This is a genomic window from Actinomadura sp. NPDC000600 (assembly GCF_040492135.1).
Lineage (GTDB): Bacteria > Actinomycetota > Actinomycetes > Streptosporangiales > Streptosporangiaceae > Spirillospora.
The window spans coordinates 284,375-339,296 of the sequence record NZ_JBEUPD010000001.1 but is presented as its reverse complement, the minus strand read 5'-3'; the positions used below and the strand labels follow the sequence as shown (position 1 = coordinate 339,296).

Annotated in this window: 60 protein-coding genes (1 of these 60 only partly in view); 20 read left to right on the top strand and 40 right to left on the bottom strand. The window is 71.8% G+C overall.

Annotated features, from left to right (window positions below):
• Nucleotides 1-133: 133 nt before the first annotated feature.
• Nucleotides 134-322, bottom strand: coding sequence for a hypothetical protein (locus ABWI07_RS01545; protein ID WP_149259428.1), 189 nt, complete (start codon nt 320-322; stop codon nt 134-136).
• A 162-nt stretch (nt 323-484) separates the two neighbouring features.
• Here ABWI07_RS01545 and ABWI07_RS01540 point away from each other — a divergent pair, with 162 nt between their 5' ends.
• The 3 genes from ABWI07_RS01540 to ABWI07_RS01530 all read left to right on the top strand — a co-directional run bounded on the left by ABWI07_RS01540 (nt 485) and on the right by ABWI07_RS01530 (nt 2,858).
• Nucleotides 485-1,609, top strand: a complete 1,125-nt coding sequence (locus ABWI07_RS01540) for a HEAT repeat domain-containing protein (RefSeq protein WP_353817367.1) — start codon at nt 485-487, stop codon at nt 1,607-1,609.
• A 33-nt stretch (nt 1,610-1,642) separates the two neighbouring features.
• Nucleotides 1,643-2,323: an endonuclease NucS gene (gene nucS / locus ABWI07_RS01535; RefSeq protein ID WP_353817366.1), complete on the top strand. Its 681-nt coding sequence runs from the start codon at nt 1,643-1,645 to the stop codon at nt 2,321-2,323.
• Between the two features lie 94 nt (nt 2,324-2,417).
• Entirely contained in the window at nt 2,418-2,858 is a 441-nt protein-coding gene (locus tag ABWI07_RS01530; RefSeq protein WP_353817365.1) for a YybH family protein, read from the top strand.
• 11 nt (nt 2,859-2,869) lie between these two features.
• Here ABWI07_RS01530 and ABWI07_RS01525 read toward each other — a convergent pair whose 3' ends face one another.
• The 3 genes from ABWI07_RS01525 to ABWI07_RS01515 form a co-directional block, all read right to left on the bottom strand.
• Nucleotides 2,870-3,628 carry a DUF6928 family protein gene (locus ABWI07_RS01525; protein ID WP_149259424.1) on the bottom strand — a complete coding sequence of 253 codons (759 nt, stop codon included), beginning with the start codon at nt 3,626-3,628 and terminating at the stop codon, nt 2,870-2,872.
• 93 nt (nt 3,629-3,721) lie between these two features.
• Entirely contained in the window at nt 3,722-4,204 is a 483-nt protein-coding gene (locus tag ABWI07_RS01520) for a winged helix DNA-binding protein (protein WP_353817364.1), read from the bottom strand.
• An 89-nt stretch (nt 4,205-4,293) separates the two neighbouring features.
• Nucleotides 4,294-4,734, bottom strand: coding sequence for a MarR family winged helix-turn-helix transcriptional regulator (locus ABWI07_RS01515; protein ID WP_353817363.1), 441 nt, complete (start codon nt 4,732-4,734; stop codon nt 4,294-4,296).
• A gap of 100 nt (nt 4,735-4,834) precedes the next feature.
• On the opposite strand from ABWI07_RS01515, the gene ABWI07_RS01510 reads away from it, so the two are divergent.
• The 4 genes from ABWI07_RS01510 to ABWI07_RS01495 all read left to right on the top strand — a co-directional run bounded on the left by ABWI07_RS01510 (nt 4,835) and on the right by ABWI07_RS01495 (nt 7,781).
• Nucleotides 4,835-5,782 (top strand): quinone oxidoreductase family protein, encoded by a 948-nt coding sequence (locus tag ABWI07_RS01510; RefSeq protein WP_353817362.1) that lies wholly within the window; start codon nt 4,835-4,837, stop codon nt 5,780-5,782.
• Nucleotides 5,783-5,859: 77 nt separating this feature from the next.
• A complete protein-coding gene (locus tag ABWI07_RS01505) occupies nt 5,860-6,267 on the top strand; it encodes a DUF3224 domain-containing protein (RefSeq protein ID WP_160160916.1) in 408 nt (135 codons plus the stop codon).
• Between the two features lie 31 nt (nt 6,268-6,298).
• Nucleotides 6,299-6,907 (top strand): TetR/AcrR family transcriptional regulator, encoded by a 609-nt coding sequence (locus ABWI07_RS01500; protein WP_353817361.1) that lies wholly within the window; start codon nt 6,299-6,301, stop codon nt 6,905-6,907.
• Nucleotides 6,908-6,959: 52 nt separating this feature from the next.
• Nucleotides 6,960-7,781, top strand: a complete 822-nt coding sequence (locus ABWI07_RS01495) for a site-2 protease family protein (protein ID WP_353817360.1) — start codon at nt 6,960-6,962, stop codon at nt 7,779-7,781.
• Here the strand turns inward: ABWI07_RS01495 and ABWI07_RS01490 are convergent.
• Nucleotides 7,778-8,416 carry a TetR/AcrR family transcriptional regulator gene (locus ABWI07_RS01490; RefSeq protein WP_353817358.1) on the bottom strand — a complete coding sequence of 213 codons (639 nt, stop codon included), beginning with the start codon at nt 8,414-8,416 and terminating at the stop codon, nt 7,778-7,780. The genes ABWI07_RS01495 and ABWI07_RS01490 overlap by 4 nt on opposite strands.
• Nucleotides 8,417-8,498: 82 nt before the next feature.
• On the opposite strand from ABWI07_RS01490, the gene ABWI07_RS01485 reads away from it, so the two are divergent.
• Nucleotides 8,499-9,320 (top strand): SDR family oxidoreductase, encoded by an 822-nt coding sequence (locus ABWI07_RS01485; protein ID WP_353817356.1) that lies wholly within the window; start codon nt 8,499-8,501, stop codon nt 9,318-9,320.
• Between the two features lie 82 nt (nt 9,321-9,402).
• Nucleotides 9,403-9,846, top strand: a complete 444-nt coding sequence (locus ABWI07_RS01480; protein ID WP_353817355.1) for an ASCH domain-containing protein — start codon at nt 9,403-9,405, stop codon at nt 9,844-9,846.
• Nucleotides 9,847-9,856: 10 nt separating this feature from the next.
• Here the strand turns inward: ABWI07_RS01480 and ABWI07_RS01475 are convergent, their stop codons facing one another.
• Nucleotides 9,857-10,438 carry a PadR family transcriptional regulator gene (locus ABWI07_RS01475; RefSeq protein WP_353817354.1) on the bottom strand — a complete coding sequence of 194 codons (582 nt, stop codon included), beginning with the start codon at nt 10,436-10,438 and terminating at the stop codon, nt 9,857-9,859.
• A 93-nt stretch (nt 10,439-10,531) separates the two neighbouring features.
• Here ABWI07_RS01475 and ABWI07_RS01470 point away from each other — a divergent pair, with 93 nt between their 5' ends.
• The 4 genes from ABWI07_RS01470 to ABWI07_RS01455 all read left to right on the top strand — a co-directional run bounded on the left by ABWI07_RS01470 (nt 10,532) and on the right by ABWI07_RS01455 (nt 14,642).
• Complete coding sequence (locus tag ABWI07_RS01470; protein ID WP_353817353.1) at nt 10,532-11,149, top strand: hypothetical protein; 618 nt, start codon at nt 10,532-10,534, stop codon at nt 11,147-11,149.
• A gap of 36 nt (nt 11,150-11,185) precedes the next feature.
• Complete coding sequence (locus ABWI07_RS01465) at nt 11,186-12,544, top strand: carotenoid oxygenase family protein (protein ID WP_353817352.1); 1,359 nt, start codon at nt 11,186-11,188, stop codon at nt 12,542-12,544.
• Nucleotides 12,545-12,609: 65 nt separating this feature from the next.
• Nucleotides 12,610-14,109, top strand: a complete 1,500-nt coding sequence (locus tag ABWI07_RS01460) for an aldehyde dehydrogenase family protein (RefSeq protein WP_353817350.1) — start codon at nt 12,610-12,612, stop codon at nt 14,107-14,109.
• A gap of 53 nt (nt 14,110-14,162) precedes the next feature.
• Nucleotides 14,163-14,642, top strand: coding sequence for a GNAT family N-acetyltransferase (locus ABWI07_RS01455; protein WP_149259412.1), 480 nt, complete (start codon nt 14,163-14,165; stop codon nt 14,640-14,642).
• Here ABWI07_RS01455 and ABWI07_RS01450 read toward each other — a convergent pair.
• Nucleotides 14,639-16,024, bottom strand: coding sequence for an FAD-binding oxidoreductase (locus ABWI07_RS01450; RefSeq protein WP_353817349.1), 1,386 nt, complete (start codon nt 16,022-16,024; stop codon nt 14,639-14,641). The genes ABWI07_RS01455 and ABWI07_RS01450 overlap by 4 nt on opposite strands.
• A 325-nt stretch (nt 16,025-16,349) precedes the next feature.
• Here ABWI07_RS01450 and ABWI07_RS01445 point away from each other — a divergent pair, with 325 nt between their 5' ends.
• Nucleotides 16,350-17,534, top strand: coding sequence for an FAD-dependent monooxygenase (locus tag ABWI07_RS01445; protein ID WP_353817348.1), 1,185 nt, complete (start codon nt 16,350-16,352; stop codon nt 17,532-17,534).
• Between the two features lie 52 nt (nt 17,535-17,586).
• On the opposite strand, the gene ABWI07_RS01440 is transcribed toward ABWI07_RS01445, so the two are convergent.
• The 3 genes from ABWI07_RS01440 to ABWI07_RS01430 form a co-directional block, all read right to left on the bottom strand.
• Nucleotides 17,587-18,045, bottom strand: a complete 459-nt coding sequence (locus ABWI07_RS01440) for a DUF8820 family protein (RefSeq protein WP_353817347.1) — start codon at nt 18,043-18,045, stop codon at nt 17,587-17,589.
• A gap of 11 nt (nt 18,046-18,056) precedes the next feature.
• On the bottom strand, nt 18,057-19,124 hold the full coding sequence (locus ABWI07_RS01435; RefSeq protein WP_353817345.1) for a DUF6745 domain-containing protein: 1,068 nt from the start codon (nt 19,122-19,124) through the stop codon (nt 18,057-18,059).
• A gap of 113 nt (nt 19,125-19,237) precedes the next feature.
• Nucleotides 19,238-19,894, bottom strand: coding sequence for a winged helix-turn-helix transcriptional regulator (locus tag ABWI07_RS01430; RefSeq protein ID WP_149259407.1), 657 nt, complete (start codon nt 19,892-19,894; stop codon nt 19,238-19,240).
• A gap of 133 nt (nt 19,895-20,027) precedes the next feature.
• Between ABWI07_RS01430 and ABWI07_RS01425 the strand changes: the two genes are divergently transcribed.
• Nucleotides 20,028-20,840 carry an SDR family NAD(P)-dependent oxidoreductase gene (locus ABWI07_RS01425; protein ID WP_353817344.1) on the top strand — a complete coding sequence of 271 codons (813 nt, stop codon included), beginning with the start codon at nt 20,028-20,030 and terminating at the stop codon, nt 20,838-20,840.
• 50 nt (nt 20,841-20,890) lie between these two features.
• Nucleotides 20,891-21,241 carry a VOC family protein gene (locus ABWI07_RS01420; protein WP_353817343.1) on the top strand — a complete coding sequence of 117 codons (351 nt, stop codon included), beginning with the start codon at nt 20,891-20,893 and terminating at the stop codon, nt 21,239-21,241.
• A 341-nt stretch (nt 21,242-21,582) separates the two neighbouring features.
• Here ABWI07_RS01420 and ABWI07_RS01415 read toward each other — a convergent pair whose 3' ends face one another.
• Nucleotides 21,583-23,175: a GMC family oxidoreductase gene (locus tag ABWI07_RS01415; protein WP_353817342.1), complete on the bottom strand. Its 1,593-nt coding sequence runs from the start codon at nt 23,173-23,175 to the stop codon at nt 21,583-21,585.
• 71 nt (nt 23,176-23,246) lie between these two features.
• On the opposite strand from ABWI07_RS01415, the gene ABWI07_RS01410 reads away from it, so the two are divergent.
• Both ABWI07_RS01410 and ABWI07_RS01405 read left to right on the top strand, forming a co-directional pair.
• Nucleotides 23,247-23,861, top strand: a complete 615-nt coding sequence (locus tag ABWI07_RS01410; RefSeq protein ID WP_353817341.1) for a cob(I)yrinic acid a,c-diamide adenosyltransferase — start codon at nt 23,247-23,249, stop codon at nt 23,859-23,861.
• A 121-nt stretch (nt 23,862-23,982) separates the two neighbouring features.
• The gene (locus ABWI07_RS01405; RefSeq protein WP_353817340.1) at nt 23,983-24,912 is read left to right on the top strand and encodes a DUF4097 family beta strand repeat-containing protein; all 930 of its coding nucleotides are present in this window, start codon (nt 23,983-23,985) and stop codon (nt 24,910-24,912) included.
• Nucleotides 24,913-24,944: 32 nt separating this feature from the next.
• On the opposite strand, the gene ABWI07_RS01400 is transcribed toward ABWI07_RS01405, so the two are convergent.
• From ABWI07_RS01400 to ABWI07_RS01335, 14 genes are all read right to left on the bottom strand, one after another.
• On the bottom strand, nt 24,945-26,471 hold the full coding sequence (locus tag ABWI07_RS01400) for a M28 family peptidase (protein WP_353817339.1): 1,527 nt from the start codon (nt 26,469-26,471) through the stop codon (nt 24,945-24,947).
• A 130-nt stretch (nt 26,472-26,601) separates the two neighbouring features.
• The gene (locus ABWI07_RS01395; protein ID WP_353817338.1) at nt 26,602-27,066 is read right to left on the bottom strand and encodes a DUF2550 domain-containing protein; all 465 of its coding nucleotides are present in this window, start codon (nt 27,064-27,066) and stop codon (nt 26,602-26,604) included.
• Nucleotides 27,067-27,089: 23 nt separating this feature from the next.
• Complete coding sequence (locus ABWI07_RS01390) at nt 27,090-27,476, bottom strand: F0F1 ATP synthase subunit epsilon (RefSeq protein WP_149259399.1); 387 nt, start codon at nt 27,474-27,476, stop codon at nt 27,090-27,092.
• Between the two features lie 78 nt (nt 27,477-27,554).
• A complete protein-coding gene (atpD, locus tag ABWI07_RS01385; RefSeq protein ID WP_149259398.1) occupies nt 27,555-28,985 on the bottom strand; it encodes a F0F1 ATP synthase subunit beta in 1,431 nt (476 codons plus the stop codon).
• Between the two features lie 2 nt (nt 28,986-28,987).
• Nucleotides 28,988-29,884, bottom strand: a complete 897-nt coding sequence (locus tag ABWI07_RS01380) for a F0F1 ATP synthase subunit gamma (protein ID WP_149259397.1) — start codon at nt 29,882-29,884, stop codon at nt 28,988-28,990.
• Nucleotides 29,885-29,889: 5 nt separating this feature from the next.
• Nucleotides 29,890-31,524, bottom strand: coding sequence for a F0F1 ATP synthase subunit alpha (gene atpA, locus ABWI07_RS01375; RefSeq protein WP_353817337.1), 1,635 nt, complete (start codon nt 31,522-31,524; stop codon nt 29,890-29,892).
• Nucleotides 31,525-31,565: 41 nt separating this feature from the next.
• Nucleotides 31,566-32,387, bottom strand: a complete 822-nt coding sequence (locus tag ABWI07_RS01370) for a F0F1 ATP synthase subunit delta (protein ID WP_149259395.1) — start codon at nt 32,385-32,387, stop codon at nt 31,566-31,568.
• Nucleotides 32,384-32,941, bottom strand: coding sequence for a F0F1 ATP synthase subunit B (locus ABWI07_RS01365; RefSeq protein WP_353817336.1), 558 nt, complete (start codon nt 32,939-32,941; stop codon nt 32,384-32,386). The genes ABWI07_RS01370 and ABWI07_RS01365 overlap by 4 nt, the downstream gene beginning before the upstream one ends.
• A 31-nt stretch (nt 32,942-32,972) precedes the next feature.
• Nucleotides 32,973-33,206 carry an ATP synthase F0 subunit C gene (gene atpE / locus ABWI07_RS01360; protein ID WP_149259393.1) on the bottom strand — a complete coding sequence of 78 codons (234 nt, stop codon included), beginning with the start codon at nt 33,204-33,206 and terminating at the stop codon, nt 32,973-32,975.
• A 101-nt stretch (nt 33,207-33,307) separates the two neighbouring features.
• Nucleotides 33,308-34,099, bottom strand: a complete 792-nt coding sequence (gene atpB, locus ABWI07_RS01355; RefSeq protein ID WP_149259392.1) for a F0F1 ATP synthase subunit A — start codon at nt 34,097-34,099, stop codon at nt 33,308-33,310.
• Nucleotides 34,100-34,160: 61 nt separating this feature from the next.
• Nucleotides 34,161-34,385 carry an AtpZ/AtpI family protein gene (locus ABWI07_RS01350; protein WP_149259391.1) on the bottom strand — a complete coding sequence of 75 codons (225 nt, stop codon included), beginning with the start codon at nt 34,383-34,385 and terminating at the stop codon, nt 34,161-34,163.
• An 87-nt stretch (nt 34,386-34,472) separates the two neighbouring features.
• Nucleotides 34,473-34,889 (bottom strand): Cg1360 family ATP-synthase-associated protein, encoded by a 417-nt coding sequence (locus ABWI07_RS01345; protein ID WP_149259390.1) that lies wholly within the window; start codon nt 34,887-34,889, stop codon nt 34,473-34,475.
• Between the two features lie 280 nt (nt 34,890-35,169).
• Nucleotides 35,170-36,333, bottom strand: coding sequence for an MraY family glycosyltransferase (locus ABWI07_RS01340; RefSeq protein ID WP_149259389.1), 1,164 nt, complete (start codon nt 36,331-36,333; stop codon nt 35,170-35,172).
• Nucleotides 36,334-36,366: 33 nt separating this feature from the next.
• Nucleotides 36,367-37,587, bottom strand: a complete 1,221-nt coding sequence (locus tag ABWI07_RS01335; RefSeq protein ID WP_353817334.1) for a DUF2207 domain-containing protein — start codon at nt 37,585-37,587, stop codon at nt 36,367-36,369.
• Between the two features lie 235 nt (nt 37,588-37,822).
• Between ABWI07_RS01335 and ABWI07_RS01330 the strand changes: the two genes are divergently transcribed.
• Nucleotides 37,823-38,254 (top strand): hypothetical protein, encoded by a 432-nt coding sequence (locus ABWI07_RS01330; RefSeq protein ID WP_353817333.1) that lies wholly within the window; start codon nt 37,823-37,825, stop codon nt 38,252-38,254.
• A gap of 92 nt (nt 38,255-38,346) precedes the next feature.
• On the opposite strand, the gene ABWI07_RS01325 is transcribed toward ABWI07_RS01330, so the two are convergent.
• The 7 genes from ABWI07_RS01325 to ABWI07_RS01295 form a co-directional block, all read right to left on the bottom strand.
• Nucleotides 38,347-39,525, bottom strand: a complete 1,179-nt coding sequence (locus ABWI07_RS01325; protein WP_353817332.1) for a hypothetical protein — start codon at nt 39,523-39,525, stop codon at nt 38,347-38,349.
• Entirely contained in the window at nt 39,522-40,022 is a 501-nt protein-coding gene (locus tag ABWI07_RS01320) for a sigma-70 family RNA polymerase sigma factor (protein ID WP_353817331.1), read from the bottom strand. Before ABWI07_RS01320 ends, ABWI07_RS01325 begins: the two co-directional genes overlap by 4 nt.
• Nucleotides 40,023-40,100: 78 nt before the next feature.
• On the bottom strand, nt 40,101-40,817 hold the full coding sequence (locus ABWI07_RS01315; RefSeq protein WP_353817330.1) for an AfsR/SARP family transcriptional regulator: 717 nt from the start codon (nt 40,815-40,817) through the stop codon (nt 40,101-40,103).
• 64 nt (nt 40,818-40,881) lie between these two features.
• On the bottom strand, nt 40,882-43,053 hold the full coding sequence (locus ABWI07_RS01310) for a hypothetical protein (RefSeq protein ID WP_353817329.1): 2,172 nt from the start codon (nt 43,051-43,053) through the stop codon (nt 40,882-40,884).
• Entirely contained in the window at nt 43,050-43,718 is a 669-nt protein-coding gene (locus ABWI07_RS01305) for an ABC transporter ATP-binding protein (RefSeq protein ID WP_353817328.1), read from the bottom strand. The genes ABWI07_RS01310 and ABWI07_RS01305 overlap by 4 nt, the downstream gene beginning before the upstream one ends.
• Before the next feature lie 56 nt (nt 43,719-43,774).
• A complete protein-coding gene (locus ABWI07_RS01300; protein WP_353817327.1) occupies nt 43,775-44,464 on the bottom strand; it encodes a hypothetical protein in 690 nt (229 codons plus the stop codon).
• Nucleotides 44,461-44,826, bottom strand: a complete 366-nt coding sequence (locus ABWI07_RS01295; RefSeq protein ID WP_353817326.1) for a PadR family transcriptional regulator — start codon at nt 44,824-44,826, stop codon at nt 44,461-44,463. Before ABWI07_RS01295 ends, ABWI07_RS01300 begins: the two co-directional genes overlap by 4 nt.
• A 109-nt stretch (nt 44,827-44,935) precedes the next feature.
• On the opposite strand from ABWI07_RS01295, the gene ABWI07_RS01290 reads away from it, so the two are divergent.
• Nucleotides 44,936-45,505, top strand: a complete 570-nt coding sequence (locus tag ABWI07_RS01290) for a dihydrofolate reductase family protein (protein WP_353817325.1) — start codon at nt 44,936-44,938, stop codon at nt 45,503-45,505.
• A gap of 18 nt (nt 45,506-45,523) precedes the next feature.
• On the opposite strand, the gene ABWI07_RS01285 is transcribed toward ABWI07_RS01290, so the two are convergent.
• The 8 genes from ABWI07_RS01285 to thrB form a co-directional block, all read right to left on the bottom strand.
• Nucleotides 45,524-46,339: an L-threonylcarbamoyladenylate synthase gene (locus ABWI07_RS01285; RefSeq protein ID WP_353817324.1), complete on the bottom strand. Its 816-nt coding sequence runs from the start codon at nt 46,337-46,339 to the stop codon at nt 45,524-45,526.
• A 116-nt stretch (nt 46,340-46,455) separates the two neighbouring features.
• Nucleotides 46,456-47,316: a peptide chain release factor N(5)-glutamine methyltransferase gene (gene prmC, locus ABWI07_RS01280; RefSeq protein WP_149259384.1), complete on the bottom strand. Its 861-nt coding sequence runs from the start codon at nt 47,314-47,316 to the stop codon at nt 46,456-46,458.
• Between the two features lie 109 nt (nt 47,317-47,425).
• Nucleotides 47,426-48,490 (bottom strand): peptide chain release factor 1, encoded by a 1,065-nt coding sequence (prfA, locus tag ABWI07_RS01275; RefSeq protein WP_235036787.1) that lies wholly within the window; start codon nt 48,488-48,490, stop codon nt 47,426-47,428.
• A 115-nt stretch (nt 48,491-48,605) separates the two neighbouring features.
• Nucleotides 48,606-48,824: a 50S ribosomal protein L31 gene (gene rpmE, locus ABWI07_RS01270; protein ID WP_149259382.1), complete on the bottom strand. Its 219-nt coding sequence runs from the start codon at nt 48,822-48,824 to the stop codon at nt 48,606-48,608.
• A 443-nt stretch (nt 48,825-49,267) separates the two neighbouring features.
• Nucleotides 49,268-49,915, bottom strand: coding sequence for a response regulator transcription factor (locus ABWI07_RS01265; protein ID WP_353817323.1), 648 nt, complete (start codon nt 49,913-49,915; stop codon nt 49,268-49,270).
• Nucleotides 49,916-49,955: 40 nt separating this feature from the next.
• Nucleotides 49,956-51,338, bottom strand: coding sequence for a sensor histidine kinase (locus ABWI07_RS01260; protein ID WP_353817322.1), 1,383 nt, complete (start codon nt 51,336-51,338; stop codon nt 49,956-49,958).
• Nucleotides 51,339-51,549: 211 nt separating this feature from the next.
• On the bottom strand, nt 51,550-53,604 hold the full coding sequence (gene rho, locus ABWI07_RS01255) for a transcription termination factor Rho (RefSeq protein WP_353817321.1): 2,055 nt from the start codon (nt 53,602-53,604) through the stop codon (nt 51,550-51,552).
• Between the two features lie 453 nt (nt 53,605-54,057).
• Nucleotides 54,058-54,922, bottom strand: partial view of a homoserine kinase gene (gene thrB, locus ABWI07_RS01250; RefSeq protein ID WP_353817320.1) — the 3' portion only. 77 nt of this gene lie beyond the right edge of the window; 865 of the gene's 942 nt are visible here — the last part of the coding sequence; its start codon lies off the right edge, out of view; the stop codon is at nt 54,058-54,060.

The window sequence follows — 54,922 nt, the reverse complement described above, 5'->3', positions numbered from 1 at the left end:
CCTTTCGCAGACGGAGGATGAACACCCACACGCCGACGGTAGACACGGCCCCGGGATAATTCCAGGCTTGACAAAGGTTTTCATTCCGCTATGAACGCGGCCCCGGCCGGCCCCCGGCCGACCGAGGCCTCCGTCATCCCGCGGCGGCGGCGTTGTGGTGGCGCCGCCGTCCGGCCGACCGGGCGGCGAGCCGCTCGGCGCACTCGGCCCAGTACTCGCGGGCCACCCGCGCCAGCCGGGCGTCCCGTGCGGCCCCGGCCTCCGCGCGCAGGGCGCGAGCCCGCTCGCTCATGACCGACTGCATGATCTCGTGGTGGTACACGGCCCCTCCGTAATGGTCCGGGCCGCTCGGCACGACCCGACATCCAAGAGACTCGCGCTAAGGTCCCCGCCCCCACATCGGCACGACGCCTTATATCGCCCGGTCAGTGGCCTTAGGCGGGCTCAGGGGCCCACAGCCCGGTACCGCTGGCATGATCGCGGCATGGCAGAACCGCTGGCGGGGCTGGACGGCATCGACTGGGCGGGCCTCGACCACGCCTACGGCTCGGCGGAGGACGTGCCCGACCTTCTCCGCGCCCTTTCCTCTCCCGACGAGGATGAACGGGACGCCGCGTTGGGCGAGCTGTTCACCAACATCTTCCATCAGGGAAGGCGATACGGCGCGGCCGCCGCAGCGGTCCCGTTCCTGCTCGCCCTGGCGTCCCATCCCGGCACTCCCGACCGCACCGGGCCGCTCTACCTGACGGCCGCGCTGGCCATCGGGTACGACGCGGCGCACCTGCCGTCCGGCGTCGACATCAGGGCCTGGCGCGAGGAGGCGGCGCGGCTGCGCGCGACCGAAGACCGGGACCGCTTCGACTTCGCGCGGGCATTGCGCTCCGCGGAGGCGGAACTCGCCGCCTACGACGCCGTTCGCGCCGGGCTGCCCACCGTCCGGAAACTGCTCAGCGACGACGACCCCGGGGTGCGAGCCACCGCCGCGTACACGGCGGGCTGGTTCCCCGAGGAGGCGACGGCCACGCTCCCCGATCTGGAGGCGCTGCTCCAATCCGAGCAGGACGCGAACGTCATCGCGCACGCGCTCGTCGCCGCCGGACTGCTGGACGGCCGGGCGCTGCTCCCCCGGTTCCGCGAGCACCTGGCCGGCGCCGAGCCGCTGCCGCGCTGGGCCGCCGCGACCGCGCTCGCCCGGCTGGGCGACGCCGACGCACCCGTCATCGCCGAACTCGCGGCCTCCAGCGCGTCCCCGCCCGAGGGCCACATGGCCTTCCTGGAAGGCGACCTGCGCCTCTACTCGGCTCTGACGCTGGCCGCGCTGGACGAGGTGCCGCCCGATGCGGTCGACGCCGTCCTCGACGGCCTGTCCCGAACGTCCGACGACGCGTCGTTCCCGATGGCGGAGGCGGCGCTGAGGCTGACGTTCCGCACACCGGCCCTCCCGCTCCCCCGGTTCGCCGACCTCACCCCCGCGCAGCAGCGGACCGTCCGCACGATCGCCGAACTGCCGCCCGAGAGCTGGCGGTGGGGCAACCTCATGGAGATCCTCCACGCGTGGGGCCTGCCCACCGACCACGACGACTGCCGCCGGTACGCCCGTCTCGCCTAAAGCAGGCCGGACGCCGCACTAAGGTGATGCACCGTGCGTCTCGTTATCGCCCGCTGCAGCGTCGACTACGCCGGCAAGCTCACCGCCCACCTGCCGATGGCCCTCCGCCTGATCCTGATCAAGGCGGACGGGAGCGTGAGCGTGCACGCCGACGACCGCGCCTACAAGCCCCTCAACTGGATGAACCCGCCCTGCTCGCTGCGCGAGGAGGTCTACGAGGAGAACGGCGCCGTCGCGCGCTGGACGGTCACGCACGGCAAGTCGGGCGAGCGGCTCATCCTCACCATCGAGGAGTTCCTGCACGACACCAGCCACGAACTGGGCATCGACCCCGGCCTCCAGAAGGACGGTGTCGAGGCGCACCTGCAGGAACTGCTCGCCGAGCACATCACCACCCTCGGCGAGGGCTACACCCTGATCCGCCGCGAGTTCCCCACCGCGATCGGCCCGGTCGACATCCTCTGCCGCGACGCCGCCAGCGCCACCGTCGCGATCGAGATCAAACGCCGAGGCGAGATCGACGGCGTCGAGCAGCTCACCCGCTACCTGGAGCTGCTGAACCGCGACCCGCACCTGGCCCCCGTCCGGGGCGTCTTCGCGGCCCAGGAGATCAAGCCCCAGGCCCGCGTCCTCGCCACCGACCGCGGCATCACCTGCGTCACCCTCGACTACGACGCCCTCCGCGGCATCGAGCACGAGGGCACCCTCTTCTGACGCCCCTCCCGGGCCGCACGACCTCACATTTCCGGCCTCCATTCCGTCGTACCAATGAGAAGCCGAACTCCACGACGAACGGGGATGGGTGGTCATGCCTACGCAGCACGAGGTCGAGGAAGCCAGGATCCGCGAGCAGATCGACAAGATCGTCGAAGGGATCCGCGCCAAGGACCTGAAGGCCCTGGAGCAGGTGTACACGCCTGACGTCGTGTCCTTCGACGTCGAGCCGCCGCTCCAGCACGTGGGGATCGCGGCGAAGCTGAAGAACTGGACGAACGTGTTCACGTTCTTCCAGGACGTGTCCTACGAGATCCGCGACCTGACGCTCACCGTGGGCGACGAGGTGGCCTTCGGCCACGGCTTCGGCCGGCTCAGCGGCACGCTGGGGAACGGAACGGCGACGAGCGGCATGTGGGTCCGGGCCACCTTCTGCTTCCGCAAGACCGGCGACACCTGGCTGATCGCCCACGACCAGGTCTCCGTCCCCCTCGACATCCCGACCGGCAAGGGAGCGACCGACCTCCAACCCTGACAAGAGACCGCTCAGAGGCCATCGATGCCGATCTCTTCCATGCGTCCGTTCGGGCCCAGCTGGAAGAACCGGGGCGGGCCCATGTTCGCGACCGCATCGGCGTAGGCGGCTTCACGTTCGGCCTGCTCGCGTCCTGTCGGATCGGTCACCCGGAACCCGTGCACGGGGACCGCCCCGGCGTCGATGTCGGTGTCCTCCCAACGGCCTTCGATGACGAAACCGAACAGGAACCGCAGGGCGTCCTCGCCCATCTCCAGCGGATGGAACGGGAGCGCATACGGCTCCTCGTCGTCCCAGGTCGGATCCGGCTCCACGGCGCGTTCGCCCGCCCAGTACGGCCGCTCGAACTCCAGCGGTTCGCCGATGTTCTCCATGATGCCGCTGTCGGGGGAAAGGCTCAGCGAGCGCACCAGCGTCCCGTCCTCCCAGATCGCGAACGCGAGCCAGTCGACGACCGAGTGCATCCCGTGCATGACGACCCGGCGTCCCGCGCCCAGCCGTCGGAGATGCTCGGGCAGTTCCGACGGGCGGTCGAGCACGAGCCTGCGGTCGATGACCAGGTCCACCCCGGCCGCCGCGAGGGCGAAGGTGACGTCGTCGGGCGGATAGGCGTCATCGAGCCGGCCGTCCGCGATCCCCTCGACCGCGAAGCCCGGATGCACCCGCCGGACCAGGCGTTCGGTCGCGGCGCGGTCGGGGTCCGACGCCCCGGCCAGCGCCGAACGGACGTCCCCGTCCGCGAATGCCAGCAACGCCGTCTTCGCTCCCATGCCGCTCCTCACCGGTGTTCGGGCATGCGCCCTTGATCGGATGAGGACTCTACGGACCGGGGCTGACACTCCTCCCGCCGTGCGGCCGGCGCGCTAGGCCGCGGGGCCGCCGGTGTTGTCGATCATTTTTTGGAGGACTCTCACGGTGGTGGCGTAGTCGGCGTCGTCGATGCCCTCGTGGATGCGGGCGCGGATCTCCGGGGTGTGCCGCTTGAGGTCGAGGCGGGCCTGCTCCCCCGCTTCGGTGATCCACCACCGGCCCTCGCCGTCGCGGGTGAGGCAGCCGCGCTCCAGCAGGACCTTCGCCTCGGCCTCCAGGTCGTCCTCGCGCCTCAGGTAGGACTTCATGGCCTGCTCGAGTTCGGGGACGGTCATGCCCCGGCCGTCGGACGAGAGATCGTTCTTCGACAGGTGGCGCAGCAGCCAGAACTGGGGCTGGGTGAGGCCGAGCTCGGCCTGCCGGGCCCGGATGAACGCGATGATGGACTCGTAGGCCAGTCCGGTCCAGTAGCCGACCGGCTGGGCGGCCAGTTCGGCGTCGGAAACCTGCTGGGTCGCCATGTGCGGTGCTCCCATCGAATGATCATTGATGCGGCAACCGTAGAACCTGAAGTTAAGTTGAGGTCAAGGCGCGAAGCCGGGTGCCCGCCGGCGGGGCTCGCGCGTCACGGCGTCTGCTGGACCAGGATGGCCGCCGCGCGGTCGAGCAGTTCGCAGAGGGCCGCGTGTTCGGCGGGGGTGAACGCGTCGGTCAGCGCGCGCTCCAGCACGATCACTTCCCCGTAGGCGCGCTCCAGCAGCCGGCGGCCCTCCTCGGTCGGTGTGGCGATCATGACCTTGGCGTGCACCGGGGACGGCTCGCGGACGACGAGGCCCTTGTTCTGCAGGCCGGTCAGGACGGTGGCCATGGTCTGCTGGGTGACGCCCAAGGCGCGCGCGAGCTGGGCACCGGACATGCCGCCCTCCCGGGAGAGGGTGAGCAGCACCGTGTACTGCGTCATCGTGAGCCCGTAGCCGCGCAGCACCGCCTCGTGGTGGCCCATCAGCGCCTGCTCGGTGCGCCGGATGCGGGTGCACAGGTACTCCTCGACCGGGATCTCGGTCACCGTCCCACCACTTTCACAGATTGCTGTGTTGACTAAGCATGCTGAGAATCGCTAGGTTCCCGAGTGTCAGGTTACTGATTCAGCTCAGGAGGCTGCAATCGTGAAAGCCGTCGTGCTCGACACCGACGACCAGTTCCACCTCGCCGATCTGCCCGAGCCCGTCCCCGGTCCCGGCGAGGTCGCCATCGCCGTCGCCTTTGCCGGGATCCAGTACGGCGACGTGCTGGTCCGCGGCGGCCACTTCCCGCTGCCGCGCCCGTTCGTCCCCGGCTTCGAGGCGGCCGGGCGCGTCATCGCGGTCGGCGACGGCGTGGACCCCGGCCGCATAGGGCAGCAGGTCACGGCGCTGACCAGCGGCGGCGCGTACGCCGAAGTGGTCCTCGCGCCGGATGTGCTCGCCTTCGAGGCCGCCGGCCTCGACCCGCGGACCGCCGCCGGGTTCGGCTGGATCACCCCCACCGCCTACGACCTGGTCAACACCGTCGCCCGCGTGCGCTCCGGCGAGAGCGTGCTGATCCACGCCGCGGCCGGCGGCGTCGGCTCCCTGGCCGTCCAGTTCGCCAAGGCCGCCGGGGCGGGGACGACGGTCGGCGTGGTCGGGAACGCCGGGCAGACCGGCTACGCCGCCGGGTTCGGGTTCGACCGGGTCCTGGTGAGCGAGGAATTCCCCGACGCCCTGGACGACCAGCGGTTCGACGTGATCCTCGACCCCATCGGCGGACCCGCCCGCCTCGCCAACCTGGAACGCCTCGCCCCGCACGGCCGGCTGGCCGTCTACGGCAACATCGCCACCTTCGAGCCCGTCCAGGTCTCCGCCAACGACCTGCTCATGGACGGCAAGTCCCTGCTCACCTACAACAGCAACCTGCTCAGCCAGACCCACCCGGAGCGGCTCGCCGACAGCGCGCGCCAAGCCCTCCGGCTCGTCGTCGACGGCCAGGTCAGCATCGACATCACCGCCGAATACGAAGCAGCCGACCTCGACACCGCCGTGCAGCGCCTCGCCGACGGCGCCGTCCACGGCAAGAGCGTCCTCCGCATCGCCTGAATCCCGGGGGCGCGGAAGGACAGGTGATCTTGTCTGCGGGCTCCCCGGCGTCGGACGGGACGGGCATCATGGCGGGCATGACGTTTCAAGCCAGCGGCAGCTTCGACATCGAGGCGTGGGACGCCGACAAGCCCTACGACGAGCAGGCGGGCAACCGGTTGACCCGCGTCCACGTCGGCAAGACGTTCCACGGGGATCTCGTGGGGACGAGCTCCACCGAGCTGATCACGGTTGAGTCGCCGGCGGGGCCGGTCGCCTACGTGGGGATCGAGCACGTCCAGGGCATCCTGCACGGCCGCGAGGGGACGTTCGTCCTGCAGCACAGCGCGGGCAGCGAGGACGGGACGTCCGACACCCAGTGGCTGCGGTGGCTCATCGTCCCCACCTCCGGGACGGGCGAGCTCGCCGGCATCCGCGGCGTCGGCCAGATCTCCGTCGCGGAGGACGGCGGGCACACCTGGGCGCTGGAGTACACGCTGGACTGAGCGCCGATCTCCGGCCGGTAATGTTCGGTTCATGCCCCCGGTCACCGGCGACGCCACGCGCGAGCGCATCATCGACGCGGCCGAAGCGTGCTTCGGCCGCTTCGGTGTCGCCAAGACCACGGTCGAGGACATCGCCGCCGCCGCGCGGCTCTCGCGGGCGACCGTGTACCGCAGCGTCACCGGCGGGCGGGACGAGCTGATCCTCGCCGTGGTGGTGCGCGACCTGCACCGGTTCCTCGACCGGCTCGCCGACCGGCTGCGCCGGGAGCGGTCGGTCTCGGAGGCGATCGTCGAGGGCACGCTGGACGCGGTGGACTACGTCCGCAACGAGCCCGCGATCGCGCACTTCCTCGTCCCCGAGGCGGCGGGCCACATGCAGGCGGCGGTGGCGGGGGCGGCCGAGCACGTGCTCGCGCTGTGCTGCGAGTACGTGCGGCCCTATTTCGAGCAGGCGCAGCGGCAGCGGACGCTGCGCGCCGACATCGAGGTGGAGGGGACGGTCGAGTTCCTCTTCCGCATCATCACCTCGCTGATCGTGATGGACCGCGACCGGGACGCCGACGGGCTGCGCCGATTCCTGCGCACCTACGTCGTCCCGGTCATCGCGGCGCCGGCGTCCGGGCGGACGGCCTCGGCATGAGGATCTGGGACGGGACGCCGCGGAGACGGCGCGGCGAGAGGGGCCGGGAACGATGAATGGCACTGCGCGCGGGATGCGGGGCAACGCGGCCGTCCGGCCGAGCCCGGTGTTCCTCGCGGTCGTGGGGGCGACGATCCTGTGCGGCCTGATCGCCTGGCGCTACGGGACGATCCTGGACAAGCCCGGCCGTATCGCGCTGTTCGGGTTCGTGATCGCGGCGTGGGTGCTGTCGCTGTCCCTGCACGAGTTCGGGCACGCGTACATGGCCTACCGGTCGGGCGACCGCAGCGTCGTCGCCAAGGGCTACCTCACGCTGAACCCGCTGAAGTACTCCGACGTCACGCTGAGCTTCCTCATCCCCGTCGTGTTCATCATCCTGGGCGGCATCGGCCTGCCGGGCGGCGCGGTGTGGATCGACCGGCACGTGATCCCGGGCCGGCTGCGGCACAGCCTGATCTCGGCGGCGGGCCCGCTGTCGAACGCGCTGTACGCCGTCATGCTCGCGGTGATCTTCAAGAACTTCGCCGACGCCGAGCACGCGCTGTTCTGGTCGGGGCTGGCGTTCCTGGCCTTCCTCCAGGTCACGGCGGCGATCCTGAACCTGCTGCCGATCCCCGGCCTGGACGGCTTCGGGATCATCGAGCCGTACCTGCCGCGCCACTGGGCGAACCAGGCCAACGCCTACGGCGGCTACGTCTTCCTCGTCCTGATCGCGCTGCTGTGGCTGGGCCCGATCAACGAGGGCTTCTTCAACGTCATCTACTACATCACCGACGCCATCGGCCTCGGCGAGTTCCCCTTCGACGTCTTCGACGAGCGGATCAACCACCCGATCCAGCTCGGCCACTCGCTGTTCATGTGGTGGCAGAACTAGTCGTCGGCGGAACCGGTCATCAGGCGGCGGACGATGCGGCGGAGCTGGTCGGTGTAGTGCTCCTGGAACTCGGGTGACCCGGGGTCCATGCCGAAGACGTGGCGGACGGCGAGGGGCTTGGCGGCCGGCGCCGACACCAGCGCCATGACGGCGAACATGATCGCGGCCGGGTCCAGTTCGCCGGGCAGTTCCCCGGCGGCCTGGCGGCGCTCGATGTCGGAGAGGTCCTCGCGGTCACAGGGCGGGATGTCGTCGAGGTCCTCGGTGAGGCCGCGCCAGGCGTTCAGCCGCACGCCGCGCGGGTCGTCCAGGACGTGCCGCAGATACCGGGCCACGATCTCGTCGAACGGGACGGCCGGGTCGTTGAACTCGGCCTCCCGCTCCGTCCAGCGGCGGTGGAGCTCGCGGTACAGCCCCTCCTTGCCGCCGAAGTAGTAGTTGATCAGCTGCTTGTTGACGCCGGCGCGGTCGGCGATGTCCTGGACGCGGGCGCCCGCGTAGCCCTTGGCGGAGAACTCGTCCAGCGCGGCGTCCAGCAGCAGGCGCCGCGACCGCTCGGCGTCGAGCGTGCGCTCGTCCGGGGCGGGGGCGCGCCTCGCCTGCCTCGCCGCGGGGCGCTTCGTCGTGTCCGTCACGACCCCCATGGTAGCCGGATGTTTGATCGGTTCAACCATCCGGCTGTTTGACAACTTCATCCAACTGGTTGAAGCTGGCCGCATGATTCTCGTAACCGGAGCGACCGGGAACGTCGGACGCCATCTCGTCGGCGAGCTGCTGACCGCGGGCGCCGCCGTCCGCGCCCTGTCCCGGGACCCCGCCACCGCGAACCTGCCCAGCGAGGCGCAGGTCGCCCGCACCGACGAGATGCCGCTGGACGGCGTCACGTCGCTCTTCCTCAACCCGGCCGCGTTCTGGGGCGGCCTCGGCGACCTGCTCCCCCGCGCCGCCGACCACGGTGTCCGGCGCGTCGTGATGCTGTCGTCCGCCGCCGCGCTGGACGACGACCCGTCCAACGAGCTGGCCTCGCACCACCTCGCCATCGAGCGGGCGATCGAGGCCACCGGCATGGAGTGGACGTTCACGCGGCCCGGCGAGTTCGCCACCAACGCGCTGGCGTGGCGCGAGGCGATCAGCGCCGGCGAGCCCGTCCGCGAGCCGTACGCGGCGGCGCGCAGCACGCCGATCCACGAGCGCGACATCGCGGCCGTCGCGGCGAAGGCCCTGCTCACCGACGACCTGGTCGACGCCAAGCCGGTGCTGACCGGCCCCGAGGTGGTCACCCATCCGGAGATGGTCGAGCTGATCGGCGAGGCGGCCGGGCTCCCGGCGCGCTTCGAGGAGATCCCTCCCGAGCGGGCCCGGGAGGAGATGCTCGGCCGCCCCTACATGCGCGAGGGCCTGGTCGACATCCTGCTCCGCCTGCGCGCGCAGGCCGTCGACGCCCCGGTCGAGCCGTCCGGGGAGGTCGAGCGCATCACCGGCCGCCCCGGCCGGACGTTCAAGGAGTGGGCCGCCGACCACGCTCACGACTTCCGCTGACCCACCCCGCCACCGGGCCGCGAGCCACCCAGCTCGCGGCCCTCCCCGCCCTCGCCGGCGCGCCCGTCTGTACTCTCGCGGGATGGAGTATCCGGAGCTGGAGTTGGCTCTACCGGGACCCGAGCGGGATCGCGGAGTGAAAGCGATCCTGTCCGGAGAGAAGACGGCGCTCACGGGGTTGCCGGAGCTCTACGAGCGGGCCGGCGAAGCGGTCCCCGAGCCCGGACAGCGGTTCTGCGTGGTCGACTCGCAGGGGGATCCGGCGGCGACGATCGAGCTCGTCGAGGTGCGGGTCGTGCCGGTCAAGGAGATCGACGAGGAGTACGTGCGGGCCGAAGGGCGCGGCTATGCCGACGTCTCGGAGTGGATCGCGGATCACAGGGCCCTCTTCCAGAGCGATCCGGTGAGCGAGTACCTCGGCCGCACTCCTCGTTTCGACGACGACACACTGGTCGTGACCGAACGCTTCAGGCTCGTGGAGGCGGCCGGAAGGCACGCTTCGACGGGCGAAGACTCGATCGCCTAGCCGCGCCCGACTACTCGCCCGCGCTGGAGTCCTCACGCGTGCCGGGCTGCTTCTTCCGGTGGCCGCGCTCGTTGAGGGACTCGATTTCGTGGGAGGCCCATTCGAACCAGTCGCGGCGCATCGCGGCGTAGCGCTTGCCGTACTCGATGACCAGGCGGCCGTAGACGGACAGGTCGTCCTCGCCCCAGTCGATGCCCTTCTCGAGCGCGGCCAGCTCGTCGAGGTATTTCTCGAGCCCCGCCGCGTGCCCCCGCAGGTAGCGCTGGGCCTCCTCCGGCTCGACCAGGCCCAGGAAGAAGACCCGCAGCAGCGGCTCGTCCTTCCGGCTTCCCTTCGAGCGGACGTCCACCAGCCAGTGGCGCAGCTCCGCGCGGCCGGGCTCGGTGATCCCGTACGCCTTGCGGCCCCGCGGCCCCTCCTCGGCGACCTCGATCAGCCCGGCGTCGAGGAGCTTGCCCAGCTCGCCGTAGATCTGGCTCTGCCGGGCCGGCCAGACGTTCCCCAGCGAGATCTCGAACATCTTCAGCAGGTCGTAGCCGCTGGCGCCGTCCATCTCGGCGATGAGCCCGAGCACCGCGTGTCGCAAACTCATGCCGGTACTCTAACGTTCACTGTTGACATGTCAAAATTGGAACGTCTATCTTCGACGTGTCAAAGTTGGAACGTGAAGCCAGGAGCCCCCGGCATGCCGAAGTACTACGCCCGCACCTTCCTCCCCTGGATCCTGCTCGCCGTGGTCAGCGGCTTCGACGACCGGGCCGGCGCCGCAGCCGGGCTCGTCGCCGCGCTGGTCCTGCCGGCGCTGGACCTGCGGCGGGGCCACCGCGCCGACTCGCTGATCCTGGAGGCCTCCACCTCGGTGTTCATGGCCGCGCTGACCGCGCTCGCGTTCACCGTCCCCGGCTCGGCGGTGCTGGACTACGGCGCCTCGCTCGCGATCGGCTGGCTGGCCCTCACCGCCTGGGGGACGCTCCTGCTCGGACGCCCCTTCACCGCGGGCATCGCGCGCCGCCAGGTCACCGCGGAGATCGCCGCGACGGACCTGTTCCGGAGCATCAACCGCGTGCTCACCGCCGTGTGGGCGGCGAGCTTCACCGTGCTGGCGGCCGCCCTCGGCTGCGTCCAGCACTGGACACCGGACGCCACGGCGCTGCTGGTCGCGGTGAAGGTCGCCGGGTTCATGGTCCCCGCCGTCTGCACCGCGCGGTACCCGGAGTACGCGCGCAGGCGCCATCTGACCCGGCTCGGACTACCGTTGACAGAGGCGCCCGCCACGTCGCAGCCCGAGCCGTCCGTTCGCTGACCCCCGCCGAAGACCGGCTCGGAAAGGAGCACCGAGATGGGCGAGAACACCACCGAGCGCCCCGCCACCTGGCTGGACGGACCCCTGGCACCCGTCCCCGACGAGACCGGCGCCCGCGACCTGGAGGTCACCGGCGCGCTGCCCCCCGAGCTGACCGGCCGGTACTTCCGCAACGGGCCGAACCCCAGGCCCGGCGAGCCGAGCAGGCACTGGTTCAGCGGCCACGGGATGATCCACGGCGTGCGGCTGCGGGACGGCCGGGCCGAGTGGTACCGCAACCGCTGGGTCCGGACCGAGGCCTTCGTCCACGGGACGTCCTTCGTCCGCGACGACCTCACCTTCGACCGCCGCGCGGTGCAGGCCAACACCCATGTGATCCCGCACGCGGGCAAGATCTGGGCGCTGGTGGAGGCCGGGTTCCCCTACGAGGTGACGCCCGAGCTGGAGACCGTCGGCGCGTGCGACTTCGGCGGGCGCCTCACCACCGCCATGACCGCGCACCCGAAGGAGGACCCGGCCACCGGCGAGCTCCTGTTCTTCGGGTACGGGGTGTTCGAGCCCTACCTCACCTTCCACCGGCTCGCGGCGGACGGGACGCTGGTCGAGAGCCGCGAGGTCGAGGTGCCGGGCCCGACGATGATGCACGACTTCGCGATCACCGAGAACCACGTGGTCTGGCTCGACCTGCCGGTGGTGTTCGACCTCGACCTGGCGCTGTCCGGAACGACCGGCATGCCGTACGTCTGGGACGACGCCTACGGCGCCCGGCTCGGCGTGATGCGGCGGGACGGCACCGCCGAGGTCGCCTGGTACGAGATCGACCCCTGCTACGTCTTCCATGTCGGCAACGCCCACGAGGACGCCGCCGGACGGGTCGTGGTGGACGGCGCGCGCTACCGTCCCGAGAACTTCGGCGCCCTGTGGGGGGACATCGGCGGGACCGTCGACCCCGCCACCGGGGCGGCGCGCTCGCAGAGCGCGAGCCTGCACCGCTGGGTCCTCGACCCCGCGACCGGCCGCGCGGCCGAGGAGTCCATCGACGACCGCGGCGTCGAGTTCCCCACCCACGACGACACCCGAACCGGCAGGGAGCACCGCTACCTCTACACGGTGGGCGGCGGCTCGATCGTGAAGTACGACCTGCGCGGGCAGGGGACGTCCGCGCACGACTTCGGCGAGGACGCGCACGTCGGCGAGGCGGTCTTCGTCCCGGCCGAGGGGGCCCGCGCCGAGGACGAGGGCTGGCTGCTGTCGATCGTCACCCGCGACGCGGCGTCCGACCTGCTGGTGCTGGACGCGGCCGACCTCTCGCACACCGCCACCGTCCGGCTGCCGCGCCGCGTCCCGGCCGGATTCCACGGAAGCTGGATCCCCGACGCCCGATCCGGCGCCTAGGGTGGTTTACTAGCCGGTACCGCCGTGCAAGCAGTCACTTACCAGGCCCCTCCCGGGAGGTCCCCATGTCCGTGGCCACGGAGAACACCGAGACGTTCGCGTCGCTGAACCCGGCCACCGGCGAGGTCGTCGCCGAGCACCCCGTCCAGGACGCCGCCGCCGTGGCGGCGGCGGTCGAGCGCGCCCGCGAGGCGGCCGACTGGTGGCGCGCCCTCGGCTGGAAGGAGCGCAGGCTCCGGCTGCTGAACGTCAAGGGCTCGCTCGCCCGCAACCTGAACCGGATGGCCGAGCTCATCCACCAGGAGACCGGCAAGCCGGTCCAGGACGCCCAGCTTGAGACGATCATGGCGATCACGCACCTGGACTGGGCGGCGCGCAACGCGCGGAAGGTCCTCGGGCCGCGCAACGTCTACCCCGGGCTCATGGCCGTCAACCAGCGCTGCGTCCTGGAGTACCAGGCGCTCGGCGTCGTCGGCGTCATCGGCCCGTGGAACTACCCGATCTTCACCCCGATGGGCTCGATCGCCTACGCGCTCGCCGCCGGCAACGCCGTGGTGTTCAAGCCGTCCGAGTACACCCCGGGCGTCGGCGTGTTCCTCGCCGAGCTGTTCGCCGCGGTGATCCCCGAGCACCCCGTCCTGCAGACGGTCACCGGGCTCGGCGAGACGGGCGCGGCGCTCGCCTCGTCCCCGCACGTCGACAAGATCGCCTTCACCGGCTCGACCCGCACCGCCAAGCGCGTCATGGCGGCGTGCGCCGAGAACCTCACCCCGATCGTCGCCGAGTGCGGCGGCAAGGACGCCTGCATCGTCGACGCCGACGCGAACCTCGACGCCGCCGCCGACGCCGCGCTGTGGGGCGCCATGTCGAACGCGGGCCAGACCTGCATCGGCGTCGAGCGGATCTACGTCGTGGACGAGGCCTACGACAAGTTCCTCGGCAAGCTGACCGAGAAGGCCCGCGACCTGCGTCCCGGCTTCGACCGCGAGGCCGCCTACGGCCCCATCACGATGCCCTCGCAGCTCGACGTCATCGAACGCCACATCAAGGACGCCATCGACAAGGGCGGCAAGGCGGTCGTCGGCGGCGCCGAGTCCGTCCGCAAGCCCTACGTGGAGCCGGTCGTGCTGACCGACGTCCCGGACGACTCGTCCGCCGTGTGCGAGGAGACGTTCGGCCCCACCATCACCGTCCACCGCGTGAAGGACATGGACGAGGCGGTCGAGAAGGCCAACAGGACCAGCTACGGCCTCGCCGGGACGATCTTCTCCGGCGACAAGTCGCGCGCCATGGACGTCGCCCGCCGGATGCGGTCGGGCATGACGTCCATCAACGCGTTCGCCGCGTTCGCCCAGGTCGCGGCCCTGCCGTTCGGCGGCGTCGGAGAGTCCGGCTTCGGCCGCATCCACGGCGCGGACGGCCTGCGCGAGTTCGCCCGCCCGAAGGCCATCACCCGCCAGCGGTTCGCGACCATGAACCTCACCACCTTCGCCCGCAGCGAGAAGGAGATGGCGCGCGTCCTCGGCATGATCAACATGATCCACGGCCGCCGCTACAAGCGCTGACCGGGGAACGCCCCCGCCGGTCTCCGGCGGGGGCCCCGCCTACACTCGACACCATGAACGCCCCCGTGCGGAGCCGCCTTGAGGTGCGCCTGGGCGCGGCGCCTCCTCCCCCGCCCGGTTTCCGGCCGTTCACCGACGGCGACGTCCCCGCCTTGGCCGCCCTGATGTGGGACGCCTACCGCGGCACCCCCGACGAGGCCGACGTGGGGGACGTCCAGGGCGCCGTCCGCGAGATCCACCTCACCATGGCCGGCGAGTACGGCACGTTCCTCCCGGACGGGTCGTTCGTGGCCGACCACGAGGGCCGCCCTGTGGGCGCCGCCCTCGTCACCCTCTACCGCGAGCTCCCCCTGCTCGCCTTCCTGTTCACCGCCCCGGCCCACGCGGGCCGCGGCCTGGGCCAGGGGCTCGTCCAGGCCGTCATGCACGCCCTGGCCGCGGATGGCCACGACACCCTCACCCTGGCCGTGACCCGCCGCAACCGCCGCGCCCGCCGCCTCTACGACCGCCTGGGCTTCGTGGAAGTCGCCTAATGGCGCGCCGCCGGGCTGATGTTCTGGTTCGCCCGGAAGAAGTTGGCGGGATCGTACTTCGCCTTGATCTCCGCCAGCCTGTCGTAGTGGTCGCGGTAGGTGGCCTGGACCCTGTCCTCGCTCTCGTCCGTGCCGAGGAAGTTCACGTAGGAACCGCCCATCGAGTACGGGTGGAGCTCCTCCCAGTAGTCCACGCACCACCGCCGGATCGTCGCGGCCTTCGCGGGGTCCGGGTCGACGCCGGCGAAGACGGCGGACCAGGTGGCGTCCCGATAGCCCCAGGCGGTGTCGTCCCTCCCCACCCGCTGGGCCGCGCCGTCAATGGGGTAGAGGTGCATGATGGACAGGTCGGTGGGGATCTCCGCTCCGAACCTCTGGTGGATCTCGGCGGCCTCGTCGGGGATGCGGTCGAAGAAGTCACCCCGCCAGTACCACTGCAGGCCGGGCGGGACGAGGTCGTCGAACATGGACTGGAGCATCGGATAGGGCATCGGGCTGGTGAACGTGAAAGCCGGCCGGCCGGGCTCGTTCACCGGCGCGAGGACGCTCTCCAGGTCCGCGGGCTCGCCGGTGTAGCACCAGACGACGACGCACATCTTGCGGCCGTGGAGCTCCTCGGGGAACGGCGGCGCGGGCGGGATGACCATGAGGGCGGCGAAGCCGCTCAGGTCCTCGGGCGCCTGCGGCAGGAAGTCGCGGTACCACCGCAGCACGTCGCGCGTGGCGTCGACCGGCCAGGCCGTGAGGCCCACCCCGACCGTGTCGACGGGGTGCAGCCGGAAGGTGAACGAGGTGACGACGCCGAAGTTGCCGCCCCCACCGCGGAGCGCCCAGAACAGGTCGGGGTTCCGCGACTCGGAAGCGGTGACCAGTGAGCCGCCTGCCAGCACCACGTCGGCGGAGAGCAGGCTGTCCACAGTGAGGCCGTACTTGCGGGTGAGATGGCCGTGGCCGCCGCCGAGCGTGAGGCCGCCGACCCCGGTCGTCGAGACGATCCCCGTGGGCACCGCGAGCCCGAAGGGGTGGGTGGCGTGGTCCAGGTCGCTCAGCAGGCTTCCCCCGCCGACCTCGGCCGTGCGCTCCTCCGGGTCGACCCGCACCCAGCGCATGGGCGACAGGTCCACGGTCACGCCGCCCTCCACCAGGCCCAGGCCGGGGCCGCTGTGTCCACCGCCCAGGACGGCGACCTCCGCGCCGGCCTCATGGACCAGACCGAGCGCCGCCATCACGTCCGCGGCGTCGGAGCACCGCACGATGGCCGCGGGGCTCTTGTCGATCATCGCGTTGTAGATCGAGCGGGCCCGGCCGTAGTCCGGGTCCTGCGGGCCGATCACCGGACCCCGCAGTGTGGTGCGCATGGATTCCAGTACCGTGGCCGTCATCAGGCCTCCCCCGTCCGGCGCCGCGACGCGTCCCGCACCTCCGCGCCCATGGTCTCGATGACCCCGCCGAGCCTCTCCCGGCGGGAGTCCCCCTCCTACCGGTTACTGCCACCCGAATCACGGCATAATCGGGCAAAAGGGAAAAATAACCCCCCATGGCCATCCCCGCTTCATCGAGATCGCTTGACCTCGACTCCGGCGTCAGCGTGGTGTCAGCGTGCTGTAGATGCTTCGTGGATGGGCGAGAGCCGATGTCAGCTCCGTGTCAGCGCTGCCGATGAGTCTTGAGCCATCGGGATTCAGGCGGCCTTGAAAGGAGCTGGGCATGCGTAAAGCAAAGGTGCTCATCTGCGGTGCGAGCATCGGTGGACCTGCACTGGCCTACTGGCTGCACCGGTACGGGTTCGAGGTGACGGTGGTGGAGCGGGCGCCGGGGCCGCGTCCGGGCGGGCAGGCGATCGACGTTCGGGGACCGGCGCTGGACGTGCTCGAGCGGATGGGAGTGCTGGAGGAGGTCCGCCGCCACGGCACCGGCCTGCGCGGGATGTCGATGGTCGACGACGAGGGCCGGGAGCTGTTCAGCACGACCGAACGCACCGCCAGCGGCGGGGATCTCGAAAGCCCCGACGTCGAGATCCTCCGCGATGATCTCGCGGCGATCCTGTACACCGCGGGCGAGGAGCAGATCGACTACGTCTTCGACGACGCGGTCGCCGCGCTGGAACAGGACGCCGAAGAGGTGCGGGTGGTGTTCCGCAGCGGAGCGGCACGGACCTTCGATCTGGTCGTGGGCGCCGACGGCGTCCACTCGGACACGCGGCGGCTCGTCTTCGGGCCGGAGGAGAAGTTCCTGCGTCACCTGGGCGGCTATCTGGGCGTGTGGACGGTGCCGAACGAGCTGGGACTGCACCGCTGGCAGGTGGTCTACCAGATGCCCGGCAACCCGTGGGGCGCGATGATCATGAGTGTCCGCGATGACACCGAGGCCCGCGTCTATGTCGGCATCGAGTCCCCCGAGCCGCCCGCGGGGTTCCTCCCGCCATCCGCCAGGGAGCAGAAGCAACTGGTGGCCGACCGGTTCGCAAAGGCCGGCTGGCAGATGCCGCGCTTGCTCGAGCACATGTGGGACGCCCCGGACTTCCACTTCGACGCGATGGCACAGATCCACATGGACTCCTGGACGCAGGGCCGGGTCGCGTTGCTCGGAGATGCGGGCTACTGCGGATCCCCCGCGTCCGGCCAGGGCACCACCATGGCCCTGGTCGGTGCGTACGTGCTGGCCGGCGAACTGGGAACCGCGGAAGGCGACCACCGCACGGCCTTCACCGCCTACGGAGACCGCCTGCGCGCGTACGTGGCCGCCAACCAGGAACTCGCCCTGACCAACATCGCCCAGATGCGGGCCCGGCATCCCGACTTCTCGGAGGACGCCATGGCGGCCCCGAGCGCCGAAGCGCCCCGGTACGAAACCCCGGACATCATCGACGGCTTCCAGATCCGCGACTACTGACACGACCCGCATACGCCGGGCCGCCGCTCCCCCGCGGCGGCCCGGCCGGGGCTCAGTCGGCGACGAGGCGGGAGCCCCAGCCGCCGGGGGTGTACTCGCGCTGGCGGCGGACGGCGTAGCGGCCCGGCGTGCAGCCGGACGCGCCGTGCTCCGGGTGCAGCAGGTAGACGGGGGCGGACGCCTCGAAGACGCCGATGACCAGGCCGCCGGGCTCGGACACGTTCGTCGTCCAGCGGCAGGTGCCGGGGTCGGCGACGAGGGTGTGCGGGTTGCCGCCCGCCGCGCCGCGCAGCAGTTCCACGCCCTCGGACGGCACGTCCGTCCACGTGCCGTGCTGCCAGAACGACAGATCCGAGATCTCGGACATGGGGATGACGATCAGATCGCCCTGGGCCTGGATGCCGTCGACGACGGGGATGCGGACCGACCGCTCGAGATGGTCGAGCACGGCGAGCCCGGTCTGCCGGGAGAGGGACGCGAGGGTCACGGGCGGAGCATGGTTCACGGTCATAGGGATCACCTTCAGGTTCGGCGGACGAGTCGGGAGTACTGCTCGGCGGACAGCCCGTAGGTCCATCCGGCGGCGGCGACCGGGTCGGTGAAGACGCCCGGGACCGCCAGCCCGTACCGGCGGCGGTGCCCGTCGCGCTCGACGGAGCCGTTGACGGCGAGCAGCACCCTGGTCTGCTCGCGCAGGTCGTAGAGGCGCAGTTCCGAGCCGGGGTTGCCGGGGTCCGGGGCGGCGGCCACGAGCCGCAGCCCGGCCCGGTCGATGTAGCCGCCCCAGCCGATGTGCTCGATCGCGCACCGCCGGACCTCGACGTTGGCCTCCCGCTCGATCCGCTCGACGCTCGGGTCCTCCACCACCCAGGCCGGCACCTTCGTGCCGTGCCAGGCGTACGCGTCCCACCCGTCGGCGTACCGGAGCGCGGGGCCGTCCGGGCGGTGCAGGCGCACCTGCCGCTCGTCGCCCCAGACCTCGGTGTGGAGTTCCACGGGCCGCTCGGACACCACGCAGACGTCCTCGCGCGGCAACCACCAGGCGCAGGACCGGGCCTGCGTCGCCCACAGGCCGAGCAGACGATCCTGCTCGGGCGTGAAGACCACGCCGGACATCCGGCGAACCGCGTCATAGTGGGCGCTCCAGGACGGGCACAGGGCCGCGTGCCAGGAGTCGCTCCGCTCGAACCTCTCGTACTCCGACCAGAGCGCCAGGCGCACCGTGCTCCGGACGGAGTCCGCGACCGGCATCCGGATCAGTTGCCGGATCATCGGGTCCAGCGTCCGCGAGCGCTGCATGACCTGGGTGTCCAACTGCACCGACAATCCACTGACCAACCGGCGGAAACGCTTCGGCAGCGGCCAGTCGGACAGGCGGTCCGCGCTCTCGTACGGGCTCGGCCGGATGCCGGGCGGGACGGTCTCCAGGGCCGCCAGCGGCGACGGCACCCAGTGGAAGCGGGGTGGAGCGAGCCCGATCAGCAGGTAGAGCTCGGAGATGGCGGCCTCGGCGGCCGGACGGTCGGCGGGCGCGGTGGAGAGCAGATGCCCGAGCCACTCCGCGCGGACGGCGGCAGCTTCCCGCTGCACGTCGACGCTCACCGGATGAGGGCGGCGTCGCCCCTTTCATCGATCATGGCTCGGATCTTCGCACAGCGGCTTTCCGCCGTCCACCCCTCGGGGCCGGGGCGGCGGCGACTCGGCTAGCCGCCGGAGGGCCACGGGTCGGCGACCGCGTGGAGCAGCCGACCGATGGCCGGCAGATCTCCCACGACGGCGGCGCTGCCGTCGGCGCACGCGGTCGCGAGCGCGTCCGGGTCGGTCAGCAGGGCGCTGAGCGTCTTGGGGTCGGTACGGAGCGAGACGTCCGCCTTCGCGGGTTCGCCGGGCTCCACCTGAACCCGTCCGGACGCCAGACGGATCGTCCAGACCCGGCCGCCGAGTTCGAGGCGGCACGTCGTCGGGGGCGCCGCGGGGTCGGGGCGGGCGGCGCGGCGCAGGAAGATCAGCACGGAGGTGGCGCTGAGCGAGGACGGCGCGGCGGGTTCCGGGACGGAGACGCCCCAGTCGCTCAGAGCCATCAGGACGGGCTCCAGTTGCCGGCCCCTCTCGGACAGTTCGTAGACCCTCGGGCCTTCCGCCGCTGCCGGCGCGCGGCGGATCACCCCGTTGTGCTCGAGTTCTCGGAGCCGGTCCGCGAGCACGTTGGAGCTGACGTGGGGCAGCGCATGCCGCAGCTCCGAGAAGCGCTGCGGCGCCAGGAGCAGCTCGCGGACGACCAGGAGAGCCCATCGCTCCCCGACGACGTCGAGGGCCCGGGCGATGCCGCAGGAGTCCCGGTAGCTACGGCTGGTCGGCATGGCCTCCCTCTCCTCGTCCTTCGCGCCCGAAACTAGCACAAGGTCTAGTTGTTTCTTACAACTACTACTAGTTGTTTTTAACAAGCAACTGTGTCTACCGTTGGGCACGGAGAACCGATCACCTGGAGGACGCATGGGCGGACTGCTGCTCGAGAACAGGAACGCCGTGATCTACGGGGGCGGGGGCGCCATCGGCGGCGCCGTCGCACGGGTGTTCGCCCGGGAAGGCGCGAGGGTCTTCATCGCAGGCCGGACGCAGGCGAGGCTCGACGCCGTGGCGCGCGACATCGCCGCCGCGGGCGGAACGGTCGAGACCGCCCAGGTCGACGTCCTCGATCCCCAGGCGGTCGGCAAGCACGCCGATGCGGTCGCGGCGGCGTCCGGCGGCATCGATGTCGCCCTCAACGCCGTGAGCGTCATGCACGACCAGGGGACTCCGCTGGCGGATCTCTCCCTGGAGGAGTTCATGCGGCCGATCGACGGCTTTCTGCGGACCCTGTTCATCACGAGCAAGGCCGTGGCGCGGCACATGGGCCGCGGGCGTCCCGGCGTGGTCCTGACCCTGTCCGAGCCGGGCGCCAGACTCGCCGTGCCCGGCATCTTGGGGCACGGGGTGAGCTCGGCCGGCAAGGAGGCGTTCTCGCGGCTCCTGGCCGCGGAGCTGGCGCCCGCCGGCGTCCGGGTGGTCGCCATCCGCCCGCACGCCGTGGTCGACGGGCCCGCCGCGGGTTCCTACACCGCGGACCTCTTCGAACGGTCCGCGGCAGCGGCCGGCCAGTCGGTCCAGGACTTCCTCGAAAGCGGGGGGATGGTGCAGGGGACGCTCCTGAAGAGGCTGCCCACGCTCTCCGAGATCGCGGAGACGGCCGCGTTCCTGGCCTCGGACCGGGCCGGAGCCATCACCGGCACGGTCGCCAACCTGTCCGGCGGCGCCCTGGTGGACTGACTCCCCAGGCGCGCGCGGTCGGCAGGACACCAACAGTGAGGAGATTCGACATGACGACGCTGAAGCCCGGAAGCATGCTGCTCGGCACGACCCGTCCCGCCGAGTTGCGGGCCTGGTACGTCAAGGCGCTGGCGCCGGAGTCCGCCGGCGAGGGCGCGATCGACCTGGGCGGGTTCCTGCTCGTCATCGACGGGCGCGACGACGTCCGGCCGAAGAACGACGACCCCGGGCGGACGATCATCAACTTCCACGTCGACGACTTCGACGCCGTGGAGGCGCAGCTGAACGCGGCCGGGGCGGAGTGGATCGCCGTCGAGGATCGGGCGAAGGGCAGGTTCGGCACGTTCGCCGACCCCGACGGGAACTACCTCCAGATCATCGAGTGGAAGAAGGACGGCTGAGCCGTCGTCCTACTCCGTCCGCGCTCGCCTCAGATGCCGCCGTCGGGACGGAGCGGTCTAAGGCGTCCTAGGCATGCCTAGATAGGGCTTCGTCCCGATGTAGGGGGTGGGGCCTTAGGGCGAACCTTGTACATGTCGGGCCAAGAGGGCCCGGCGGGAACAAGGAGAAGCGGATGTTCAGCCAGGAGTTCATGAAGGTCGTCATCGAGGACCGGGTACGCGCGCTGCGGACGGAGGCGAAGAACAGCCGTCGCGCCCGCATCGCGAAGGCGCGCAAGCGGTGAGCCCCGCAGCCTGTGCCCACGCGGCAACGCCCCCGCCGTCTCCGGCGGGGGCGTTCCTCATTTCGGGGCGCCGGCGGGGGTCAGGGGCGTCCGGCCCCGGATCAGGTCGGCGGCGCGCTCGGCTATCGCGATCGTCGGGGCGTTGGTGTTGCCGCGCGGGACGGTCGGCATGACGGAGGCGTCCACCACGCGGAGGCCCTCGACGCCGCGGACGCGCAGCTCGGTGTCGCAGACGGCGTCGTCGCCGCCCATCGCGCACGTGCTGGTGGGGTGGAACAGCGTCGCGGCCTCGCGGCGGACGAAGTCGGCGATGGCCTCGTCGGAGTCGACCTGCTCGCCGGGGGCCCACTCGCCGCCGATCAGCGACGCCAGCGGCCCGGTCGCGGCGATCTCGCGGGCCTGCCGGACGCCGGCGACGAGGATGTCCAGGTCGGCCTTGTCGGCGAGGTAGGCGGGATCGATCAGCGGCTTGGCGTGCGGGCTGGCCGAGCGCAGGGTGAGCTCGCCGCGGCTCGCGATCGCCACCGCGGTGACCATGACCGACAGCAGGCGCTCGGACGACTCGGTGAGGCCCTGGTTGACGAAGGGCGTCGGCAGCACGTGGTACTGCAGGTCGGGGGCGGGCAGCCCCTCCACCGTGCGGGTGAACCCGCCGGCCTCGGCGACGTTCGAGGCGTAGGGGCCGCGCGCGAGGGCCTGGTAGAGGGCGAAGGATCGGGCGTTCGCCAGCTCCCAGAGGGGCTTGGTGCGGGGGGTGGCGAACATGACGTTCACGAAGGGGTGGTCCTGGAGGCGCTGCCCCACCGGGGAGTCGACCAGGACGTCGATGCCGAGGGACCGCAGGTGGTCGGCGGGGCCGACGCCCGAGAGCATGAGGAGCTGCGGGCTGTTCACCGCGCCGCCGGACAGGATCACCTCGGCCTCGGCGCGGGCCGACATCGTCTCGCCGCGCGCCTCGTAGCGGACGCCGGTGGCGCGGCCGTCCTCGATCACGACGCGGGTGGCGAGGGCGTCGGTGACGACCGTCAGGTTCGGGCGGTACTCGATCGGGTGCAGGTAGCCGGCGGCGGTCGACCAGCGGCGCCCGCGCTTGTGGGTGACCTGGTAGAAGCCGACGCCGTCCTGGTCGGCGCCGTTGAAGTCGTTGTTCGCGGCGAGGCCGTACGCCTTGGCCGACTGCACCCAGGCCCGGGTCAGCGGGTGCTTGTAGCGCAGGTCCTCGACGCGCAGCGGGCCGCCGACGCCGTGGTAGGGCAGCTCGCCGCGCTGCTGGTCCTCGGCGCGGCGGAAGTAGGGCAGCAGGTCCTCGTAGCCCCAGCCTTCGCAGCCGTAGGAGTCGCGCCAGGTGTCGTAGTCGTGGCGGGCCCCGCGGATGTAGATCATCGCGTTGGTGGACGAGCTGCCGCCGAGCGTGCGCCCGCGCGGCCAGTACACGCTGCGCCCCGCCGCGTGCTCCTGCGGGACGGTCGCGTAGTCCCAGTCGTACGGCCCCTTGATCAGCGCGGCCACGGCGGCCGGGATGTGGATCTCGGGGGCGTCGTCGGGCGGACCCGCCTCCAGGAGGAGGACCTTCACGGAGGGGTCCTCGGTCAGTCGGGCGGCGAGGACGCAGCCCGCGCTGCCCGCTCCCACGATGATGTAGTCGTACACGGCGGCCTCCGAGGTCTTTCCGAAACCCTACCGAACGGGCTTCTGCCTGCGGCAGGGCTAGGCTGCTGCTCATGGCGAAGAACAGGGACAATCCCGTCGTGCTCTCCCGGATCTACACCCGCACCGGGGACGACGGCACCACCGCGCTCGGCGACGCGTCCCGCACGTCCAAGACCGACCCGCGCCTCGCCGCGTACGCCGACGTGGAGGAGGCCAACGCCGCGATCGGCACGGCGCTCGCGCTCGGCGCCCTGCCCGAGCCCCTCGTCGCGCTGCTGACCCGCGTCCAGAACGACCTGTTCGACGTGGGCGCCGACCTGTGCGCGCCCGTCGTCCCCGACCCGGAGTACCCGCCGCTGCGCATCGAGCCGTCCTACATCGAGCGGCTGGAGGAGGCCTGCGACGAGCACAACGCCGAGCTTCCGGCGCTGCGCAGCTTCATCCTCCCCGGCGGGACGCCCGGCGCCGCGCTCCTGCACGTCGCCCGCACGGTGACCCGCCGCGCCGAGAGGTCCGCATGGGCGGCGATCGAGGCCCACGGCAGCGCCGACGCCGGAGCCGAGGGCGGCGTGAACCCGCTGACGGCCAAGTACCTCAACCGGCTGTCGGACCTGCTGTTCATCCTCTGCCGCGTCGCCAACGCCGAGCACGGCGACGTCCTGTGGAAGCCCGGCGGGGAGCGCTGAGGCGGCGGGGGTGGGGCTAGCCCCACCCCCGGTTGACCGGCTCCCCTCCTGGCGGCGCCCGCTGCGCCTGGAGGAGGCTTGCCCTCTACGGACGCACGCCGACAGCGGGGAGAGAGAGCACGTGAGGACCCTGACAGCCGCGGCCGCCGCCGCGGCGACGGCGGCGACGGCGCTGGCCGGCTGCGGCAACGTGAGCGTCGGCCGGCATCACGAGGACCGCTCCTACGCCGCGCCCGCCGGCATCACCGGCCTGAAGATCACCGCGAAGGGCGGACGGGTCGAGGTCACCGCGTCGGACTCCCCCGGCATCCGGGTCACCGAGCGGCTGCGCTGGAGCAACGACAAGAACAAGCCGAAGTCCCGGCACGTCGCCGAGGGCTCCACGCTCGCGCTGTCGTCCTCGTGCGGCACGAACGCGATCGGGTTCGGCTCGTGCGGGGTCTCCTACCGCGTCCAGGTCCCGCGCAGCACGTCCGTGGAGATCGACAACCGGGACGGGGCGACCGAGGTGTCCGGGGTCGCCGGGACGGTGCGGCTGCGCAGCGGCAGCGGCTCGGTCCGGGCGGCGGACCTGCGCGCCTCGACGGTGTCGATCAGCTCCCGCGACGGCTCGCTGCACGTGACCGGTCGCGCGGCCACCGCCGACCTGCACAGCGGCAGCGGCTCGATCACCGCCAGGGGACTCACCGCCGACCGGCTGAAGGCCCGCGCCGCCGACGGGCGCATCGTGGTGAGCGGGCGCGCCACCGTCGCCGACCTCGGCACCGGCAGCGGCTCGATCACCCTGGACGGGCTCGTCTCCGACCGGGTCACCGCCGGATCGCGCGACGGCACCATCACGATGCGGCTGGACGCGCCGCCCGCGAACGTCCGGGCCGTCACCGGCAGCGGCTCGATCCTGCTGCGCCTCCCGGCCGGGCAGGCCTACGCCCTCGACCTGTCCGCCAACGGCGAGAAGCGGATCGATCCGGGCGTCCACCAGGACTCGCGGTCCTCACGGCGCGCCAGTCTCACCACCCGCGACGGCCGCATCACGGTGACGCCGCACTAACACGATGCCGCGGGCGCCGAGTGGGCGGCGGCTTAGCGGAGCAGGTAAGGGCCCAGCCGCAGCGGCTCGTAGGTCGGGACCCGGACCCGGTCGAGGCCGCTGCCCCCGTTCACCGCGGCCGTCGTCCGCGCCAGGTGCTCCAGGACGTACGCGACACCGTCGGCGTTGCCGTCGAGCAGCTTCAAGTCGACGTTCTTCAGGCGGTCGCACTTGGCGTGGTAGCACGGGTCGTACTCCTTGCCCGCCCTGCCGCCGAACGCCTTGGCCTCGGCGGCGGTCTTCAACCCCTCCGCGCCGGTGTCGATCCCGCCCGCCGGGATGCCCCGCTCGATGAACGGGCCGTAGTCGGACCGCCCGTCGAACTGGCTCTCGGCCACCGGCAGGCGGCGGCTCTTGAAGTACTGGTGGAACATCCGCTCGATCGCCCCGGAACCGGCGGGCGCCCGCGTGCCGGTGCCGGTCGAGTGGTCCCCGTCGTAGACGCCCCGCCTGCCGTTCGGCGAACCGAGCATGTCGAAGTTCAGGTTCAGGGCGATCCGCCGGCGCTGGGCCGCGGACAGGGAGCGCACGTAGTGCTCGGAGCCCTGCAGCCCCTCCTCCTCGGCGCCCCACCAGGCGAACCGCACCCGGTTGCGCAGCCCGCTCCTGCCGAGCTTGCCGATCTGCCCGGCGATGGCGAGCAGGGTGGCCGCGCCGGTGCCGTTGTCGTTGATCCCCGGACCCGCCGGGACGCTGTCCAGGTGGGCGCCGACGACCACGACGTTGTCGGCCCGCCCGACCCGGGTCTCCGCGATGACGTTCTCCGACGACCGCTTCCCGTGCGCGGTGTCGGTCTTCACCCGCAGCCTGAGGCCGCCCTTCCGCGCGGCCTTCACCAGGTCCGCGCCCACCTTGTGGGACGGCCCGATGACCGGGAACGCGTACGGCTTGGACAGCGTGCCGTGCAACGGCCCCTTCTCCCCCGGCTTGTTGAAGATCACGACGGCGGACGCGCCGGCCGCCCTCGCCCTCGTCGCCTTGACCACGAACGAGCAGGTCCCCCGCTGGATGAGCGCGATCGAGCCCCGCTTGAAGCCCCTGAAGTCGCCGGCCTGGCAGCCGCTCGTCCCCTCGCCCTTGGCGGGGATGTCCACCGCGGTCACCGGCGCCGTCACGTCCCCGGAGCCGGAGAACGCCAGCGTGACGAAGTCGGTCTCCCGCTTGTAGGACGCCTTCGACGGCGCCATCCGCGCGAACACCGCATGCGACCGCTCCCGCCAGTACGGGAAGGTGAACTTCTGCACCAGCGGCACAAGCCCGGCCTTCCTCAGGCGTCCGGTCACGTACCGCACCGACATCGTGTAGCCGGCGCGCCCCGCCGCGCGGTTGCCGCCGTTGTAGTCGGCGATCTCCTGGAGCGCGGCCAGGTGCCGCCGGATGTCCTTCACCGTGACCAGCGCGGCGAGGTGCGGACGGGCCGGCGCGGCCCCGGCCATGGGCAGGGCGGCGGGCAGGAGGACGGCGGGCAGCGCCACGGCCGTCCCCACGAAGAGCCTGCGGCCGATGAGGAGCTTGCGCACGTGCACGATCCTCGCCCCGCGTCCCGGCGGCTCCGAGCAGCGGCGGCACAGGAAGATCATTTCGATACCGGGGTCTTACCGGCTCATGCCAGACACGCCGTCCGGGCCGCTCGCTCCGGACCCGAACCGCTCACTCCGGGGAGTGCAGGTCCACCGGGAAGCCGGGCGGGGCCGCCTCCAGCCACGCCAGGAAGCCGGTCAGCGCCGCCGCGCCCATGGCCAGCTCGACCGCCTGGTCGCCGTTCCTGACCTCGATGACGCTCACGTCCGGCAGCAGGCCCTCGGCCTCCTCCGGATCGGGGACGCGCCGGTTGGACACGACGAGGCCCCGGCGGTGGATCACCTGCCGGGGCCGTCTGCGGAAACCGAACACGCGGTGCCAGTGCAGGACATCGCCCTTGTAGCGGCCGATGCCGAGCCTCCACACTCCGGGGGCTCCGCCCTCCTGGGGCAGTTCGCGCAGGCTGCACTCCACGGTGCCGCCGCCGCGCGTGAAGAGCCAGCGGCGCACCGCCATGGAGACGAACAGCAGCGCCGCCACCAGGACGAGCGCGGCGAGCACCCCGCCGACGTCCAGTGCCAGGTGCTCGCCCAAATCCCCCGCCGTCCGCCCGAAACCTAGGCCTCGACGCCCGCCGCGCGCAGCCGCGCCCTGGCCCGCCGCTCCGGCGTCGCGTCCTCGCCCTCGGCGGCCAGAGCCGCGTCCAGCGCCCGCTTGGCGTCGTCCACGTCGATCTCTTCGTCCCGCTCGACCTGCTCGGCCAGCACCGAGACCTCGTTGGCGGCGACGGAGAAGAACCCGCTGCTGACCGCAGCGAGAACCGGCGCACCGCCGTCCGCGGGCTCGATCTTCACAACGCTGCCGTCGAGGAGGACGCCCAGCACCGGGGCGTGCCCCGGCAGGATGCCGAGCGAGCCCTCGATGGTCTGCGCGACCACCATCTTGGCCTCGCCGGACCAGATCTCGCGCTCCGGCGAGACCAGCCCGACCTTCAGGGTTGCCACGTCATTCCCTCCGACTACTGGAGCGGTTCCGGCGGGCCGCCCCGGGCGCGAGGCCCGTGGGCGGCCCGCCGGAGCGGACTACTTCTCCAGCTCCTTGGCCTTCTTCTCGACATCCTCGATGCCGCCGCACATGAAGAACGCCTGCTCGGGGAGGTGGTCGTACTTGCCCTCGGCGAGCGCCTTGAACGAGGCGATCGTCTCGTCCTTCGGCACCGTCTCACCGGGCTGGCCGGTGAACTGCTCGGCCACGTACATCGGGTGCGACAGGAAGCGCTCGATGCGCCGCGCCCGCTGGACGGTGACCTTGTCCTCCTCGGACAGCTCGTCGATACCGAGGATCGCGATGATGTCCTGCAGCTCCTTGTACTTCTGCAGGATCCGGATCACTTCCTGGGCGACCTCGTAGTGCTCGTTCCCCAGGATCTGCGGGTCCATGATCCGCGAAGTGGAGTCGAGCGGGTCCACCGCCGGGAAGATCCCCTTCTCGGAGATGCTCCGCGACAGCGTCGTGGTGGCGTCCAGGTGCGCGAACGTGGTGTGCGGCGCCGGGTCGGTGATGTCGTCGGCGGGCACGTAGATCGCCTGCATCGAGGTGATCGAGTTACCGCGCGTCGAGGTGATCCGCTCCTGGAGCACGCCCATCTCGTCGGCCAGCGTCGGCTGGTACCCCACCGCGGAGGGCATGCGCCCGAGCAGCGTGGAGACCTCCGAGCCGGCCTGCGTGAACCGGAAGATGTTGTCGATGAACAGCAGCACGTCCTGGTTCTGGACGTCGCGGAAGTACTCCGCCATCGTCAGCGCGGACAGCGCCACCCGCAGCCGGGTGCCCGGCGGCTCGTCCATCTGGCCGAACACCATCGCGGTGTCCTTGAGGACGTCCGCCTCGGCCATCTCAACCCAGAGGTCGTTGCCCTCACGGGTGCGCTCGCCGACGCCGGCGAACACCGAGGTGCCGCCGAAGTTGCGGGCGACACGGCGGATCATCTCCTGGATGAGGACGGTCTTGCCCACACCCGCGCCGCCGAACAGGCCGATCTTGCCGCCCTTGACGTACGGGCACAGCAGGTCGATGACCTTGATGCCGGTCTCCAGCATCTCCGTCTTCGACTCGAGCTGGTCGAATGCCGGAGCGCGGCGGTGGATGCCCCACCGCTCGTTGATCTCCAGCGAGGCGGTCGGGACGTCCAGCGCGTCGCCGAGGGCGTTCCACACGTGGCCCTTGGTGATGTCGCCGACCGGCACCGCGATCGACTTGCCGGAGTCGGTCACCGGAGCGCCGCGGACGAGGCCGTCCGTCGGCTGCATGGAGATGGCCCTGACCATGTTGTCGCCGAGGTGCTGGGCGACCTCGAACGTCAGGGTCTTGCTCTCGCCGCCCAGGGTGACCTGCGCGTTGAGGGCGTTGTAGATGTCCGGGATGGCGTCGGCGGGGAACTCCACGTCGACGACCGGGCCGATGACCCGGGCGACGCGCCCGGTCGCGGTCGCCGTCTCTACCTGAGCAGTCATTCTCACTCCCCGCCAGACTCGGCGAGCGCGTCAGCGCCACCGACGATCTCGCTGATTTCCTGGGTGATCGCGGCCTGCCGCGCCTGGTTCATCTGGCGCGTGTAGACCCCGAGCAGTTCGTTGGCATTGTCGGTCGCCGACTTCATGGCCCGCCGGACGGACGCCTGGAAGGACGCCGCCGACTGCAGCAGCATGTGGAAGATGCGGCTCTCGATGTAGTTCGGCAGGAGCAGGTCGAGCGCGGCCTTGGCGGACGGCTCGAACTCGTACGCCGGCGGGACCTTGGAGGACTCGGCCTCCTCGATCTCCAGCGGCATCAGCCGGGTGACCCGGACGGCCTGGGTCAGCATCGAGACGAACTCGGTGTAGACCACGTGGATCTCCCCGACCCCGCCCTCGGCGTCGGTCTTGAGGAAGTCCGCCGCCAGCCGCCGCCCGATCTCCTCGGCGTTGCCGAAGTGGGGGCGGTCGCTGAACCCGCTCCAGGTCTCGGCGACGTCCCGGTCCCGGAACCGGTACCAGGTGATGCCCTTGTTGCCGACGACGTAGGGGACCGGCTCGCGGCCCTGGTCCCGCAGCGCCTTGATCAACGACTCCGCCTCGCGGATGACGTTGGCGTTGTAGGCGCCGCAGAACCCGCGGTCACTGGTGATGACCAGCACGGCGCTGCGGTTGTCGGCCGGCTGCTCGTTCAGCAGCGGATGGTCGATCCCCACGTTGTGGCTCACCAGCGCGGTCAGGGCCTGCGTGATCTGGTCGGCGTACGGCTTGGAGGCCGCCACCGCCTGCTGGGCCTTGACGATCCGCGACGTGGCGATCATCTCCTGGGCACGAGTGATCTTGGCGGTCGACTTGACCGTCTTGATCTTCTGCCGGAGTTGACGAAGCTGTGCGGCCATGGCCGTCAGTCCTTCTTGACGCGGGTGATCGTCTCCTGCTTGACGTCCTCTTCGTCGAGCGCCTCGACGTGCTCCTCGGCGAGCAGCTCGCCCTCGCTCGTCTGGAAGCCCCTCTTGAACTCCGTGATGGCGTTCTTGAGGGCGGTGAGGCCGTCGTCGGACAGCTTGCCGGTCTCCCGGATGGAGGTCAGCAGGCCGCTCTCCTCGCGCTCCATGTAGTCGAGGAACTCGCGCTCGAAGCGGCGGATGTCGGCCACCGGGACGTCGTCCAGCTCGCCGGAGGTGCCCGCCCACACGGACACGACCTCCTGCTCGACCGGGAACGGGCTGCCCTGCGGCTGCTTCAGCAGCTCGACCAGCCGGGCGCCGCGCTCCAGCTGCGCGCGCGACGCGGCGTCCAGGTCGGACGCGAACGCGGCGAACGCCTCCAGGTCGCGGAACTGCGACAGCGCGAGGCGCAGGGTGCCGGCGACCGTCTTCATCGCCTTGATCTGCGCGTCGCCGCCGACCCGGGAGACCGAGATGCCGACGTTGATCGCCGGCCGGACGCCCTGGTTGAACAGGTCCGTCTCCAGGAAGCACTGCCCGTCGGTGATCGAGATGACGTTCGTCGGGATGTAGGCCGACACGTCGTTGCCCTTGGTCTCGATGATCGGCAGACCCGTCATCGAACCGCCGCCCATGTCGTCCGACAGCTTCGCGCAGCGCTCCAGCAGGCGCGAGTGCAGGTAGAAGACGTCACCGGGGTACGCCTCGCGGCCCGGCGGGCGGCGCAGCAGCAGCGACACCGCGCGGTAGGCCTCGGCCTGCTTCGACAGGTCGTCGAAGATGATCAGGACGTGCTTGCCCTGGTACATCCAGTGCTGGCCGATCGCGGACCCGGTGTAGGGGGCGATGTACTTGTAGCCCGCGGGCTCGGAGGCGGGAGCCGCCACGATCGTGGTGTACTCCAGCGCGCCGGCCTCGTCCAGAGAGCGCCGCACGTTGGCGATCGTGGAGCCCTTCTGGCCGATGGCGACGTAGACGCAGCGGACCTGCTTCTTCTCGTCGCCGGAGTCCCAGTTCTCCTTCTGGTTGATGATGGTGTCCACGGCGACCGTCGTCTTGCCGGTCTGCCGGTCACCGATGATGAGCTGCCGCTGGCCGCGGCCGATCGGCGTCATCGCGTCGATGGCCTTGATGCCGGTCTGCAGCGGCTCGCTCACCGACTGCCGCTGCACGACCGTGGGGGCCTGCAGCTCGAGCGCGCGGCGCTCGGTCGTCTCGATCGGGCCCTTGCCGTCCAGGGGGTTGCCCAGCGCGTCCACGACGCGGCCAAGGAAGCCGTCGCCGACGGGGACCGAGAGGACCTCGCCGGTCCGGCGGACCTTCTGGCCCTCTTCGATCTTGCTGAAGTCGCCAAGGACAACGGCGCCGATCTCACGCACGTCCAGGTTCAGAGCCAGGCCACGGGTACCGTCCTCGAACTCAAGGAGTTCGTTCGCCATCGCGGAGGGCAGGCCCTCGACGTGGGCGATACCGTCGCCGGAATCGACGACGGTGCCGACCTCTTCGCGCGCGGCGGCCTCGGGCTCGTACGACTGGACGAAGCGCTCCAGCGCGTTCCGGATCTCATCCGGACGGATCGTCAGCTCCGCCATGATTCCTCTCTTGCTCCCTATGGGGTCAGCCAACCGGCGGGTCAGCCGGTGCCGAGCCGCCGGCGGACGTCGTCCAGCCGTCCGGCGATCGTGCCGTCGATGATCTCGTCCCCGATCTGGACCGACAGGCCGCCGATCGCGGTGGGGTCGAGCTCGATGTTCAGGTGTACTTCGTGCCCGTAGGCGGCGGCGAGCACCGCGGCGAGCCGCGTCCGCTGCTCCGCCGACAGCGGCACCGGCGTGCGGACCAGGGCCACCAGCCGCTGCCGACGCTGGGCGACGAGCCTGCCGTACTCGGCGAGCCCACCTTCCAGGCTACGTCCTCGCGGGCGCAGCACGAGCTCGGTGACGAGCGTCAGCGTCGCGTCGGTGACCTTGCCCTCCACCAGCGCGTTGACCAGGCCGAGCTTGTTCTCGCCCGGCAGGCCCGGGTTGGCGAGGGCGCCGCGCAGGTCCGGCTCCCCCTCGACGACCCGGGAGAAGCGGAACAGCTCGTCCTCCAGGTCGTCGATCCTCCCGTCCGCCTCGGCGCGGGCGGACTCGGCGGTGACCGCGAGGATCTCCACCGCGTCCGTCAGCTCCGACGGCGTCGACCAGCGCAGCCGGACGACGTCGGCGACCAGCCCGAGAGCGGCCGGCGACACCTTGCCCTCCAGCAGGATCTGGACGAGCTGCGCCTTCTCGGCACCGTCCCGCGACGGGTCGGAGACCGCCCGCCGCAGGCCGTGCTCGCGGTCGATCAGGTGCAGCACCGCGAACAGGTCGCCGCCGAGCCGCGCCAGGTCGGCGGAGGGGATCACGGCCTCCAGCCGCTCCTTGGCCTCGGCCAGCGACGCCCTGCTCACCGCTCCCGTGATGGTCATGATGTGATCTGCTCCTGGGTGCGAGCGCGTTCCTCGAGCTCCTCGAGGAACCGGTCGACGACCCGGCTCTGCCGCGCGCTGTCCTCAAGGGACTCGCCCACGACGCGTCCGGCGAGCTCGACCGACATGGCGCCGATCTCGGCGCGGAGCGACTGCAGCGCCTGCTGCCGCTCGGCCTCGATCTGGGCCTTGGCGTTCTCGACGATGCGGCGCGCCTCGACCTGGGCCTGCTCCTTGGCCTGGGCGATGATCTGCGCGCCCTGCTCCTCGGCCTTGCGTCGCTCGTTGGACGCCTCGAGCGCGGCCGCCTTCTGCTGGGCCTTGTACTGCTCGAGGACCTGCTGGGCCTCCTTCTGCGCCTCCTCGGCCCGTAGGAGACCGCCCTCGATCGCCTCGGTCCGCTCCTCCAGCGTCTTCTGGATGCGCGGCGTAAGGATCTTGCCGAGGAAGATCAGGACGACCAGGAACGAGAAGATGCCGACGACCAGCTCGAACGGGTGCGGAATGAGAGGGTTGTTGCTCTCCGCCGCCAGGACGGAAGCTGCTGTGATCATGTCTGCAGCCCTTCCTCAGGTTCGGACGGCCTTAGATGCTCTGGAAGATGAACGGCGCGACCAGGCCGATCAGGGCGAGCGCCTCGGTAAGGACGAAGCCCAGCAGCATGTTGGTGCGGATGACACCGGTCAGCTCGGGCTGGCGGGCGATGGCGTTCACGCCCTGGCCGAAGATGATGCCGACGCCGATGCCCGGGCCGATCGCCGCGAGGCCGTACCCGATCGAGGTGACGTTACCTTCGAGGGCGGCGAGAACTCCCGTCATGGGTTCATTCCTTTTCTGTCGGCCGGCGGAGGCTCCGCCGGTCTGGGCTTACGGAGTTGTCGGTGAAGGCGCGGAGCCGGGGCGCCGCGCACCATGCGGTTCTAGTGGTCGGCTTCCAGGCCGCTCTGGATGTACATGGCGGCCAGCATCGTGAACAGGAACGCCTGCAGGAACTGGATCAGCAGCTCCAGCGCCGTCATGGCGATGGTGACGATCACGCCGATGACACCGACGCCGAACCCCGCGACCGTGGGCTTCTCGAAGAGGAACCAGAAGCCGACCAGGCTGAAGAACGCCAGGATCGTGTGGCCCGCGAACATGTTGGCGAAGAGCCGGACCGCGTGGGTGAACGGGGCCAGGACGAAGGTCGAGAGGTACTCGATCGGCACCAGCAGGAAGTAGACGGGCAGCGGCAGGCCGCTGGGGATCATGTTGGTGAAGTACCGGATCCCCTGGTGCCGCAGGCCGAGGTAGACCTTGAGGATGTAGACGAAGAGCGCCAGCACGATCGGGAACGCGATGTGCGAGGCGATCGGGAACTGGATGATCGGGACGACCGCGAAGATGTTCCAGATCCAGATCAGGAAGAACATCGACATCAGCAGCGGCATCCACTGGTCGGTCTTCTTGCCGAGGAACGGGCGGGCGATCTCGTCCCGCACGAACATGTAGCCGAGCTCGCCGAGGTTCTGCACGCCCCGCGGCACGAGCTTCGGCTTGGCGAAGGCGCTCCAGAAGAAGACGACGACCACCAGCGACCCGACGACCGCGAAGACGACGGGCTTGGTGAGCCAAGCGGGGCCGCCGGCGAACAGGGGCGGGAAGTCGAACAGCTCCGGCCCGGGGGCCCGGAACTCATCTCCGCCGGAGGCGAGGACCGTCAGCGCGTTCACGCGGCGTTCCCTTCATCAATGTGGTGATGTTTCACGAAGGCTTCCTCGGCGGCGGGGCCGCTCAGGAGGAGTCGCGACCGAACTTCACGTAGACCAGGTAGACGGCGAGCACTACGCCGATGACCAGGCCGATCGGGACCAGCCAGGTCTGGTGCGTCCACTTGGACAGCAGCCACCCGAGACCGCCCCAGATGAGCATCCCGGAGAGGAGGTAGCTGGGCACGGACCAAGCGGCGTCGGCGAATTCCCGCTGGCCGTCCTCCGGCCGGCGTTTCTGCTCGCTCATCGCGCTCCGGACGATAGCAGGCCATGCCTGCGGTGGTCATATTGGAGTAGTCCGTCATGAGGGCCGGCACCGTCCGCGGGCGCATCATCACGGACTCCGGTCCAGGACGTTCTCGGGGTCGTCAATGTAGGGCCTCCGCTGCAGGACGACTCGGAACTCGGCTCCGATCCAGAGCAGCGCGAGCCCGATGACCGTCCAGCCGAAGACCTGCGTGTCGAAGATCGACACGCCGTCGATGGCCGTGACCAGCACCATCACCGCGAGGATCTTCACCGCGTAGCTGGCGAGGGCGGCCAGCATCATGGTCTGCGCCGACAGCCGGGAGGCCCAGGAGAGCACCAGGGCGCTGACCGAGAAGAAGGCGACCACCACGACGGAGGCCAGTGCCGCCGCGAGGGCGCCCTTGGCGCCGGCGGTCAGCAGGCCGATCACCACGGCGCCCACCCCGACGACCGACGTCGGGATCGCGGCGCCGCGGAGCATCCGGGCGTCGGAGGTATGCATGAGGGCTCCGGCTGGTCACGGTAAGTGTTCGTCTCTTGTTCGTGAAAGGTATCACAAGCGTCCGGAATGTCCACAATTACCCTAGAGGTAATGCGATCCGGCGCTCGCGGCGCTACTCGGCGCAACACCCGCACGAGGGACTGTAGCCGAGCCCGCACCGTGCCCAGGCACGTTCACGCCCCGCGCGGAAGACGATCTCGCCCTCGACCGATGCCGTCCGGACCCGGCTCGCGGGGGCGGCGGCGTCGGACGAAGCCGCTGGTCAGGACCTGTACGGGGGTCAGACGGGCATCGACGGCTGCTCGGCGGGCTGCTCGCCGGCGCCCGGGGCGGCCTTCGCCCGGGCGGCCTTGCGGCGGCCGGGGATGCGGAACATCAGCACCACGCCCGCGACCGCCACCAGCAGGGTGACGCCGAGGGTGATCCAGGCGGCGTCGAACAACGCGAGGCCGACCAGCCCGGAGGCCAGCAGCCCGACCCAGAAGTACATGATCAGCACGGCGCGGCGGGTGGAGTGGCCGAGCTGCAGCAACCGGTGGTGCAGGTGTTGCTTGTCCGGCGAGAAAGGCGACCGGCCCTGGTTGGTGCGCCGCCACACCGCGAGCAGCATGTCCATGAACGGCACCGCCGCGACCGCCGGGATCAGCAGCACCGGGACGAAGAACGGGAACAGCCCGTTGGCGAGGATGGCCGGGTCGAACTGCCCGGTCAGCATGATGGTGGAGGCGCTGAGCAGCAGCCCGATCAGCATCGAGCCGGTGTCCCCCATGAAGATCTTCGCCGGGCTGAAGTTGTGCGGCAGGAAACCCGCGCACATGCCGAACAGCACCGCGGCGATGAGGGTCGCGGCGGTCAGCGTGGTCAGCCCGTTCGTCCGCGACAGCAGGTAGGCGTACGAGAACAGCGCCAGCGCGGCGATCCCGACGACGCCGGCGGCGAGGCCGTCAAGGCCGTCGATGAAGTTGACCGCGTTGATCGTGGCGACCACGACGAAGACGGTCAGCGGCACCCCGTAGGCGGGCGGCAGCGACAGCGAGTCGCCGGTCGGCAGCGGGATCACGTAGATCTGGATGCCCTGCATGATGAAGATCCCGGCGGCCGCGACCTGCCCGGCGAACTTGGTGAGCGGGTCGACCTCCCAGCGGTCGTCGACGATGCCGATCAGCACGATCAGCCCGCCCGACAGCAGCAGCGCCTTGCTGACGCTGATCCCGCCGTCGCCGAGGACCTTGCGCATCTCCGGCAGCCCCGTCGCGACCACCAGCGCGGCCACCATCCCGCCGAACATCGCGAGGCCGCCCAGCCGAGGCGTCGGGATCACGTGCACGTCGCGGTCGCGGGGGACGGCCTGGGCGCCGAACCACACGGCGAACCTGCGCACCGAGGGGGTCAGCAGGTAGGCGACGAGAGCGGCGACAAGGATCGTCAGCAGGTACTCCCGCACTCCCCTGCGCCTCCCTTCGCCGGTCGACCATGCCTACGTGCCCCGTCCTGGGCGGAGTTCACCTGGGTAGACGACCCGCCGGGACGATCGGTTCACGTCGAGACCGACCAACTGTAGTCCTCCCGGGCGGTGGTCCGCGGCATATCGGGCGGTACGGGTGTCGTGGACGCACACGATCCCGGCGCCGACGATCATGAGCGCCAGCCCGGCGAGGCACCGGTCGCCCAGCGAGAACGCCCACGGGCCGAGCGCCGCGACGTCGTCCCCGGCGTCCGCGACGACGAGCAGCGCCCCGGCGGCGAGCAGGCCGGCGCCGATCCGCCGCTGGGGCGCCGGGCGGCGCCCCAGCAGGGGCACGGCGGCGACCGCGAGGGCCAGCACGGCGGTGCCCGTCCAGCCGCCCGTCCAGCGCGGCGGGACGTACCGCGGCGGCGGGACGGCGATCGCGTGCTTGGGCAGCCGGACCCGGATCCGCATCCCCTCGTGCGGGGCGAGCGCGTTCTGGACGAAGTCGATGGCGTAGGGGCCGTCGCGGTCGCGCAGGCACCGGGTCGTCATGCCGGGCGCGCCCGCCCGGCAGGTCGCGTGCCGCAGCGGCACGGGCGCCTGCACCCGGACGGCCGCGTTCCCGATCGGCACGTCCCAGCTCGTCCCGATCGCGTCCCACATCAGCTCGTCGTGGTCGGCGCGGGGGGTGAACGCGCGGCGCACCTCGTACTCGATCACGTAGGCCTGGCGGCCGCGGACCTCGCGGTGGCGGTCGCCGACGCTGATCTGCACGTCGTGCAGGAAGCGGGCCGTGCGGACGCGGGCCGGGGCGCCGGTGGACGAGCTGCTGCTGACGTCGCCCACCTCGTAGAGGCGGTCGCCGCGGCGGAACGGCACGTGCCGGACGATCCCGTGCTCCCCCGCCTGGTCGAAGTCGTAGGTGATCGTCTCCCGCACGTACAGCACGCCGTCGGCGCCGATCGTGAGGACGACGTCGAAGACCGGGATGCTCTCGCCGCGGAAGGCCGGCTCGGGGGGCGGTACGCCCGCCGAGCCTCCGGGTGCGGGGTCGCCGCCCGTCGGCCCCGCGGCGTGGGCGGGCGGCACGAGTGCGAGGCAGAGCAGCACGAGAGACGCCGGCACCAGGCAGCGCAGCGCGAGGCGGCGCAGTACGAGACAGGGCGATACGAGACAGGGCAGCACGAGGGACGGCAGCACCCCCGCGATGGTCGCGGGGCCCCGGACACGGCCACGCACGTCAGGCATGCTTCCACCGTTGCCGTGATCGTGTCGCCGTAACGGCCCCGGTCCGCCCCGCAGGGTGACCCTTGTCTCCCGGCACGGTGATCAGCGGCCCCTTGGACGCGTCCAGCGCCGGATCGGTTCGCCCCGGCGCCTGATTCGTCCTGCCCTGGTCAGTTGCGCGCACCTGCGGAAAATCACTGGTAGAGGGCTGCTAAGTTATCGCTCGCTAACCCCCAAACCGAGCCTGGAGGGACCTATGCGGCGAATCGCTGCAGTAGCCCTGACCGCCGGCACGCTGATGGCCGGCATGGCCGCCGTCGGTGCCCCCGCCGAAGCCGCCGCCACCGGCAGCTGGAAGCCGTACAACTCCTACAGCCACGTGGCCGCCTGGGGCTCCTACAAGCGGGCCAGCGGCAACACCTACGTCACCGGCTACCTGGCCGACGACAAGAAGAACGGCTGGACCGCCTGCGTGCGCTTCAAGTTCACCGAGGGCTCCAAGGTGTACTGGTCGCGCTTCAAGATCGTTGGTGTGGCGCCCGACGGCACGCGCTACAACTTCGACGGCAACGCCAAGGTCAAGATCAGCGTGAAGTCGACCTACGGCAGCCACATGTGGGTCCAGGAGTGCGGCCGGAACAAGAAGACCGGCAAGTACTACTACGGCAAGGGCAAGAAGATCTTCTGATCCGCGGCCTCTTCCGCCTGACGACACAGGCCCCGCCCGGCCCGGCGGGGCCTTTGCGCTTTCCGGGGCCGGCCTCGCCGCCGACTCCGTGCTCACCAGTCCAGGTCGTAGAAGCCCTCTCCGACTTCGAACCTGGACGCTCCTTCTGGCTTACCGAGATCCACCAGTCCGATGTCGGTCAGCAGATATCGTCCGGAAGGGTCGCCCTTCAATATGGGGGTCCCCGCGAAGAAGGAACTCTTCCGCCTGATCGACGTCAGCACCCTGCCGTCGTCGGCCGAGAGTTCCAGCACGGTGGAACCGCTCCCGGAATTCGTGTCGGCGGGTTCGCCGGATCCGGTGGCGGCGGATCCGACAGACGATTCGGTCACGAAGACCCGGCGACCGTCCCCGGAGACCGCCACGCCGTCGAACGCTCGCGGCGAAGGGATCCTGCGGAGCAGGCGCCCCGACGTCACGCGCCCGCCCTCGCCGCCGGCCTGCAACGAGCGCAGTTCTTGGATCGCCGTGCCGACACCCGTGTACCGCAGCCGAACGAAGAACAGGCGATCACCCAGCCCCGACCAGGCGAGCCGCTGGTCGGCGGCATCATCCGACTCCCGCCACTCTTTCCGCGCTCCGGTCGCCGCATCGAGGATCCCTACGCGTGCGCCCACGCCCGCCCCCTCCGGCTTCGGTTTCGGCGCGCACGACTCGACGCTGTAGGCCAGTCGGCGGCCATCGGCGCTGACGGCGAGTGAACCGCTCCCGACGGGAGCGCCGGCGATGGCCGGACCCGGCATCACACGATTTTCGACGATCTTCCCGCGGTCGTTGAGCGAGAGCCGGCGGATGGTGCTCACGCACGGCCCGCGTCCGCGTCGTTTCGCGAACGCGAAAAGCGTCCGGCCGTCTCCGGCGGCCGCCAGGTCGAGGAAGTTCGTTCCCTTGGGGGCGGCGTTCGCGTCCAGCAGGCGGCCGGTGCGGGACTCGCGGACCTCGACGCGGGAGGGGTCCCCGCCTCCGGCCAGGTAGCTGGCGAAGTAGAAGCGGGGCATCGTCGGGACCTTCTGGAGGCGCCGGTCGGGCTCCATCATCTTCCGGACGCCGACGATCCCGGCGGCCAGGGCGAGGACGGCCAGCACCGCGCAGACCGGGACCACCCACCGCCGCAGCGGGGCGGGGCGGGGCGCCTGAGCCCGGCGCTCGGGGAAGGGCCGCGGCGTGTCCGCGTCGACCATGCCGGCCGAGGCGTTCAGCGCGTCGCGCAGGCGGTCCTCCAGGCCGCTCATGGCACCTCCTCCCCCAGCTCCCTGGCCAGGGCGGCGAGCGCCCTGGCCATCGTGGACCGTACCGTCGCGGGCCGGATGCCCATGGCCGCGGAGACCTCGTCGTCGCCGAGGTCGAGGTAGTAGCGCAGGACGACCGCCTCGCGTTGGCGGCGCGGCAGGCGCTGGAGGGCCCGCATGACCTCCCGGCGGTCCTCGCCGAGCATCGCCGCGGACTCGGCCGACCAGACCGGCGGCTCGTACGGCTCGGTGTGCCGCCACATCATCCTGCGGCGGCGCAGGACCATCCGGCAGCCGTTCAGCACCGCGGCGCGGACGTAGGCGAGCAGCTTCCCCTCGTCGTCCAGCCGAGGGGACCTGTCCTGTAAGCGCAGGAAGACGTCCTGCACCACGTCCTCGGCGGTGGCCTCGTCCCCGACCAGCAGGACCGCCATCCGCACGAGACGGAGCTGATGCTCCTCATACAGCGCGACGAGATCGCGGGTCCGGGGGGTGACCACGGGGCGCGATACTAGCCAAGACCTCGCGCCGATCCCGGCACGGACACGCGGGACCTGACGGCCGGTAAAGGGCACCGGTCACACGAACGCTCGCCGTTCCACAAGGCTCCGGAAACCGGGGCTGGGCTCGATCCCCAACTCCTCGACGAGGAGCCCCTGGTAGCGCGTGTAGACCCGCCAGGCGGCCACGTGGTCGCCTCGCATCAGGTGCGCGGCGGCCGTGATCCGGTGCGGGGCCTCGGCCAACCGGTCGACCCGGGCGGCCAGCTCCGCCAGCTCGATCGCCACCGCGACGTCCCCGTGCGCCAGGGCCTGCTCGGCGAGCCGTTCCAGGGCCAGCAGCCGCAGCCGGTCCCAGCGGTCCCGCGCCGAGCGCACGTCCTCGTCCGGCCAGGAGGGGAGGAGTTCGCTGCCCAGCAGCCGCACGTCCGCCGAACCCACGGCCGGCGAGCCTCCCCCCGCGACCTGGCGGGCCAGGCCTTCGGCCCGGTGCAGGTCGACGTCCACGGACGAGACGAGCGCGACATGGGCGGACGTCACGGCCAGGATCCGCGCCCCCGTGTCCCGCCGGACCCGCCACAGCGCCTGCCTCAGCCGCTTGCCCGCCTCGGCCGGCGGCGTATCCGGCCACAGCCTCCCGTGCAGCGACTCCCGGGCGAGACCGCCCGGCTCCAGCGCCACGGTGACGAGCAGGCGGCACAGCGCCTGGGACAGCGAGACCTCCCGTCCGCCCAGCACGCAGCGGAAGGACGGAAGCAGACGGAGCCCGGCGTCGTCATTCTGATCACCATGCATACCCTGTTGATGCGTGACGGGCCTCGTCCGCTGCTCGCGTCCGGCAGCGGATCCCACTCGTTTCTCAGTCGTTCACCGGCCGCCACGAACGCGCGGCCCGGACGGCACCGACGCCGCCGACCACGCCCACCCCCAGGGCCAGCGCCGCGGCGGCCGCCATGGCTCCGCCGAGGGCCGCCCACGAGAACCGGCCCTCCTGCACCTGGGCGATGAAGAACATGCCGTGCCACGCGGTGACCAGGCCGCCGACGAGCGTCGCCAGCCACAGCGGCACGGTGAGGTTCCAGAACGCCACCCGCAGGTAGACCGCTCGCCGGTCCGTCTGCACGGCGAGCGGGCTCAGCGCCGTCCCGAAGCCCAGGAACTCCGCCGCCGCGCTCGTCGCCGCCGCCAGCAGCAGGACGAGGATTCCCGCGCCGCCGAACAGCACCACCCAGTCGCCGAGCCGGCTGAGCGACGCGGCCGCGCCGCCGTACTCGATGCCGAGCCCGTCCGCGGGCACGCCGAGGACGGCGAACGAGAGCTGCTGGACGCGCCATCCCTCGCCCCGCTTGGAGCCGATCAGGACCAGGGAGCCGCCGTGCGTCCTCGCATCGTCGGCATCGGACACGGCCTCGACCGGCAGCCCCCGGTCGTCCTCGGCCCGCCAGCGGACGAGTTCCCGGATCCGGGCGTCACCGTTGGTCAGGGACGCCGGCCGGGCTCCGGCCCCGCAGTCCAGCCGCATGCTCGTCAAGGCCGCGCACGTTCCGGTCAGCGTGAGGGGCCGCCCTTCCCCGCCGGTCAGCCGAAACGTCTGGAAGCCCCGCGGCACGGCCCGCAGGAACCGCTGCTCCTGGGCCCGGCTCGTGCCGTCGAGGTCGACGATGAGGACCTGGTCCCCTACCCGCCGGGAGGTCTCGACGGCGGCACGCGCGGGCTCGTTGAGACGGCTCGTCCACACCTGGACCTGGGTGATCAGCCCCAGCCCGATCACGAGCGCGGTGGCCAGCCGGACGATCACGCCGGGGTGCGCGGCGAGCCACCGCCCGGCGATCAGCCGCTCCACCCGCCCGCGACGCAGGCCGGCCGTGGCGAGCCGGCCGCCGGACCGGCGGCTCAGCGCGGCCGCGACGGACGGCAGCGCGGCCCACATCGCGACCGTGGCGGCGATGTAGAGCATGAGGCCGGTCGTCCCCGGAACGCCGCCGCTCACGACGATGCAGGCCACCGACGCGGCGAAGGCGGCGAGCCGCCACGTCGGCACCCGCGAGGCGAAGCTTCGCGGGCGCGTCGCACGCCCGGTGCGGTCCGCCTTGTGCAGCCCCACGGCCAGCAGCAGGACGGCGAGGAACGCGGTGACGAGCACGAGCGGGACGGCCCACGCCCAGGCCCGGATGTCGGACGCGCCCACGACGTAGCCCGTGACCGGCAGCGCAACGTCCGAGGCCATCATCGGGGCGAGCAGCGCCCCGCCCGCCAGCACCCCGAGCAGCGCCGGAGGCGACGCCTCCCCGATCGTCACCAGCGCCCGATGCCGCCACCCGGCTCCCAGCGTCTCCAGCAGCGCGCCGCGGCGGTCGCGGGCGGCCGAACCGCAGCGTGCCGCGACCACGACCAGCGCCAGGCACGGCAGCCCCGCCAGGCCGCCGACGGTCGCCAGCACCTGCGCCGGCGGCCACGCGTTCAGGCGCTCGCCCAGCGGCGACCAGGTGCGCCCGCCGAACCCGGCGATCCTGAGCCAGCCGTCTCCCTCCGGGTCGGCGTTCGCGGGTCGCACGTAGGCGAACAGTTCGGACGGGGAGCCGAGCCCCGTGGCACCGACCCGGCCGGCGTACCGGCCGTAGCGCGTCCTGATGTGCTCGGCCGCCGGACGGTCGGCCAGGGCGGGCGACAGGAACACCTCCCCCGGAGCGGGCCAGCGGGTCAGGCCGGGCGGCGGCGGCGCGGTCGCGTCCAGCGGAACGACCCGGACGATCGTCACCGGACTGCCGCCGAGCGTGTCGCCCGCCTCCCCCCACAGCGCGGCGGCAGGCGTACCGGATTCGGCCTGGAGCGGGCTGCGCGCGAGGTCCCGTCTTTCGCGCCCGTCGTAGACGGCCGCCGTGCAGGCCAGCGCCAGCAGGCCGACCGTCAGCACCAGCGAGGCGAGGGTCAGCGCGGCGAACCGCACCCGGCCGCCCCGGGCCGCCCGGCCCGCCGCCCAGCCGATCCTCAGCAGCCGCCCCGCCAGCCGGGGCCCGCCCCGCCCGCTCACGGCCGCTCCACCAGACGGCCCGCGTCCAGCGACACCCGCACGTCCGCCCGCCCCGCTATCACCGGGTCGTGCGTCGCGACGACGAGCGCGCACCCGCGCCTGCGGGGCACGTCGAAGAGGATGTCGGCGACGGTGTCGCGCGACCGGTGGTCCAGCGCGCCGGTGGGCTCGTCCGCGAGGACGACGGCCGGCTCGGTGACCAGGGCCCGGGCGACCGCGGTGCGCTGCCGCTCCCCACCCGACAGCAGTCCCGTCGTCCCCTGGAGCGGCACGCCGAGCCACCGCAGCAGCTCCCGCGCCGAACCGTAGGCCTTTCGGCGGTCGACCCCTGCGAGGAGCGCGGCGATCGCGACGTTCTCCAGCGGCGACAACTCGGAGAGCAGCTCACCGAACTGGAAGACGACGCCGATGTGCCGGCGATGGGCGGCCAGGGCCCGGGCCGACATCCGTGTCACGTCGCCGCCTGCGACCGACACCGTCCCGGCGTCCGGCTTGACAAGTCCCAGCGCACACATCAGCAGGGTGGACTTGCCGCTTCCGCTCGGCCCTGTCACCGCGAGCGAGGTTCCGCCCGGAACCTCGACGTCCAGGCCGTCCAGGAGGACCCGGTCCTTGAGCGCATACCGCAGTCCTTCGATGCGCAGCGCCGGAGCGCGACTGGTCACGACTCTTCTCCTCACCAGACGGGAAGCCGGGCCGGCCGGGGCGTCTCCACCTCAGGTCAGACGGGCAGCATGCGCTGGGAGGAATCGGCCGCTTCCATCGGCGAGCGGAGCCGGCGCACGATGACCACGCGGGCCACGCCGACGGTTCCCACCACGATCGCCAGCGGAACCGTCATCTCGGCCACCACGATCGGGCCGTACGGGTAGCCGTCCAGGCGGGCGAGCAGCGCCGTCCCGCCCGCCGCGGCGAGCCCGGCGGCCGGAACCAGCACGGCGAGCACCCGGACGGTCGCCTGCCGCGCCGCGTCGGCATGGAACCTCAGCACCGCCGAGGCCGCCGCGAGGGCGCCGGCCCAGGCGGAGACCGCGGTGACCGCGTAGAGGGCGAGGGCGAGCCACGTCGGCACGTCCACGGTGCTCTCCCTGCCGAGGACGTGTGCCATCTCGTCGCTGGACAGGCCGAACACCATGAACAGCTCGGCGAACGCACCCGGCAGCAGACCGGCCGTGGTCGCGGCCATGAGGCGTCCCGCGCGGTGGCGGAGCGGAACGGCACCGCGTTCGGACGCCCAGGCGCGGGCGAAACCGGCCGGGTCGCCGCCGACATAGGACTGGGGGTCGCGGCCGTCCGCCCGGGCGGCCGACAGGTCCGCTTCGAGTTCGGCCGCCATGTCCGCGCCGTCCTCCCGCGACACGCCGATGCGGCGCCATGTGCGCGTGCACTCCCTGACGACCCTCTCGGTCATCGCACGACCCCCTTCTCCCTGCTCGGCGAACCGGCGAGGACGGCGGAGACGCCCTCGGCGAGCAGTCCCCACTCCCTGGACCAGACGGCCAGCGCGCCGGCTCCGTCCTCCGTCGGCCGGTAGTACTTGCGGGCGGGCCCGCCGGCGCTCTCCACCAGGTACGACTCCACGAGGCCCTCGCGCTGCAGCCGGCCGAGGGCCGGGTAGATCGACCCCTCGGCCACCGCGTCCAGCCCGGCCGCGGCGAGCCGCTGCACCATCTCGTAGCCGTACGCCGGCTCGTCGGCGAGCACGGCGAGCAGGCACAGGTCGAGGACGCCGCGCAGCCACTGGCTCCTGCGCCGGTCGACATCCACTGTCATGCACAGCATGCTAGTAGGCCATACTCTTGCGTTGCAAGATAGTGCCGCGCGATGAGTTCTGGGGCGCCGGGCGGTCCACCTCCCGATCGGCAACGTTCAGGAGGTCTCGATGGGCACCGTGGTCCTGTACAAGAGCATGTCGTTGGACGGCGTCGTCGCCGGCCCGGACGTCAGCGCGGAGCATGCCATGGGCAGGGGCGGCATGCGGCTGCACGAGTGGATGTTCACCGACCGGCCCGACCCGCGCGACAAGGAGGTCGTCGCCGCGATGAACGCCTCGGTGGGCGCGGTCGTCCTCGGCAAGCGCACGTTCGACGTCGGCCTGCCCCACTGGGAGGACACCCCGTACCCGGTGCCGACCTTCGTCCCCACCCGCGAGGCCCGCGACGAGCTCGTCATGAAGAGCGCCTCGTTCACCTTCGTCACCGATGGCATCGACGCCGCGCTCAAGGCCGCCCAAGAGGCGGCCGGCGACAAGGACGTGGTCGTGATGGGAGCCCGGACGGGACGGCGGTTCCTGCGCGACGGGCTGCTGGACGAGTTGCAGATCAACCTGGTGCCGGTCGTGCTGGGCGCGGGAACCCGGCTCTTCGACGACCTGGGGCACATCGAACTGGAGCGCACGGACGTGATCGCCTCCGAGGAGGTCACGCACCTGCGGTTCCGGGTCGTGAAGTAGCGGGCCGCCGCCCCTGCGCTACTCGGTGCCGGAGTCGTCCTTGCGCAGGGACGGCTTGGTCGTAGCCTCAGACGCCTCTTGGGAAGTCTCAGAAGGCTCGTGGGAGGCCTTCGGGGGCTCGTCCTTGGTTAGGGAAGGCTTGGTTTCCTCGGCGGCGGAGGGGACCTCTGCGGGCTCGTCGGGCTCGTCCTCTTCGGTGAGGAGCACGCCCACCACGGCGCGGATCTTGTCCTCCGGGACGGCGCCGGCGCGCAGGAGGCGCGGGACGGGGCCGGTCAGGTCGATGATCGTGGACGGGTCGGCGTGGCCGGACTGGCCTCCGTCCAGGTACACCGCGACCGAGTCGCCGAGCATCTTCTCGGCCTCGTCGACCGTGCGGGCGGCGGGGCGGCCCGACAGGTTCGCGCTGCTCACCGCGAGAGGGCCCGTCTCCTTGAGCAGCTCGACGGCCAGCTCGTGCATCGGCATCCGGATGGCGACGGTGCCCTTGGTCTCGCCGAGGTCCCACATGAGGCTGGGGTTGGCGCGGCACACCAGGGTCAGCGCGCCAGGCCAGAACTCGTCGATGAGGTCCTGCCCGTAGGTGCCGAGGTCCTCCACCAGGGCCGTCGCGGCGCGGACGGAGCCGACCAGCACCGGCGGCGGCATCTCGCGGCCCCGGCCCTTGGCGTCCAGGAGGGCGGTCACGGCGGGCGGCATGAACGCGTCCACGCCGACGCCGTACACGGTGTCGGTCGGCATGACGATCAGCTCGCCGCGCCGGACGGCCGAGAAGGCCTCGGCGATCCCCCGGGTGCGCTCCATCGGCTGAGAGCAGTCGTAACGTCGGCTCACGGTCGCCCGTCTTCCCATCTGCACGCGCTCGTCCGGTCCCGCGCAGCGCTCTTCCGGCACTTCACAGCCGGTACGCCACAGCGTTCGCCGGTATGGCACCGCCCAGGATAGCGGTGCTAGTCGGCGGCCAGGCGGGCGGTGACGAAGCGGTCCCGGTTGGCCAGGTCGCGGCGGTTGCGCACGTCCCGCCAGCCGTTCTCCTCCGCGAAGATCCAGTAGACGCCGTTGCCCTGCAGGTCGCTGTGCTCGACGGCCACGTAGCCGCCGGGGCGCAGGAGGCGGCGGGCGGTGCGCTCCACGATGCGGATCGCGTCCAGGCCGTCGTCGCCGCCGCCCCACAGGGCGTCGGCGGGGTCGTGGTCGCGGACGTCGCGGGGGACGTACTCCCACTCGCTCATCGGGATGTACGGCGGGTTGCTGACGACGAGGTCGACGGTGCCGTCCAGCTCGGTGAGGGCGGTGGCGAAGTCGTCCAGATGCAGCCGGACGCGGCCGCGCTCGTCCAGCTCCTCCACGTTGCGGGTGGCGTGGACGAAGGCCGTCGGGTCCTTCTCCACGGCGTGGACGCGGGCGCGCGGGGCCTCCAGCGCGATGGACAGCGCGATCGCGGCGGACCCGGTGCCGAGGTCGACCACGAGAGGGTCGCGGACGTCCATGTCGCGCAGCGTCTCCAGCGCCCAGCCGACCATCACCTCGGTCTCCGGGCGCGGCACGAACACACCGGGCCCGACCTTCAGCTCCAGGTAGCGGAAGAACGCGCGGCCGGTGATGTGCTGCAGCGGCTCCCCCGCCTCGCGCCGCGCGACGAACTCCCAGAACCGGGCGTCGAAGGCGCTGTCGGGGACGCCGTGCAGCTCCGAGCGCCGCACCCGGTGCACGGCCGCGGCGAGCTCCTCGGCGTCGGCGCGGGGCGAGGCGGCGCCCGCGTCGGCGAGCCGGGCGGTGGCCCTGGCGATCTCGTCGAGCAGCAGGTTCATGATCCTGTCTTTCGAAGGGGGACGACCCCCCACGCCCCCCGATTCGCTGCGCTCATGACTCTTGCCCCCCGAGGGGGGACGACCCCCCACGCCCCCCGATTCGCTGCGCTCATGACTTCTGGGCTTCGGCCAGTCGACGTTCCATCTCGGCGTCGACAAGCGCCTGGGTGACGTTGTGGAGGTCGCCGTCCAGCACCTGGTCGAGGTTGTAGGCCTTGTAGCCGACCCGGTGGTCGGAGATCCGGTTCTCCGGGTAGTTGTAGGTGCGCACCCGCTCGGAGCGGTCCACGGTGCGGACCTGGCTCTTGCGCTCGGCCGCGGCGGCGGCGTCGGCCTCCTCCTGCGCCATCGCCAGCAGCCGGGACCGCAGGATGCGCAGCGCCTGCTCCTTGTTCTGGAGCTGGCTCTTCTCGTTCTGGCAGGAGACGACGACGCCGGTCGGCAGGTGCGTGATGCGCACGGCGGAGTCCGTCGTGTTGACGCTCTGCCCGCCGGGCCCGGACGAGCGGTAGACGTCGATGCGCAGGTCGTTGGGGTCGACCTGGACGTCGACGTCCTCGGCCTCGGGCGTCACCAGGACGCCGACGGCGCTGGTGTGGATGCGGCCCTGCGACTCGGTCGCGGGCACCCGCTGCACCCGGTGGACGCCGCCCTCGAACTTGAGCCGCGTCCAGACGCCCTCCTCCTGGGCCCCCTTGGCCTTCACCGCGACCGTGACGTCCTTGTAGCCGCCGAGGTCGGAGGGGTGGGAGTCGAGGATCTCGGTCTTCCAGCCGACGCGCTCGGCGTAGCGGAGGTACATCCGCAGCAGGTCGCCGGCGAACAGCGCCGACTCCTCGCCGCCCTCACCGGCCTTGACCTCCAGGATGACGTCCTTGGCGTCGTTCGGGTCGCGCGGGACGAGCAGCCGCCGCAGCCGCTCCTCCAGCTCCTCGCGGCGCTTGCCGAGCTCCTCGGCCTCGGCCGCGAACGCGGCGTCCTCGCCGCCCAGCTCGCGGGCGGCGGCGAGGTCGTCCTCGGTCGCGGCCAGCTCGCGGTGCGTCTCGACGATCGGCCGCAGCTCCGCGTAGCGCTTGCCGAGCTTGCGCGCCAGGGCCTGGTCGGCATGGACGGACGGGTCGGCGAGGCGTTCCTCGATGCCCGCGTATTCGCTGATCAGATCGTCGAGATTCACGCTCAGTCCTGGCCCGTCGCGGCACGGGGGCGGCCGCCCCCGATCGCCGATTTCGGACGGCCCGGGGACCTGGAGAGTCCCCGGGCCGTCCCTGATGTCCGCGGTGCGGATCGTCCTACTTGCCGGCCTTCTTCTTGCCGAAGCGCTGCTCGAAGCGCGCGACCCGGCCGCCGGTGTCGAGGATCTTCTGCTTGCCCGTGTAGAACGGGTGGCAGTTCGAGCACACGTCCGCGTGGATCACGCCGTTCGCGGCGGTGCTGCGGGTCTCGAAGGTGTTGCCGCACGTACACGTCACGGTGGTGACGACGTAGTCCGGGTGGATGTCGGGCTTCATGGGTTCTCCTCGCTTCGGGCGGTCGCCGGGCGCCCCCGGCCCGCATGGCGATGCCAAGGGGCAGATGTGGGAGGCGTGAACCGGTACCGCAGCGGTTGCACACCAAGTGTGCCAGATACCCGAACGTGGCGAGGTCACCGGTCATTCCCGATCAGTGCTTGCCCAGGGGGAGCGACCCCCCTGGAACCCCCCGTTGCGAGCCGGGCGATCCTCACGCCACGGTGCGGATTTCTGTGCCCGTGCGGGTTTCGTCGTGGCGCTGCGGTCGCCCGGCTCGGCGGGTCGGGCGACCTCCAGGCGCCTAGAGCGCCTTCCGGCCGCCCGACCCGCGCCGTCGCTCAGGTCCACTCCAAGAGCGTCCTGGTGTGGCACGTCCAAGAGCATCACGTGGCACATCAGATAGAGCGCCTTCCGGCCGCCCGACCCGCGTGTCCTGGGCTGGGCTAGCCCCGCCCGAGGTAGGCGAGTACGGCCATTACTCGGCGGTGGCCGCCTTGGGCGGGTTGCAGGTTCAGTTTCATGAAGATGTTGGAGATGTGCTTCTCCACGGCGCCCTCGGTGACGACGAGGTCCGCGGCGATGGCGCCGTTCGAGCGGCCCTGCGCCATCAGGCCGAGCACCTCGCGCTCGCGCGGGGTCAGCGCCTCCAGCGGGTCGCCGGTGCGGCGGCGGCCGAGCAGCTGGCCGATCACCTCCGGGTCGATGACCGTGCCGCCGGCGGCGATGCGGCGGACCGCGTCGATGAACTCCTCGACGTCCGACACCCGCTCCTTCAGCAGGTAGCCGACGCCCTGCGCGCCGCCGCCGATGAGGTCCGTGGCATAGCGCTCCTCCACGTACTGGGACAGGACGAGGATCGGCGTGCCCGGACGGCGCTCCCGGACGGCGAGGGCCGCGCGCAGCCCCTCGTCGGTGAACGAGGGCGGCATCCGGACGTCCACGATGGCGAGGTCCGGAGAGTGCTCCTCGACGATGCCGAGCAGCCCCGGCCCGTCCCCCACGGTCGCCACCGTCTCGATCCCGGCGTCGCCGAGCAGCCGGACGAGCCCTTCCCGCAGCAGCACCGAGTCCTCGGCGATCACTACCCGCATCCGGCCATTATCGGGCCCGCGGCGCCGCCGCGCGCCGGGATCACCACGTGCAGGGCAGTTCGGCGCGCACGGTCGTGGGGCCGCCGGGCGGGCTGTCCACGGTCAGCGTGCCGTCGATCGTCGCCGCCCGGTCGGCCAGCCCGGCGAGGCCGCCGTCCGGCCGCGCGACCGCGCCGCCCACCCCGTCGTCGGCCACCTCGACGACCACCAGGCGGTCCTCGCGGGTCACGCGGACGGTCGCGCGGGTCGCGCGGGCGTACTTGGCGATGTTGGCCAGCGACTCGGCGACGATGAAGTAGGCGATGCTCTCGACCGCCGCGGGCGGGCGCTCGGGCAGGTCGACCTCCACCTCGACGGGCACGGGGGCGCGCCCGGCGAGCCCGGACAGCGCCGGGTCCAGGCCGCGGTCGGTGAGGATCGCCGGGTAGATCCCGCGGGCGAGGTCGCGCAGCTCGGAGATCGCCTCCCTGGTGCCCGCGTGGGCCTGCTCGATCAGCGCCCGCGCGCCCTCGGGGTCCTCGTCGAGCTTGGCGCGGGCACGGCCGATGTCCATCGCCACCGCCAGCAGCCGCTGCTGCGCCCCGTCGTGCAGGTCCCGCTCGATGCGGCGCCGCTCGAACTCGGCCGCGTCCACGCCGCGGGCGCGGCTGGCCCGCAGGTGCTCGGTCCGCTCGCGCAGCGCGGCGTTCTCGGTCTGGGACGGGCTCGGGCCGAGCATCAGCGCGGCGAACGCGGCGTGCCCCATCGCCATCGCCCGCGTCACGTACATCGCGAGGACGAGGAACCCCAGGCCGACGACCGACACCGGCAGCGCCTCGACCGGGTTGCCCGCCCAGTACGAGACCCCGAAGTTGACCTCGGCGCCGCCGCTCACTGCCACGACCACCGGGAGGAACAGCAGCGTGCCCGCCCCGGCCCACACCGCCGCCGACACGACGAACTCGAACATCGTGATCGGGAGCAGCACCGCGAGGTAGAGGAGGTCCTTCCAGGTCGCCGGGTCCGCCGCCATCCTCCTGAGCTTGGCCAGCGGGTTGCGCCCGGCGGGCAGGGGCCGGTACGGGCTCGGTATCCGGACGCCGAACGCCGCCCGGACGAGCCGCCGCTCCAGCATCGCGCCGAACCGCCACGCGACCATCAGCAGCGCCAGCAGCGGGACGCCCACCCATATGATCAACAGCCCGACCGACAGGGCCAGCCCGACGGCCAGGACGACGAACCAGCCCAGCCCGAAGGCCAGGCTGACGGCCAGGTACAGCGCCGAGCGCCAGGTCAGCGACGACGTGACCATCGCGAGCGGATGCCAGGGGCGGTTCATGACGGACGCCGGCTCCCCGCCGGCGCGCGTCGCCGTCGCCCATCGCGCCGCGACCCACCGGACGGCGCCGCCCGCCCCGTCCGGGTCCTTGCTCGACTCGCCCACGTCGTCCCTCCGTGCTCGCTCCGACCTACGTGGGCCCGTGCTCGCCTGCGTGTGCCCGTTTCCGACTGACAAGACAAGCGTGCCTGGCCGAGGACGGGGCGACCATGACGCGCTCCGCCGGATCAGAGGTGGGGCTAACCCCACCATGCCGGAGGCACCGACGGCGACGCCCCCGCCGGAACGGTCCGGACGGGGGCGTGCGCGGCGCGTGTCAGCGGTCGTCGGAGACGGTCGTCTTCTGCACCTGGAGCAGGAACTCGGCGTTGGACTTGGTCTCCTTCATCTTCTCGATGAGGAGCTCCAGCGCCTGCTGCGTGTCGAGCGCGTGCAGCACCCGGCGCAGCTGCCAGACGACCCGCAGCTCCTCCGGAGCCATGAGGATCTCCTCCTTGCGGGTGGAGGACTGGTCGACGTCCACCGCCGGGAAGATCCGCTTGTCCGCGAGCGACCGGTTGAGCTTCAGCTCCATGTTGCCGGTGCCCTTGAACTCCTCGAAGATGACCTCGTCCATGCGGGACCCGGTCTCCACCAGCGCGGTGGCGAGGATCGTCAGCGAGCCGCCGTTCTCGATGTTGCGGGCCGCGCCGAAGAACCGCTTCGGCGGGTACAGCGCGGTCGAGTCGACACCACCGGACAGGATGCGGCCGGACGCGGGCGCCGCCAGGTTGTAGGCCCGGCCCAGGCGGGTGATCGAGTCGAGCAGCACGACGACGTCGTGGCCGAGCTCGACGAGCCGCTTGGCGCGCTCGATGGCCAGCTCCGCGACCGTGGTGTGGTCCTCGGCGGGACGGTCGAAGGTCGAGTGGATGACCTCGCCCTTCACCGTCCGCTGCATGTCGGTGACCTCTTCCGGACGCTCGTCCACGAGGACGACCATCAGGTGGCACTCCGGGTTGTTCTTGGTGATCGCGTTGGCGATCGCCTGGAGCACCATCGTCTTGCCGGCCTTCGGCGGCGACACGATCAGGCCGCGCTGCCCCTTGCCGATCGGCGACACCAGGTCGATGATCCGGGTCGTCAGGATGCCCGGGTCGGACTCCAGGCGCAGCCGCTCCTGCGGGTACAGCGGGGTCAGCTTGGAGAAGTCGACGCGGCCCTTGGCCTGGTCGGGCTCCATCCCGTTGACGGTGTCGAGGCGGACCAGCGCGTTGAACTTCTCGCGCCGCTCGCCCTCGCGCGCCTGCCGGACCGCGCCGGTGATGACGTCGCCCTTGCGCAGCCCGTTCTTGCGGACCTGCGCCAGCGACACGTACACGTCGTTCGGGCCGGGCAGGTAGCCGGTCGTCCGGACGAAGGCGTAGTTGTCGAGGATGTCGAGGATGCCCGCGACGGGGATGAGGACGTCGTCCTCGGTGATCACCGGCTCCTCGTAGCGCTCGCGGCCGCGGCCGCGGTTGCGCTCCCGGAACCGGCGCCCGCGCCGTCCCCGGCCGCTGCCGTCGTCGTCGTCGTGCTGGCCGCCGCCGCCCTGACCGCCGCCGCCCTGGCCGCGCTGGCGTCCGCCGCCCTGCTCACCGCGCTCGCCGCGCTCACCACGCTCGCCCCGGTCACCACGCTCGCCGCGCTCGCCCCGGTCGCGGCCCTCGCCGCGCTCCCGGCCGCCGCGCTGCCGCTGGCGCCCGCCGCCGTCGCGGCCCTCGCGGCCCTCGCGGCCCTCGCGGCCGTCGCGGTTGCCGTCACGGCCGCCCTGGGACTCGCCGTCCTCGGCGTTCTGCTCGCGGCCCTGGTCACGCCCCTGGTCGCGGCCCTGCCGGTCGCCGCGTCCCTCGGAAGCTCCCCGGTCCTGCTTGTCGCCCCGCTGCCGGCCGCCCTGCCGCTCGGCCTTCTCCTGCTTGTCGCCCTGGCCGGCCTTCTCCGCCGTGCCCGGCTGGGCCGCGGCTTCGGACGCGGTCGCGCTCTCGGGCGCGGCCACGGGCGCGGCATCGGCGATGGCGACCTGCTCCTCGGACACCGCGCGCTTGGCCGCGGTGCGGGTGCGGCGCGGGCGCTCGGTCGCCACCGGCGCAGCGGCTCCCTGCTCGCCCCCCGCCGAGCCCTGCCCCTGGCCGCCCTGCTTCTCCTGGATGGCGGCGATGAGCTGGCTCTTGCGCATCCCGGTCGTGCCGGTGATGCCGAGGCTGGACGCGAGCGCCTTGAGCTCGGGGAGCACCATGGCCGACAGGCCGGTGCCGCGGCGGCGCCGGGGGGTGGCGGGCTCCGCGCCGGCCGGAGCGGCGGCGGTTTCCGTGCTGGTTGCGTCCGTAAGGAGTTCGCTGGATTCGCTCACTAAGGGTCCTTCCCAGGGCGCGGGCGTTGGCCGGCGTTCGGCCAGTCGACCCGGTGGTGCGGCCCGGCGGGGGCGCCGGATCGGGCTCCGCTGATCACGATGGAACCGGGATCTGCGTGTTCTGGGCACAGCCAGATGGTGGACGGGACGTTCCGCTCGTGCGTGTCCCCGGTACCGCCACGTCCGAAGTTTCGCTGGAATGCCTGACAACGGGAAGTCACGGTGTCGGGGAGCCTGGTACGCGGGACCGACACGACCGGAGGGCCGAAAAGGTGACGCGCGGCTGACGAGCACGCTGCCCCGAACGGGGCATCTGGTGCGGCAATAAGCCTAACATCACCAGGGCACACTGCTATTCCCCAGAGGTCGATGTCTTCGCATTTTACCTAGCGGGATCGAGCCGGAACGGGCACCGGCCGGAGCGACGCGTGGCCCCCGCCACCGGCGACGCCGTCAGGCCCGGGTCTCGGATTCGCCGGACACGACGTGTGCGCCGCGGGTCGCGACGTCCAACGGGTGTTCGTGCCAGCCTTTACCCACTTCGCCGCCCATCGAATCAACTTGCGCCGCGGTTGTGAAGGCCAGGACGGTCGGTCCCGCGCCGGAGATCACCGCCGGCACGCCCGCGTCCCGCAGCCGCGCGACGAGCGCCGCGGACTCGGGCATGGCGGGCGCGCGGTAATCCTGGTGGAGCCGGTCCTCGGTCGCGTCGAGCAGGATCCCCGCGTCCAGGCCGCCGGTGAGGGCGGCGACGAGCAGCGCGGCGCGCCCGGCATTGGCGGCGGCGTCCCCGTGCGGGACGGTCTCGGGCAGCAGCCCGCGGGCCCGCTCGGTCGCGAGCCGCTGCTCGGGCACGAAGGCCACGACCCGCCTGACCTGCGGTTCCAGCCGGACCGAACGGGCGCCGCCGGGCGTCGTCCAGGCGACGGTCAGGCCGCCGGCGAGGCACGGCGCGACGTTGTCGGGGTGGCCCTCGATCTCCGTCGCGAGGCGCAGCGCCCCGGCGTCGTCGAGGAGCTTCCCGGCGGGGTGCAGCGCGCGGGCCGCGACGATCCCGGCGACGATCGCGGCGGACGACGAGCCGAGGCCGCGGCTGTGCGGGATCCGGTTCCGGCACCGCAGCCGGAGCCCGTCCGGGCGGGCGGGACCGGTTCCGGCCAGCTCGTCGAGGACGTCGAAGGTCCGGCGCAGCACCCGCACGATCAGGTGCCGCTCGCCGCGGTCGGCGACCTCGGCGCCCTCGCCGTCCACCTCGATGGACAGCCCCCCGCCGGTCGCCTCCACCTCGACGTCGTCGTACAGCGCGAGCGCGAGGCCG

Coding starts and splice junctions, on each gene's coding strand:
- atpD (WP_149259398.1), bottom strand. CDS start 28,985: ATGACTGCTCAGGTAGAGACGGCGACCGCGACCGGGCGCGTCGCCCGG.
- ABWI07_RS01450 (WP_353817349.1), bottom strand. CDS start 16,024: ATGACGGCCACGGTACTGGAATCCATGCGCACCACACTGCGGGGTCCG.
- ABWI07_RS01350 (WP_149259391.1), bottom strand. CDS start 34,385: ATGAGCGAGCAGAAACGCCGGCCGGAGGACGGCCAGCGGGAATTCGCC.
- ABWI07_RS01420 (WP_353817343.1), top strand. CDS start 20,891: ATGACGACGCTGAAGCCCGGAAGCATGCTGCTCGGCACGACCCGTCCC.
- ABWI07_RS01330 (WP_353817333.1), top strand. CDS start 37,823: ATGCGGCGAATCGCTGCAGTAGCCCTGACCGCCGGCACGCTGATGGCC.
- ABWI07_RS01300 (WP_353817327.1), bottom strand. CDS start 44,464: ATGACCGAGAGGGTCGTCAGGGAGTGCACGCGCACATGGCGCCGCATC.
- ABWI07_RS01440 (WP_353817347.1), bottom strand. CDS start 18,045: ATGACCGTGAACCATGCTCCGCCCGTGACCCTCGCGTCCCTCTCCCGG.
- ABWI07_RS01410 (WP_353817341.1), top strand. CDS start 23,247: ATGGCGAAGAACAGGGACAATCCCGTCGTGCTCTCCCGGATCTACACC.
- ABWI07_RS01475 (WP_353817354.1), bottom strand. CDS start 10,438: ATGAGTTTGCGACACGCGGTGCTCGGGCTCATCGCCGAGATGGACGGC.
- ABWI07_RS01430 (WP_149259407.1), bottom strand. CDS start 19,894: ATGCCGACCAGCCGTAGCTACCGGGACTCCTGCGGCATCGCCCGGGCC.
- ABWI07_RS01480 (WP_353817355.1), top strand. CDS start 9,403: ATGGAGTATCCGGAGCTGGAGTTGGCTCTACCGGGACCCGAGCGGGAT.
- ABWI07_RS01380 (WP_149259397.1), bottom strand. CDS start 29,884: ATGGCCGCACAGCTTCGTCAACTCCGGCAGAAGATCAAGACGGTCAAG.
- ABWI07_RS01485 (WP_353817356.1), top strand. CDS start 8,499: ATGATTCTCGTAACCGGAGCGACCGGGAACGTCGGACGCCATCTCGTC.
- ABWI07_RS01540 (WP_353817367.1), top strand. CDS start 485: ATGGCAGAACCGCTGGCGGGGCTGGACGGCATCGACTGGGCGGGCCTC.
- ABWI07_RS01425 (WP_353817344.1), top strand. CDS start 20,028: ATGGGCGGACTGCTGCTCGAGAACAGGAACGCCGTGATCTACGGGGGC.
- ABWI07_RS01345 (WP_149259390.1), bottom strand. CDS start 34,889: ATGCATACCTCCGACGCCCGGATGCTCCGCGGCGCCGCGATCCCGACG.
- rpmE (WP_149259382.1), bottom strand. CDS start 48,824: ATGAAGCCCGACATCCACCCGGACTACGTCGTCACCACCGTGACGTGT.
- ABWI07_RS01290 (WP_353817325.1), top strand. CDS start 44,936: ATGGGCACCGTGGTCCTGTACAAGAGCATGTCGTTGGACGGCGTCGTC.
- ABWI07_RS01325 (WP_353817332.1), bottom strand. CDS start 39,525: ATGAGCGGCCTGGAGGACCGCCTGCGCGACGCGCTGAACGCCTCGGCC.
- ABWI07_RS01295 (WP_353817326.1), bottom strand. CDS start 44,826: ATGACAGTGGATGTCGACCGGCGCAGGAGCCAGTGGCTGCGCGGCGTC.
- ABWI07_RS01465 (WP_353817352.1), top strand. CDS start 11,186: ATGGGCGAGAACACCACCGAGCGCCCCGCCACCTGGCTGGACGGACCC.
- atpE (WP_149259393.1), bottom strand. CDS start 33,206: ATGACGGGAGTTCTCGCCGCCCTCGAAGGTAACGTCACCTCGATCGGG.
- ABWI07_RS01460 (WP_353817350.1), top strand. CDS start 12,610: ATGTCCGTGGCCACGGAGAACACCGAGACGTTCGCGTCGCTGAACCCG.
- ABWI07_RS01445 (WP_353817348.1), top strand. CDS start 16,350: ATGCGTAAAGCAAAGGTGCTCATCTGCGGTGCGAGCATCGGTGGACCT.
- ABWI07_RS01495 (WP_353817360.1), top strand. CDS start 6,960: ATGAATGGCACTGCGCGCGGGATGCGGGGCAACGCGGCCGTCCGGCCG.
- ABWI07_RS01500 (WP_353817361.1), top strand. CDS start 6,299: ATGCCCCCGGTCACCGGCGACGCCACGCGCGAGCGCATCATCGACGCG.
- ABWI07_RS01265 (WP_353817323.1), bottom strand. CDS start 49,915: ATGCGGGTAGTGATCGCCGAGGACTCGGTGCTGCTGCGGGAAGGGCTC.
- ABWI07_RS01505 (WP_160160916.1), top strand. CDS start 5,860: ATGACGTTTCAAGCCAGCGGCAGCTTCGACATCGAGGCGTGGGACGCC.
- ABWI07_RS01335 (WP_353817334.1), bottom strand. CDS start 37,587: ATGCCTGACGTGCGTGGCCGTGTCCGGGGCCCCGCGACCATCGCGGGG.
- ABWI07_RS01470 (WP_353817353.1), top strand. CDS start 10,532: ATGCCGAAGTACTACGCCCGCACCTTCCTCCCCTGGATCCTGCTCGCC.
- ABWI07_RS01530 (WP_353817365.1), top strand. CDS start 2,418: ATGCCTACGCAGCACGAGGTCGAGGAAGCCAGGATCCGCGAGCAGATC.
- ABWI07_RS01315 (WP_353817330.1), bottom strand. CDS start 40,817: ATGCATGGTGATCAGAATGACGACGCCGGGCTCCGTCTGCTTCCGTCC.
- ABWI07_RS01455 (WP_149259412.1), top strand. CDS start 14,163: ATGAACGCCCCCGTGCGGAGCCGCCTTGAGGTGCGCCTGGGCGCGGCG.
- ABWI07_RS01370 (WP_149259395.1), bottom strand. CDS start 32,387: ATGACCATCACGGGAGCGGTGAGCAGGGCGTCGCTGGCCGAGGCCAAG.
- ABWI07_RS01520 (WP_353817364.1), bottom strand. CDS start 4,204: ATGGGAGCACCGCACATGGCGACCCAGCAGGTTTCCGACGCCGAACTG.
- prmC (WP_149259384.1), bottom strand. CDS start 47,316: ATGAACCTGCTGCTCGACGAGATCGCCAGGGCCACCGCCCGGCTCGCC.
- ABWI07_RS01365 (WP_353817336.1), bottom strand. CDS start 32,941: ATGATCACAGCAGCTTCCGTCCTGGCGGCGGAGAGCAACAACCCTCTC.
- ABWI07_RS01525 (WP_149259424.1), bottom strand. CDS start 3,628: ATGGGAGCGAAGACGGCGTTGCTGGCATTCGCGGACGGGGACGTCCGT.
- atpA (WP_353817337.1), bottom strand. CDS start 31,524: ATGGCGGAGCTGACGATCCGTCCGGATGAGATCCGGAACGCGCTGGAG.